Origin of the sequence: Rhizobium sp. WCS2018Hpa-16, assembly GCF_031843705.1 — a bacterium.
GTDB classification, from domain to species: domain Bacteria; phylum Pseudomonadota; class Alphaproteobacteria; order Rhizobiales; family Rhizobiaceae; genus Agrobacterium; species Agrobacterium tumefaciens_C.
Genome location: NZ_JAVTIX010000005.1, coordinates 228791 through 286461 on the forward strand (window position 1 = coordinate 228791; position 57671 = coordinate 286461).

The window sequence follows — 57671 nt, forward strand, 5'->3', positions numbered from 1 at the left end:
CGAGCGCTCTCAGAATGTTTTCATTGTGAAGTGCGGCGATTTTGGTGGCGGTAATGTCTGCAGCGATCTTGACCACGCCGACCACCTTGCCGTTCTCGACGATCGGATCATAGGATGCCTCAATCCAGACATCGTCACCGTTTTTTGAAATGCGGCGGAACTGGCCACGATTGTGCTTTCCGGCGGCAAGGTCACGCCAAAAAGAAACATATTCATCAGAATCTTTGATTGCTGCCTCAACAAACAACCGATGATGCTGACCGACGATTTCCTTTAGATCATATCCCAGCGCCTTGCAAAAATTGGCGTTAGCGCCGCGTATAACTCCCTCGGGGGTGAACCAAATCACTGCATGCGACTGTGATATTGCATTGTAATGCGAGACTGCTGAGCGGTCAGAAGAAGAAAACCCGAACATATTCATCCCTTAGGCGTTGTTTCTACATGCTAATATCCTAAAATTGTTAATAATAAATTTGCGGCGTTATCACCCTAAAGTACGCCTTTAGTATAAGACTGGAGGTTGCGGCTATCTAGCGATGATGTGTTGCGTCACTGGAGGTTTCCACTTGGATATAGTTCAGTCATTGTCCGCTTCTTGGTTTGATGTGTCGGGTGAAAGACCCGTCGCTCTCATCTCTGAAATAGCATTTATTGCTCACTTTATCAGCAAAAAGACAGTCATTTCCGAGGCAATTGCGCAGTCAAAAAGCGTCTTCTAAAAAGAGCCGAACGCTTGCGAAATTGGGCTTTACAAATGATATAAAGTGATAACAATAGAAATAATAAAGCGATGCCTTTGCTGAGGAAGCGACCTGTATTTCGGTCGTGTGAAGGGTCGTCATGCACTGGAGGTCGTCATGGAAATGTCATCGCTTACCGCGCGTCAGATTTACGAGAGCGCCAAGCAAAATCCAACACGCAAGCGATTTGGATTCGGTCGCAAGCCAATGCTGATCAACATTGATCTGCAGTGTGCCTACACGTCTTTGGGCGAGTTTGTCTCCGCTTACGAAACCGATCCTCGGCAGCTGGAATATGTCAATACGCTGTCGAATCTCGCTCGCGCCAAGGGTCTTCCTGTCACGTGGACCTATGTGGCTTATATGGAATCGGGTGAGGACTGCGGTGTGTGGGGTACGCGAACCAACACGCCGGACTCGCTACAAAACATTAAGGTGGGTTCCCGCAGAGCAGAGTTCGATCCTCGCTTGGAGATCGATCATGTCAAAGACATTGTCATGAACAAGCGTATGGCCTCGCCGTTTCATGAGACTAATCTTCAGTCACTGATGGTCTGGCACCAGTGCGATACGGTTGTTTTGACGGGCGGTTCGACATCCGGCTGTGTTCGCGCCTGCGTGGTGGATGCAATCTCGCGCGGCTACCGGGTCATCGTTCCCGAGGAATGTGTGGCGGACAAGCATGAGAGCCCGCATTTCGCCAATCTCTATGACATTTCGGTCAAGTATGGCGATGTGATCCCCGTTGCGGATGCCATTGCCTGGTACGAGGCCTACCAGCCGGAGGTTCGCTGAGATGGCCGCTGAGGGTACCGCAATGAAGTCGGATCTGGGGCTTTACGACTACCTGCCCTGGCCCAACCGTCCCAAGATCGTCTGGCCCGGCAATAAGAAGATCGCCGTCTGGATTGCTCCGAATATCGAGTTTTACGAATACAATCCGCCCAACAATCCAACCCGCACGCCGTGGGCGCGGCCAAACCCGGACGTCTTGCAATACTCCCATCGCGATTACGGCAATCGCGCCGGTTGGCAACGAATGATGGCGGCGATGGACAAGGCCGGTTTTCGCGGGTCTGTCTCTCTGAATGTTGCCCTGTGCGATCACCATCCTGAAATCATCAAGGCCTGTGCGGATCGCGGTTGGGAATTCTTTTCCCATGGCATCTACAACACGCGTTATGTCTACAATCTCGACATAGAGCAGGAGCGCGCCATCATCCGCGATGCGTTCGATACGGTGCGCAAACACACCGGCCAGGAACTGGCTGGTTGGCTTTCGCCGGCGCTGTCCAACAATTTCTGGACGATGGATATCCTTTCAGAAGCGGGCATTCAGTATACCTGCGACATGTTCCATGACGACCAGCCGATGCCGGTCAAGGTCAACACAGGCAAGCTCATCTCCATGCCGTACTCGCTCGAGATGAACGACGTCATCGTTTATAACAGCCAGAAGGTCACGCCGCGACATTACGGCGAAATTATCAAGCGGCAGTTCGACCAGCTTTACAAAGAAGGCGATGAAAGCGGCACCGTTATGTGCATTCCGCTGCATCCATACCTAGTTGGGCAGCCGCATCGCATCGATGCTTTTGCCGAAGCCATAGAATACATCGCGGGGCACGAGGGCGTGTGGCAGACGACTGGCCGCGAAATCGCCGCCGCCTATCACGCGACAGGCGCATATGACGCCATGAGTGCCGCGATGGCGACCCACAATTCCGGGAAGGGGGCGCGCTGATGTCTATGCCTGAAGACTATCTCAACTATCCCAACCGTCGGTATGGCATGGACCATGATCGCTATGAGTGGAGCGATCTGTTCTCTCGCAAGCCGATTGCCTGGCCAGATGGCGCGCGCATTGCGCTGTCGATCGTGACCCATGTCCAGCATTTCCCGCTTGATATGCCGTCCAAGCCATTCAAGGCGCCCGGGGCATTGTCCATGCCTTACCCGGATTTTCGCTATTACACGAACCGCGATTATGGCAATCGCATCGGCATTTTCCGCGTCCTCAAGCTTCTTGCCGAAAAAGAGCTTGAAACCAGCTTCGCGATCAATGGTGTGATTGCTGCGCGTTATCCGGCGCTGATCGACGCTGTGGTCAGAGGCGGCCATGAAATCATTGCGCATGGACTGGATATGGGCAAAGTCCATCACTCCGGGCTTGGTGAAGACGAGGAAAACGCCATCATTGCCGAGGCTCTGACGCTGCTTCGCGAAGCAAGCGGGCAGAAGGTCGAGGGCTGGCTCTCGCCTGGCCGTGCGCAGGGCTTCAATACGCCTGATCTGCTGGCGAAGAATGGCATTGCCTATAGCCTTGATTGGGCCAATGACGACCTTCCTTACGAGATGCAAACTCGCAACGGTTCGTTGCTGGCCATGCCGATGGCCTACGAGACGGACGACCGGGTGGTTGCCGACGAGTATTTCCACTCTGAAGCGGAATGGGTGCAGCAGGTCAAGGACCGCTTCGACGTGCTGTACCGTGAAAGTGCGCAATATGGCGGTCGCGTCATGAGCCTGCCGCTGCACAGCTGGGTCTCGGGCATGCCGTATCGCGTGGAGTATCTGCGCGAGGCGCTGGATTACATTCTGTCGCATGAAGGTGTGTGGAATGCACCCACAGGCGACATTTGCGCGGCATTCCGCGCCGCTGACTAAAGCCGAACGTCGAACTGATAACAGAAAGACAAGGTCATGGCGCAAGCTTTTGCACCGCGCACAATGTTGGGCAAGATTTGGGATGAGCATGAAATATTGCGCCATCCGGCAGGCCCATCGCTGCTCTATATTGATCGTGACATGATCCACGAAGGCAGCTTCCATGCCTTCGCCGATCTGAAGCGACGCAACCTGAAGCCACGGCGTCCGCAACAGATTTTCGGTGTCGCAGATCACTACGTGCCCACACTGGGGCGAACATCGAGCGATGCGGCAAGTCCTGCCATCGCCCACATGATCGATACTTTCGATGAAAACATGGAATGGGGCGGCATGCGCCATTTCGGCCTGTCCAGCCGTGAGCAGGGTATCGTCCACGTGGTTGCGCCGGAACAGGGTATCACGCTGCCAGGGCTGACCATCGTTTGTTCGGACAGTCATACGTCGACGCAGGGCGCGCTAGGCGCGATAGCGTTCGGTATTGGCCAATCCGAAAATGCCCATGTTCTGGCAACCCAGACGCTATGGCAGTCTCGCCCCAAGACTATGCGGGTCGTGATTGATGGTGTGCTGGGGCAGGGCGTGACTGCCAAGGATGTCATGCTGGCGTTGATTGCGAAAATCGGGGCAGCCGGTGCCGGTGGTCATGCCATCGAATTTGCCGGGCAAGTGGTGCGCGATCTTTCCATCGAGGCGCGGCTGACGCTGTGCAACATGTCCATTGAAGCCGCAGCCCGCTTCGGGATGGTGGCAGCCGATGAAACGACCTTCACCTATGTCAGAGGTCGCCATTTTGCACCATCGGAGCAGGAATGGGACGGTGCGGTTGCCCACTGGCGCACGCTCGCGAGCGATAATGACGCGTTCTTCGACGCGGAAGTGAGTATAGACGGTGCGGATATAGCGCCCATGGTAACATGGGGTACTAGCCCGGAAGATGCCGTTTCCATCAATGGGCGCGTTCCCGATCCCGCAAGCTTTGAAAGTTCCGACAGGCGCAAGGCTGCGACGAAATCACTTGAATATATGGAGTTGGCACCCGGCACGGCTCTGGATGGCTTAAAACTGGACAAGGTTTTCATCGGTTCCTGCACCAACAGCCGGATCGAGGATTTGCGGGCTGCCGCTTCCATACTCAAGGGCCGCAAGGCAATGATCCCGGCCATCGTCGTGCCAGGGTCGACACAGGTAAAGGAACAGGCGGAAGCCGAGGGCATTGCCCAGACGTTCCGCGAGGCGGGTTTCGAGTGGCGCGAGTCTGGCTGTTCCATGTGTGCGGCCATGAACGGTGATGTGGTTGGCCCCGGTGAGCGTTGCGCCTCCACCTCAAACCGCAATTTCGTCGGCCGTCAGGGCCCCGGCGCACGCACCCATCTAGTCAGCCCCGCCATGGCGGCCGCCGCTGCCATCAGCGGCTGTCTGACCGATGTCAGAAAAATGTGAGGGCGGTATGATGAGAGCATTCACACGCGAAACGTCCAAGGCAATTGCGATCCCCGGCGTCAACTGCGACACAGACCAGATTATTCCCGGACGCTTCCTCAAAGCTGATCGTGCGCAGGGCTACGGCCAGTTCCTGTTGCATGACATCCGTCGCGATGAGCATGGGGAAATCGATCCTGCATTTCCGCTCAATAAGCCCGGCGCCGATGCCGCGACCATTCTTCTTGTCGAGGACAATTTCGGCTGCGGTTCATCCCGCGAGGGTGCCGTATACGCGCTTGTGGATCATGGCATAAGGGCGCTTATTGGCCCAAGCTTCGGCGACATCTTCTTCAACAACGCTCTGAAAAACGGGTTGGTGCCAGTCCGTTTGGCTGCGGAACACTGTGAGGCGCTGGCGGATTATCTCGCTCGTTGTCCTGACGCTGAGGTCACAGTTGATCTGGAGGCTGCAGAGCTTGTCTTGCCGGGTAATCTCGGCATTCATCCCATTGCCATCGATCCCTTCGCTCGGGACTGTATCTTACGCGGTCTTGATGAGATCGAGATGACGTTCACTTTCATGGAGCAGATCACCGCCTTCGAAACAGATCGAATGGCGTCGCATTCCTGGCTGAGCCGTTGACGGGCGGACCAGCGAGTTTCTTTAGCCGTCTCATAAAAAAACTGGGAGCATAAAAAATGACATTCAAAATCGAAAGACGCGACCTTTTAAAAGTATCGGGAGCGCTGGCTGTCGGCCTGGCCGCACCCTCCATCCTGCGTGCGCAGACACCAACCGTGAAGGTGGGCGTGATTGAGCCGCTCACGGGTAACCTCGCCTATAACGGTACGCAAAGTGCCGCCGGAGCAAAGTTCGCCGCAGAAGCGATCAATGCAGCAGGCGGCATCAAGAGCATGGGCGGCGCCAAGATTGAACTCGTGGTGGTGGACGCACAAAGCCGCCCGGAAGCCGCCGCTTCAGCCGTCGATACCCTCATTCAGGCCGATGCCTGTGCCTTCACCGGCGCGACGGCTTCTGCGCTTGGCCTTGCATCCTCTCAGGCCGCGGCGAAATACAATCTCGCTCAGGTCTTCTCCATCGGCACAGCCGAAACTGTTGTCCAGCGCGGCCTGCCAAACGTGTTCCGCTTCACGCCGGGCGTCAACAAATGCACCAGCGTCGCGCTTGAAAACCTGAAGCTTCTCAATGAAGGAACAGGCAACACGGTCAAGACCGCAGCCATCGTGCATGAAGACGGGCCTTTTGGCTCCAATATGGCAAAAATCCTTGCCGAGCAGCTGCCAAAGCAGGGCATTGAGGTTGTTGAGACGATCTCCCATCCAACGCCCCAGCGCGATTTTTCCAACATCGCCCTGCGCGTCAAGGCATCCAAGGCCGATATCCTCATTCCGTCCAATTACATCAATGAATACACCCTGATGGCACGTGCGCTGAACCAGCAGCGTGTGGAATTGAAGGCGATCTATTCCATCCTTGGCGGTGCCGCGTCCAACATCAAATTCGTGCGTGAAAACAATGCAGTCGCGCAGTATGTGATGGATTGCAATCATTGGTACGATCCGTCCAAGGAGCTGTCCAAAGCGCTGGCCGCCAGCGTTGCCGCGGCAAAGCTCGACATGACCTACGACGTTATGGTGTCCTATGCGACAATACAGGTTATCGCAGACGCGCTGGAGCGCAGCGGGTCTGCCGATCGTCAGAAGATGATCGAAGCCCTGTCGGCCTCCACCTTCGACCAGTCGATCATGCCTTATGGTCCGACGAAGTTCGTCAATGGCGACAATGTCAATTCACGCCCTGTGAACACCCAGATCCGTGGCGAAAAGATCGAGCTGGTCTTCCCGAAAGAGTACGCCACCGCAGAGGCGGTCTTCCCGATCCCTGCCAAGAAGTGACACGGTCTCGCCCCCATGATCCCATGGTCGTGGGGGCGCTCTTCAAACGACAGAGAGGCGAGCCCTGATGTCAAGTCTGATCTTACCCGCCGTGTTGAGCGGCCTGATGATGGGAGCCATCTATGCGCTTGTGGCGCTAGGATTGACCCTCATTTATGGCGTGCTCCACATCATCAACTTTGCGCATGGCAGCCTGTTGATGCTGGCGCTCTATGCCGTCTATTTTCTGTATTTCTATTTGGGGGTTGATCCGTATCTGGCCATTCCCCTCGTTCTTCCGGCATTCTTCGCTCTCGGCTACGTCTTGCAGCGTTTTCTAATTGCGCCGATGAGCAGCGGCTCGGAACAGAACGTGCTTCTCATTACCCTTGCGGTATCGATGATTATCGACAATCTGGCACTCTATTTCTGGACATCGAATACGCGCACGGCAGATATTGCCTATGCCTATGACACTGTTGAAGTGCTGGGTGCCTATCTGCCGCTCGGTCGCGTCATCGCGTTTGGCGCAGCCCTTGCCGTCGCACCGCTGCTTTGGTGCTTCATGGCCTATACCCGCACGGGATCTGCCATTCGCGCCGTTGCCATTGAAAAGCGTGGAGCCGAACTAGTCGGTATCGATGTCAACCACACCTATGCCGTCTGCTTCGGCATCGGCACCGCCTGCGTGGCACTTGCTGCCTGCCTGCTGTTGCCAACCTTCTACATCACACCGCAGGTCGGCTACACCTTCGTGCTGGTCGCCTTCACGACGGTGGTGCTGGGCGGAATGGGCAGTCTTCTGGGTGCCTTGGTCGCCGGTCTTCTGCTCGGTGTCATTGAGTCGCTCTGCGGCCTCTTCCTTGGCGAAAGTCTCGGCCAGATCGGCATTTTCCTCGCCTTCATCCTCATCCTTCTCTTCAAACCGTCAGGGCTTCTTGGGAGGGCAAAGACATGAGACCTCAATCTGTCGGGCAGATCGCCCTTATTGCTGCCGCTCTCGCCTATCTCTTCGGGGTCTATTTCGCCTCGTCGCCAGTCTGGATGGGCTTTACCATCAACGCGCTGATCGTGGCGGTCGTCGCCCTTTCCTGGAACATCACCGGCGGTTTCGGCGGCCTGTCGTCCTTCGGTCATGCAGCACTTTACGGCACTGGGGCCTATGCGTCGGCCATCCTTCAGGTTCAATACGGCGTCAACGCCTGGGTTGGCTTCGGTGCTGGCATTCTTGCCGGTGCCCTCATGGGTGCCTTCATCGGAGCCTTGGCGTTTCGCTATGGCCTGAAGGGCTCTTACTTCGCGCTCGTCACGCTGGCTTTCGCCGAAGTGCTGCGCATCTGCGCATCGTCCTTTGATTTTACAGGCGGCGGCAGTGGGCTGCAGTTAAAGCTCGACCCCGGCGTTGCCAACCTGCAATTCAACGACCGCGCCATTGCCTACACCGCTCTTCTGGTGGTGGTGGCACTGGTCATGGCGCTGACGGCGCTCATCAAATACTCCCGCTTCGGTGCCTATCTCATCGCTGTCAGGGAAAATGAAGACGCGGCACGTGCACTTGGTATCGACACCTACAAGATCAAAGTGCAGGCCATGGCGATATCAGGTGCCTTCGGTGGTCTGGCCGGTGTTCTCTACCTCCAGCTTTGGCTCTTCATCGACAGCAACGTGGTCTATGGCAGCGCCGTTTCCATCGAAGCGCTGATCGGCCCCATCATCGGCGGTGCCGGAACCATCTGGGGTCCGCTTCTTGGCACACTCGGTCTGCATCTTCTTGGCGAAGGTGCGAAACACCTGCTGCCCAATGCGCCCGGCCTGAACTTCGTACTTTACGCGATTGTGCTGATCTGCGCCCTGCGCTTCCTGCCAAACGGTCTTGTCGGCCTTGCTGGCAAGCTCGGCACCTTCAAGAAGAAGGAGGACGACAATGCTTGAGGTTCGTAATCTTTCCAAAAGCTTCGGCGGGTTGAAAGCGGTCACAGACGCCTCGCTCGATGTGCCCGAGGGCTCGATCGTTGGTCTACTGGGACCGAACGGTGCGGGCAAGACCACCTGCTTCACCATGATTGCCGGTTTTACGAGGGCAGATGAAGGCACTGTGCGCTTTCAGGGCAAGGATATTGTCGGCCTTGCCCCACACAGCATCTGCGCGCTGGGCATGATCCGCACGTTCCAGATCGTCCAGCCCTTTGCTGGGCTGACGGTGCAGGAAAACATTGCGGTGGGTGCCTATCTTCACCACCACGATCGGCGCGAAGCCATGGGAATGGCGCGAGATGTCGGCAAGCGGTTGGGCATGGGCGCGATGCTGGATCGGCCCGCATCTTCGCTCACCATTGCCGGACGCAAGCGGCTGGAGCTTGCACGTGCGCTGGCAACCGGTGCTAAGCTGCTCCTGCTCGATGAGGTCATGGCGGGGCTGATCCCGTCCGAGATCACCGAGATCGTCGGCATCATCAGAAAGATCCGCGAGGAGGGGCATACGTTCCTGATGATCGAGCATGTCATGCAGGCGGTCATGCAGCTTGCCGAAACGGCCTATGTGCTGAACCAGGGCAAGATGATTGCCCACGGAACACCACGCGAACTCGTCAAGGACCCATCCGTGGTGGAAGCCTATCTCGGCCACGGCGCGGCGGCGCGCCTGCAGGAGGAAAACCATGCTTGAGATTTCCGGTATCCGTGCAGGCTACGGATCTATGAGCGTGCTGCAAGGCATCGACATGAGCGTCAACAATGGTGAGATTGTCGCTCTCCTTGGTTCGAACGGCGTGGGCAAGACCACGCTCAACAATGTCATTTCCGGCTTCATTAAGCCCAGCGCTGGTTCGATTTCCTTCAAGGGCGTGACAATTACAGGCAAGAATGCGCGTGACATTGTGGCGCTCGGGATCGCCCATGTGCCCGAGGGGCGAAAGGTTTTCCCGAACCTCTCGGTAGGAGAAAATCTCAAACTCGGCGCGTTTCGTCGTGCGAGCAAAAACACCAAGCAGAACTTCGAGAAGATCTGCGAGATTTTTCCAAGATTGCGCGAAAGAATGAACCAACTGGCGGGCACGCTGTCTGGCGGTGAACAGCAAATGCTGGCGATTGGGCGTGGCATGATGTCAGAGCCGGAACTGCTCATTCTGGATGAGCCGTCCCTCGGCCTTTCGCCCATCATGGTGGAGGAAATGTTCGGCCTGATCACGAAGATCAATGCAGACGGCGTTGCCGTGCTGCTGGTCGAGCAGAACGTCATGCAATCATTGACCGTCGCCAAGCGCGCCTATGTCATCGAGCAGGGTCGCTTCGTCATGCAGGGAGAAGCCGCAACCCTGCTGGCCGATCCGCAGTTGCGTCAGGCCTATCTCGGAATGTGAAAAGTCGCCCCGGACAGCATGAGCCGGGGCGCAGCCAATTTACGGAGAATGGAGAATACAATGTCCCTAACACGTACCCAACGTCTGCGGCAGTTGCTCGCAGGCGAACGAGCCCTCATGGCTCCCGGTGTCGTTGATGCCATGTACGCCCGCCTTGTCACAGAAGCCGGTTTCGACGCCATGTATATGACAGGCGCTGGCACCTCAGCCACGCGCCTTGGTTACCCGGATGTCGGCCTTTTGACCATGACCGAGATGGTTGATAACGCCACCCGCATTGCCGACGCTTCCGATATCCCCCTGATTGCAGATGCTGATAATGGGTTCGGCGGCCCGCTCAATGTGCGGCGTGCCATCCAGCTTTATGAGCGCGGCGGCGTGGCAGCTGTTCATCTTGAAGATCAGGTCTTGCCGAAGCGCTGCGGCCATCTCGCGGGTAAACAGATTGTGCCTGTCGAAGATATGGTAGCGAAGGTCAAGGCGGCTGTCGATGCCCGTATCGACGAGAACTTCGTCGTCATTGCCCGCACGGATGCGCTGGCATTGCATGGCCGAAACGCCGCATTCGACCGTGCCGAAATGTATCGTGAGGCGGGCGCCGACGTGATCTTCATCGAAAGCCCCGGCCCGGATGACTTGGCCCATATCGCACCGCGGTTTCCCGGCATTCCGCTGCTCTACAACATGGCCACCTCGGGCAAGACGCCTTTCCTGACCCGCACGGAAATCGAAGCGTTGGGCTTCAAGCTTATCATCTACCCCAACTGGCTGCTTCTTTCCGCCTGCGAAGCGGCGCGCAAGACGCTTCAGGTTCTGAAGACCGAAGAGACCATCGCGTCTGTCGCGCCCAACGTGATGAATTTCAAGGAATTCTTCGACATGGCGCGCATGCCTGAAATTCAGGAACTGGAAGCGCGCTACGGCACCCCGGACGAAAACCGTACCACCTATTGAGCAGGAGATTTGAGCCATGGCAGTGCTACAAGCCGAAGGCGTGACGTTCGATTTTGAAGTGCCTGTCGTGGTCGTCGGGGCAGGTGCCTGCGGTCTGGTCGCAGCCCTTGCCGCCCATGATGCGGGACAAGAGGTCATGGTGCTGGAGCGGGATCAGAACCCCACGGGCTCCACCTCGCTCTCTGCCGGTCTCATTCCGGCACCCTGCACAAGATTGCAGAGGGAAGCTGGCATCGAAGACAGCCCGGAGCTCTTCGCGCAGGATTTGGTCGCCAAGACCCATGACCACACGCCCGATGACATGGCACTGGTTGCGGCAAAAACAGCGGGTCCGATGATCGACTGGTTGATGGACAGCCATAAGGTCGAGTTCGAACTGGTCACGGGCTTCATGTACCCCGGCCATTCCCGTCTTCGTATGCATGGGCCGAAAAGCCGAACCGGTGCCGATCTGGAACAATCGCTTCTCGCTGCGGTATCCAGCGCCAATATCGATCTTGTAACCGAAGCGTCGGTTGAAGACCTTTATGTTGACACCAGCGGTCGCGTCACCGGCGTTCGCTTCCGCAGGCCTGATGGTGCACTGGAGATGTTGGGCTGCAAGGCGCTCGTTCTAGCTTCCTGTGGCTTTGCAGGAGACGTCGCGCTGGTGCAGAAATACATCCCGGAGATTGCCGATGCCGAGTGCTGCGGGCATCTGTCGAATACGGGTGATGCTGTGAAATGGGGTTTGCAGCTCGGTGCAGCTCTTGCCGATATGGGTGCCTATCAGGGGCATGGATCGGTTGCTCACCCGCACGCGTTGCCGTTGACATGGGCTGTCATCACCAAAGGCGGCATTCTTCTCAACACGCAAGGTCAGCGCTTTTCCAACGAGATGCGCGGCTATTCCGAACACGCCGCTGAAGTCGCCGCCCAGCCCGACAACATTGCCTGGGACATCTATGATGCCAAGGGTGAAGAGGCGGCAATCGGCTTTTACGACTACCGCGAGATCCGCAAACTGGGTGCCGTAAAAACGGCCAAGAATCTGGAAGAACTGGCAGCTGTCACGGGTCTTCCGCTTGCCGCCATTCGTGAGGAGTTCGAGGCCATCGAAAGCTGCGCACGCACCGGCGAGCCAGACCGTTTCGGTCGTAGCTTTACCCAGGATCAGCTGCTGGTCGCGCCCTACTATGCGGTGAAGGTCAACGGCGCGCTGTTCCACACTCAAGGTGGTCTGGTCATTGATGCCGAGGCCCGTGTGCTGCGCGAAGATGGAACGGCCTTGCCAAACCTGCTGGCGGGAGGCGGTGCTGCGCGTGGCGTCTCAGGCGATTCCAACTACGGCTATCTTTCCGGAAACGGTCTTTTAACGGCGACCAGCTTTGGCCGCTTGGCTGGCATCACGGCTGCCCGGCTTGCTGCTGAAAGCTGAAAAACAAGAGGAGGACGTCATGAAGAAGGTTATGGTCATCGTACCGTTTCCAATGGGCCAGGACGATATCGCCCGCAGACAAGCGCAGATGAAGGCGGTGGATCTCGGTCCTGGGATCGAGTTTCACTATCGCTCCGTGCGGGTTGGGCCCAAGAATTATTCCAGCCAGCACGACATGGCGCTTGCCGACTTCTCTATCCTCGATGCCGGGCTTGATGCTGAGAAGGAAGGCTTTGATGCCGTCTGCATCGACACAATGTCTGATAGCGGCATGTCGATGCTGCGCTCCGTCCTCACCATACCCGTCATCGCGCCGGGGCGTCATTCCATGCTGCTGGCACAGATGCTGGGCGATAAGTTCTCGATCCTGATGATGTGGGATCGCTGGAAAATGCTCTACACTAAAACGCTGGGCGAGCTTGGAATGGAGCATAAATGCGCTTCGATGCGTTCGATTGGCGTTACGCCTGATAATAAGAGCCTGCTTGCCGGCAAGGAAGACGAGGTATTTCCACTTCTGCTGGCCGCTGCGAGAAAATGCGTTGAGGAAGACGGTGCACAGGCTCTGATCCTCGGCTCCACCACCATGCATGAAGCGCATTCCTGGCTCGCCGCCCGCATCGGCGTACCCGTCATCAACCCCGGCCCACTGACTTACAAAATGGCGTCTATTGCGCTCGATCTGAACCTCACCCACAGCAAGGCGACATGGCCGACGCCGCTTACGCCCAAGCATGACATGATCCGCGCCATTGGCGCTGCCGGTGCAGCCTATCTTGAGGGCAGCCAATGACCCGCATTCTCGTCATCGTTCCCTTCGCGCTGGATGCCGAGGGCGTGCGTAACCGCGAAGCGCAATCGCAATATGTGCCGCTGCCTGCGGATTGGGAACTGACTTATCGTCCCGTCACCTGCGGCCCGACCTCCTTCATGTCCCCTCATGATTGGGGCCTGATGGACCTCGCCATTTTCGAGGCAGGATGCAACGCGCAAGACGAGGGGTTTGATGCGGTCTGCATTGATACGATGTCGGATAGCGGCATGGTCATGCTCCGTTCGGTGCTCTCCATTCCCGTCATCGGCGCAGGCAAGGCATCTATGCTCTATGCGCTTACACTCGGTGGCAAGTTCTCGGTACTCGCGCAATGGGCACCCGCGTTACCGAGATACCGCAAGGCCATCCGTGAATATGGTTTCGACCGGCAATGCGCCTCGGTGCGCAGCTTCGATCAGCCGCCGGATTTCTCCAACCTGCTGGGCGGCAAGGAAGACAGCGTCTTTCCCCGAATGCGCGATGTCGCCATGCGCTGCATCGAGGAGGATGGCGCGGAGGTCATCTGCCTGGGTTCAACCACCATGCACCAGGCTGGTGAATATCTCGCCGCGAACCTGCCGGTACCCGTCGTCAATCCCGGTCCGCTGACCTACAAGCTGGTCGAGACGTTTCTCGCCCTTGGTCTCACCCACGGCAGAGATGTCTATCCGCCGCCGGTTGAGCCAAGAATGGATATGCTACATGCGATGATGAAGGCGGGAGCGGAGGCAGAGCGGAAGGGGAAAGAGTGAGAAGGTCGCGCAGCGCTGCGATTGGGACGCATCAGCGATGACCTGATAACTTAAACGAAATGGCCTCCTGCAAACCCGGTTCGGTTCACGAGACTCCCGTTATCGAGTGCTCGCTGTGTTGAAATTATCGATGCCCTGGTATCCACTTCCATACAATGCTGCGACGCCATAGATTATCGTGGCCCACATGATGGTGGATATCGACAACACCGTGACAAAAGCCTTTGCTCGTGTGGACATGATACCTCCAATTGCTCATGCTTGTTGATAAGGGGAAACAACCTAAAAATGGGTAAAGTTGTTTCCGAGCCGATATGAAGCATTAGATGAGCCTACTGAAGAAGACGGATGGGCTTCCTATTTTTATGAAAAACTAATATTTTGGCTTATGGATACTGCCGCTTTTTCGGACGCCGAGTTAAGATGTCACGCTCCGCCTTCAGCGTTCCCACTTCTCTCTGAAGCCTATCCATCTCAATCTGCTTGGCCTTCATCTGTCCGTGACGAGAAAAAGCCTGCGCAAGGCTGACCCCTTAGTCTCGTCCCGTCACCGCCGCAACATTTGGCGGACATACATGCAAGGTTGAATAACTCCATGAAATCCGTCGCATATCTTGCCAAAGCCTTAAGACGAATCTGTCAACTATTGTGTATGCGTATCGCGGCAGTTCAAACACTGCTTTCGACAAGGTGCACGGTGAGGCAATAAGCGGTCATCCATGATTAAGAAGTTCTGGAGTTTTTTCCGAAGATCGAATCCTAATTCGTTCGCCGCACCCGCGCGTCGGCGCCTTGATCTCGGAGATAGCGATCCTGCTTACCCCATCTACGCCATAGGTGATATTCATGGCTGCATGGATTTGCTTGAGGCGGGTGAAGAAAAGATCATCAACGATATCAGAAATACTGGCCGTAAGGGGTTGGTTGTTACGCTTGGTGACTACGTTGACCGAGGAAGAAAGTCTTCGGCAGTAATTTCCCATCTCTCATCGCCAGACGTTAAGCCGTTTCGGCGTATTGCACTTTGCGGCAACCATGATCAGGCGTTCCTTTATGCGATAGAGCATCCGGAAACCATTGAGGAATGGCTTCGCTTTGGCGGCAAGGAAACCCTGCTGTCCTACGGCATAGATATCGATCATATGCGCCAGCGTCGGCAGCACATGCCCCTGATCATTGGTAGGCTTTTGCGGGACGCTGTGCCCGATGAGCACATTAACTTTTTGCGGAATCTGCCTGTGAGCCTGAAAATCGGGCGGTACCTTTTTGTACATGCAGGCATTCGTCCCGGCATCGCACTTGGAGATCAGAGTGACGAAGACCTGATGTGGATTCGGGAGCCATTCCTATCTGCGGGTTCTGGGCTGCCATTGACAGTCATTCATGGCCACACTCCCAGCCCAGCGCCATTCATGTCACAAAGTCGAATTGGGATCGATACCCAAGCTTACTCAACCGGCAATCTGACCATCCTTAAAATCGACGGCCAGAACGTGTGTCTCTTATGATAAATACAGATCGATAATTGGAATTACTCGACTTGGGCGTCAGGTTTTTCTGTGATCCGAGTAGCGTTAATGATAAATCAATTATATCATTGAATGCGTAGAGCATAAGCTTCATACGTCCGAGGTCTTATAACGGTAAAGATACCTGGATATGAATAAGAAACCTGTGAAAATGGATCTGCTTGGTCCAGCCTCTGCTCTAGCCGTTTTCACTGTTCTGACCAATGTGCTTCTGCTCGTCATGCCGCTTTACATGACCCAGGTCTACGACCGGATTCTACCGACACACAGTGTGGAAACGCTGATTTATCTGAGTATTATGGCCGGTGCAGCGCTTGGTCTTTTCGGTCTTATCGAAACTGTTCGGCAGACCCTGGCCCGGAAGCTTGCTGCACGCTACGAGTTGACTGTCCTGCCATATCTAATCAGCGGTTCAGATAGTTGGGTCTCCGCTATTGATCCGCAACTGGCAAGCAAAGTTGGAGCGGTCAAGCGCTTCGTGTCTTCAAGCGCCTACATCAATCTCTATGACTTGCCATTTGCTCCATTGTTTCTGCTCTTGATGTTTCTCGTCCACCCGCTCCTGGGCGCTCTCACGGCTGGAGGCATGGTTCTGCTTGCATTGGTCACTCTGATGAACGAGTGGCTTTCCCGTCGGGCGTCGGCTGCAGCATCGGCGCAGCAATCCATTGCGGCACGATACGCTGAGGAAGCGCTTGGTGCGCATGAAGATTTGAGGGCCATGGGAATGGGGCCAGCAATGGTAACCCGCTGGATGGGCAGCGCGCTTTACGCCGCAGATGCTACAGACCGTGCAGGCGCGGTGCAGGCTCGATTTTATGGCTTGTCTCGCTTTATTCGCCAAACACTACAGATGGCCACACTTGGTTTTGGCGCTTGGCTAGTTATCCGCGGTAATATGTCACCAGGTCTTATTTTTGCATCTTCCATCGTCTCAGCACGCGCCCTTATGCCAATCGAGCAACTTGTAGGGGCGTCGAAGGTTATTTCGGAAGCTCGCAAGGCCAAGCGCGACATTGATACGGTCATTAATCAGGTTGGCGCGACGACAGATGCTCGAGTCGATTTGCCTTCACCGGCCGGGCATGTCTCGGCGCGCAATGTCAAACTCGAGCTCGGAGCAGGGTCCGACGCCCCGCTCATTGTGAACGATGTTTCCATTGATTTCGCTCCAGGTCAGATCAGCGTGATCGTCGGCCCTTCCGGCTCAGGAAAATCGACACTTTTGCGGTTGCTGTGCGGCGCAGGCCTTCCAACTGGTGGTGAAATAAGGTTGGACGGATTCCGGCTTTCTGAATGGCCTACCAAAGCTCGAGGGCAAGCATTTGGATACATGGCCCAGCAGACCACGTTATTCGAAGGAAGCGTAGCGCAAAACATAGCTCGCTTTGATTTGGCAGCCAGCGATAGTTCTATTGTAGAGGCTGCGCGCCGCGCTCACGCCCATGAATTCATTTCCACTCTTCCCCAGGGTTACAACACCCGCATTGGGCTGCGCGGCGTCAGGCTTTCTGGTGGCCAGGCTCAGCGCATTGCACTGGCTCGCGCTTTACATACCCAACCCGCAGTACTGGTGCTGGATGAGCCGAATTCAAATCTGGACAGCGCGGGTGAAGACGCCCTGATTCAGGTTCTGGTAAGCGAAAGGGCAGCTGGTCGTACGATCATCGCGGTCACACATCGCTCAAGCCTGCTTGCCATAGCCAACACGGTTTACCTGATGGAAAAGGGCAAGGTCCGCCTCGCAAACTCACCAGTCATTGCGCGTGGTCAGATGCTAACGGTTTCCGCCACCCCAAGTGGCGGAGCGCAAGCAGGAACGTAACATGGACCAAAGAGATCTCATTAAAATCCGGCACCGTGTAACGTCCATCAATGGTACAATGTTGATTGGCGCGTTGATGACGGCAGTTTTTCTTGGCGGCTTTGCTGCATGGGCGTTCACCGTTCCACTCTCTGGTGCAATCATAGCCCGGGGCTCTATTATTACGGATGGTAATGTCCGGGTTGTAAGGCACGAGCGCGGCGGTGTTCTGGCCAGTCTGTCCGTTCGAGAGGGAGAGCAAGTCAAGCAGGGCGACGTTATAGCAGTCCTCTCGCGTGCAGAAGATGAGGCTGCGGTAAAGGAGCTTGAAACGCGAAAGGTTGGTTTGCGTCTGAAACAGGCTCGACTGGATGCCGAAATGCGTCAGGAGCAGAGTCTTGATCTGGATATCAAGTCCTTGATGGAGGCTGAGCCTGCAATCAATCCGGTAGAAGTTGAGCAGTTGCTGGAGGACCAGACACGGGAATTCACGACGAGACGGACGCAGTTAAACGATATGCTGGAGATTTTCCAGTCGCAGCGGCGGGCGTTGACGGGTCAGCTAACTGGCTTGTCAGGTGAGCTTGACTCCCTTCGTAAGCAGCGGGAAAGCATGGCAACGGACATTGCTCTCAGGCAACAAGCCATTCGTAACGGCCTTGGCCGTGAAAGCCTGCTGCGTGAAATTGAGCGCCAGTCCGATGCATTGTCCGGTAATGTCTCTAAGACAGAAGCGGCAATTGAGGCGATCAATCACCAGATCAGTGAAACTGATAACCGCATTGCAGCAGAGCGCTCGGTTTTCTACCAGAAGATCAGCGATGAAATGTCAAAAACCCGCTCCGACTATCTGGAAATCAGCGAAGGCCTCAAGGGCAAACTGGATGCGACTGCTCGTATCGAAATTCGTTCGCCAGTTACGGGCGTGGTCAACAAATTGCATGTCAATACAATCGGAAGTGCGGTTGAGCCATTCAGTCCGCTCTTCGAAATCGTGCCAGTGGACCAGCCCTTGCTCATTGAGGCCAAGCTTGATCCTTCAGATGTTGACGATGTTTATCTTCGCCAGAACGCACGTGTCGTGATTTCTGCATTCAACCGGCATCTTTACGATCAGATCTCTGCGCATATTACCTTTGTCGGTGCCGATGTACGTCAGGATCGTGCCGATTTGCCGCCTTACTATACAATACGGTTGGCAGTGGATGATGGGGAACGGGCCAAGATTCCTGAAATCGTGCCAGGCATGCCAAGTGAAGTGTTTTTGGCCACTCATCAAAGGACATTTTTTGAGTATTTGGCCGAGCCCTTCGTGCAAAGCTTTCGAAGGGCTTTCCGGTAGTAAAAAAATCAGCGCAGAGGCATCTTCGATAAATCATAATTGAGACACGTGACAGGAATCTTGTTATCAGGACTCGATGCTGATCGTAATGGAGAAGCGAGAATACTGTAGCTCTGGTCTGGTTACTTATTCTGAATGATTAAAAAGATACTCTTGAGAAAGCCATTTGGATTTCGAGAGCCTAACCATTGAGGGCGACCGTGGTGAATGAAATGCCGACGTTTCAGCAAAGGCCTGCTTTCAACGACAATACAGATGTCGAGGGTGACGGGGTGATCGATCTCGAACGGTTGTTCAAGGCCGTAATGAGACAGCGGGTCATTGTCGCGGCGGTCGCCGCTTTGATGATGGTTGTTTCAGGCATCTATGCGATTACGGCCGTCCCCATGTTCACGGCCACTTCCAGTGTCATGATCGACAAGGGACGGAGTCTGGTTCTCCAGCAACTCACCGACCTTGGGGGCAGTTCTGATGATGAAACGACCGTTCTTAGCCAGATCGAAGTCTTTCGCTCACAAGCGGTTGGCTACGAGGTGGTTGATCGGCTGAAACTCGTCGATAATGCCGAATTCATGGCTGAAGACCGTTCGATCATCGACGTGCTGAAAAGCGGGTTAGCGGGCATTTTTGGCTCGGATGAGACCGAAGGCTCGCCGGATGCGGACCAGCTTCGGGATTCCGCGCTTTCTCGGCTGCAGGCAGGCATGGATGTAGAGCGCGTTGGGCAGACATACATCATCAATATTTCCTACACGTCGCCCTCGCCCGAACTTTCCGCGAAAATTGCGACGGGTATAGCAGAAGCCTATCTCAGGGATTCGCTCAACTCAAAATATGAGGCGACCCGCCGTGCAAGCAAGTGGCTGCAGGAACGCATAGCCGAATTGGAGCAAAAGGCCCTACAATCTGATCTCGCGGTTGAGCGCTTCCGGGCATCGAATGGCTTGCTCAGCACGGGCAATGGTCTCGTCACTGACCAGAACCTAGCACAGATAAACAGTGCTTTGGGCACTGCGCAGTCCCAAGCTGCCACAGCGCGGGCACGTTACGAGGAGATCACGAAAAACATCGAAGCAAACGACGTCGATGCCGTGGTCAAGGAGGTTCTGGACAGCCCGATCGCTAATAATCTCCGCGAACAATATTTGCTGTCTGCAAAAAGCGAGGCGGAAATTTCGGCTCGACTTGGGCCAAACCATGAGCAGGCAGTTCGACACCGCCGAAACATGGCGGAGTACAAGGCCCTTCTTTTTGGTGAACTCGGTCGTATCGCGCAAAGTTATAACAACGAAGCGCAGGTGGCGGACGGACGCGTACGAAGCCTACTGGCCAGTCTAGCAACATCAAGCTCGCAAAGCGCTGTTGCAGATCAAAGTCAGGTCAAGCTGCGTGAACTGCAGCGCGAAGCGGAGACATATCGCAACCTCTACCAATCATTCCTGCAGCGTTACCAGCAAGCTATCCAGCAGCAGTCCTTTTCAGCGACCGGCGCTCGCATTATTTCGCGCGCTGCCCCTCCGTTGATTCCTTCTTCTCCGAAATTGATGCTGAGCATTGTCGGAGGCCTCCTTCTCGGCGGCATCCTTGGCGGCGCAATCGGCGCATTACGTGAATTTCAAGAACGCTTTTACCGGACAGGCGATGGCATCAGAGAGGACTTGGGCAAAGAGTTTCTCGGCATGCTGCCGTTGGTTGATGATCGCGATAATACAGCTCTGCCTGTGGTTTCCGAACAAGCAACGGAACGAAGCGTTCGTGCAGGAAGCCTGACCTCTCGATATTCGCTCAGCAACCCATTGTCCTCGTTTGCGGAGACACTGAGAAGCGCAAAAATTGCCGTCGACTTCAGCACGAGCCCAAATGCAAACCGCATAGTAGGCATTGCTTCCACATTGCCAGATGAAGGTAAGTCCACTGTTGCCGTCAACTTCGCACGTCTTCTGGCGAGCCAGGGTCATCAGTGTGTGTTGATAGATGCAGACCTTCGGAGCCCGGGAGCAACGCGGATGATCGCTCCACACGCCAAGGCCGGTTTGGTTGAAGTGCTTCTGGGCGAGGTATCTATGGAAGATGCGTTGATGACAGATCCCCTGAGCGGCATGAAGTTTATGCCAACGGTCCTGCGCGAGCGACTTCCATTTTCTGCCGAACTTCTGGTTTCGCCAGCAATGCGCGGTGTCTTTGCCAATCTTCTTAGTAAATATGAATATATCGTGCTCGATCTTCCGCCTGTTGGGGCGGTGGTGGATGCCAGAGCGCTCTCATCCACAATCGACAGCTTTGTCTATGTCGTGGAATGGGGCAGAACAGCGCGACGTGCTGTAAGGAATGCATTTCAAACCGAAGAACAGATCTCTCGTAAATGTGCAGGCGTTATTTTGAGCAAGGTCGACCAGAAAAAAATGCGTCTTTACAGCTTACACGGGGATACGGAATACTACGCTTCCCGTTATTCAAGTTACTATGAGGAGGCCAGTTGATGACTATGCCTATCTTCTTTCTTAAGAATTCATTAAGCAATATTGTTTAATATTCGGTAACCATCCGGAGGTTATCGATGCGACACTTGGGGTTGACCCTGGCGCCTGTTCTGCTGCTGGCACTGATGCTGATGACCGGCTGCTCTCAGACGGCCTCACAGGCGTCGTGCCCGGCTCCAGACAGGACGTGCGCTAGCGCCGTTCCAGCTCAAAATCGAGATCGGGCGAACCTTGGCCCTCTTTCTCAATCGGCCGGGCAGACCGCCGAAGTCCGAGCATCGCTTGCGCGTCAGGGAGCGGCAAGCAGTGAAATTGATTCAGCGCGAGCGATGTCACGTCCGACCGTTTCTCTGGAAGCAAATTACAAACTGACGCCATTACAAAACGGGACACGCAATCTGAGCGGAAACGAGCAGAGTACGGCGCTTGTTATGGATATCCCGATTTATCAAGGTGGCAGGGACACCGCCGCATTAGCGCTGGCTTACTCCAACTATCGCGCGTCCAGCGCAACGACCGCGACTACATTTCTCTCAGTTTCGGTAGCCATATTATCGTCTGACCTCGAACTGCGTCGCCAGGATCGCACCAAGGCTATTCTGACGCAGCACGGCAAGGCTTTAGCCCAATTGCGCCGTGCGGTTGCTTCGGAGCAGACTGAAGGATCCGCAACGCGCGTGGATATTACGGATGTTGACAGGCAATTACTTCAGATCGAACTGAACCAACGCCAATCCAGCTTGCAGCGGCTTGAGGCGGAACGGACTCTGGCAAGGCTACGCGCCCCGGCTTCGATTGAAGCCAGCATGATGTTGGCGAAACTGGAGTCCCGTTTCCCAAAAGCGGTAGCGGAGTTGCAATCGCTTGCGGCCGCGAATAATCCTCGTATTGCTGCAAGGCAAGCCGAGATAGAGGCGGCATATGCTCGACTCAGTCAGGCCGATGCAGCTTATAAGCCGCGCCTCGGCCTTCGAATTTCTGCGGGTTTGGATCGTGAGAACTACGGCCAATCGGACAATTCCACGGATGCCAGTGCAACCTTGAACTTTTCGATGCCTCTCTACACCGGAGGTGCACGAGAGGCGTCCCTTCGCAGCCGCGAAAAGGAAATTGAGGCGGCTACGTTCGATAAGCACGCTATATTACAAGATGTCGGAACCACACTTGCCGCTTCCATGCAGCGTCTCGAGACCGCTCGTGCGATACTTGCGCTTGCGCAAAAGCAAGAGAATGGTGCGCGAATGAGATCGGTCGGCGTGAAAACAGAGAGAGAACTGGGTGAGCGGAGCGTTTTCGACGAAATTCGTGCTATTTCCGATATTGCGGATGCGCAACTAGCGGTGAATAACGCACGCTATGAGGCAGACATGGCACGTCTCACCATCGCAGCGGAATGCGGCCTACTGAGTGACGGTTCCATCAGCCCAGCCGTTCAAATCTCGGGGCTCTAATTAGAATCTTGTGGATCTATTAGATATTGCGGTCCTTTCCATCTGGATCAACCCTTGTGTTTGTGAATACAACTGGGCACGTCAAGCTAGCTGAAAGCCTTTAAAAACCGTACCGCGCATGACAGCCCACCCGGGCTGCACCATCCACCGGATTCATGCGGGCTCTAGAGGGCCGCTATTGAGCCGCCCCTTGGCCTTTTTAGTCCTCCGTTGATACAGAGCCGCGGTCGCTTTATCGGTGCCGCATCTTATTCGGGGGCAGGGAGGACAAAGCTGCCAGGATGCCGGATGTTGATGCAAACCAGACCGCAAATCCAGGTATCTGTAATGAGAAGTCTAGGGCGCTGTGCAGCATCACCAGAAGCAGAACTGAAAGCCCCAGAATGCCAGCGAAGCGGAATCTGCGACGTTTGCGAATACCATGTATGAATACTGATGCAAGAGCGGTAATCGTAGTGACGATCATTGCCAACCCCATCGCGCCGAAACCCACTATGGCCTCCAGATAAACGTTGTGCGCGCGGTCAAAAACGCCACCCAAGCCGCAGGCCGGATCGCGATAGGCGGGAAACACATCTCGAAAGCTCGTTAATCCGGCTCCCATTGGCCAGCTTTCAGACAACATCTTCATAATTCCAGGCAATATACAAAAGCGTGAGTCGGTGAGACCACTCTCCTTGGCGCGCAATACTGCTTGCCCTGAAAACGTGCCGAAGACAGCGCCGACGATCAGAAGCATCAAAGCGGCTACCAACGAGCGTTTCATCCAGGTGTTCAATGGAGCTTTGGTTTCCGGAGTTTTTCTTTTACGGGTATCAACCAGCGCTGAAATCACAAGAAAGAACGATACTGCAATTGCGGTAGCGCCAACCCCGGCTCGTGATCGTGTCAGAAGCAAGGCTGTGAACACCACGAATGTCAGAAATGCGATTAGCCATGTTCGCCGCACGATAAAGCTGTGCTGAAGGTCGAAAATTGTCGCCAGCAACCGACCGCGGCTGAGGTCAAGTGAGCGCCAGCATTTTAGTAGCAAAGCTGTGAGAATGAGCAGTAGGACTCCGTAGAATGTTGCTGCGGTATTTCGGTTCACGAACGGTGCCGTTAAACTGTCGAGATAAAAGGTCTTCTGTCCGAACAGTAGCGACCTCGGCGCTATGGTGAATTGTAGGACTGCAAATATAGCCAGCGCTCCGCCACCGAACGCCAGCATTCTCAATCCATGGCTCGCGCGGTCATCATTGTTGAAGAGCAACAAAGTCAGAATGAATACAGCAAAAGGAAGCGCAAGTTTCACTATGCCCGTTGGTGCGTCACCGGGAGTGAGGCTTACTGTGTGCTGAATATCGTCGGCTAAAAGCCCACCGGTTTGATCCCATACCAGGTCTGCGAAGGCTGAGCTGTAGCTGGGCAAAGCTTGGAAATGAGCCCATGCGACGCCAGCAGCGAGGGTAAGGCACGCGAGAAAGAACAGACCACGGATATGCTCCGGGATGCCTCGATTGCCGATGACAACAACTGGAAGGTACAGAAAGGCAAAAATGGTGACTGCAGCGACCGCAGTGGTATCCACTGCGCCATAAGTCACGAGTGAAAAACAGATGATTAGCCAGTAACCGACCTCCATAACCCGGAATAGAAGGTCTTTCGATTGCTGCGTCCCCGCGGATTCGACGTCTTTAGTTCGCTGCAAAGATAGCGGCTCTAGCGGCGCGTACGAACCTGTCGACGGACGATCTTTCAACATACCTACTCCTCACCGCCTCTGCTCTGTCAATTCAACTGCAGCGATTTAAGCAAGGGCGAGGTTGTTAAAAACTATTTGCACGGATTCCGGAAGATAAATCTCTTCACTGGACCCACATCAATCGACATGGCGGCCGCGAAACTAGTTAAAGTAAGATTTGTACCAATCCACAAATCTACCAACACCGGTTTTTACATCGATTTGCGGTACGAAGCCGGTAAGTGACTGTAGCAACTCTGTTGCAGCAAAAGTTCGAGGAACGTCGCCCTGCTGCATTGGCAACATGTTTCGAATGGCTTTCTTGCCCAACGCCTCCTCGATCGTGTCGACAAAATCAAGCAAGGCGACCGGCTGTCCGCCGCCGATATTCACGATCCGGAACGGTCCTTGAGCCGAAAGCGTGTCTCCTGCGACGCGGTTTTCAGGGGAGGGCGGGATATTGGCCAGCCTGACGATTGCTTCTACGAGGTCATCGATATACGTAAAGTCCCGGCTCATCTGGCCTTCACCATAGATATCGATTGGCCTGCCGTTCTCGATGGCATCGACAAACTTGAACAGGGCCATATCCGGCCGCCCCCACGGTCCATAAACAGTGAAGAACCGGAAACACGTCGTAGGAATTTTATAAAGGTGCGCATAGCTATGCCCCATGACTTCCATCGACTTTTTGGTGGCAGCATAAAGCGTCATGGGCTCATCTGCGCGATCGGTTTCCGCAAACGGAATCTGCTCGTTGGCGCCATAAATAGAGGACGTTGATGCCATCAAAAGATGCTTGGCGCCAACCGTCTTCGCCAGCTCAAGTATGTTCCAGGAACCTATTAAATTACTGTCGACGTATGCCTTTGGGTTTTCCAGGCTATATCGAACGCCAGCCTGAGCAGCCAGATGAATGATGACATCTGGCTCCCCAGCGTCCGCGGCTTCAGCAAGTGTCTCCTTGCTTTCCAGCATCCCGATAACGGGTCGGAAACCGTTAGAGCGCGCAAGTATCGAATGGCGGGCCTCTTTGAGCCTGACGTCGTAATACGGCGTCATCCCATCGAGTCCGGTCACAAAATGACCTTCATCCAGCAACCGCTTTGCAACATTAAAACCGATAAATCCGGCCGTTCCAGTTATCAGATATCTCATGTTACTGCCTTTCGCATTCGCCATTCACGCCGCTAATCCCTATTCAGGGCGACCGATACTGCTGTAGGTGAAGCCATGTTTGGTGACCTCATCGCTACGATAGATATTGCGCAGATCCACAAGCACGGGTTGGTTCATTATTGTCTTGAGGCGATCAAAATCCAGCGCACGGAACTGGTTCCACTCTGTCACGATGACCAGCGCATCCGCGCCTTCCGCAGCGGCATAGGGGCTCGATGCATAGGAGATGTCGTTCATCATGCTACGCGCGTTTTCCATACCTTCGGGATCATAACCAACAACCTTGGCACCGGCATCTGTCAGCGTCTGTATGATGGTAATGGCGGGACTATCGCGCATATCGTCCGTATTCGGCTTAAATGTTAGCCCGAGGATAGCAATGGTCTTGTCACGTACATCACCGCCGGCTGCGGCGATGATTTTACGACCCATGGCTCGTTTACGGTTGTCATTGATTGCGACCGTGGTCTCGATCAGACGTACCGGGCTGTCGTTGTCCTGAGCCGTCTTGACCAGCGCCAGAGTGTCCTTCGGAAAGCAGGAACCGCCATAGCCAGGTCCAGCATTGAGGAACTTGGAGCCGATGCGGCCGTCTATACCAATACCACGCGCAACTTCCTGAACGTTCGCGCCGACCTTTTCGCACAGATCGGCCATCTCGTTGATGAACGTGATCTTCATAGCCAGGAAGGCGTTGCCAGCATACTTGATCAACTCGGATGTGCGGCGAGTTGTAAACAGCAGCGGAGACTGGTTGAGATAAAGCGGACGATAGACTTCCGTCATGACCGGACGCGCTCGTTCGTCATTCATGCCGACCACAATTCGGTCTGGGCGTTTGAAATCTTCGATCGCGGCGCCCTCGCGCAGAAACTCTGGGTTTGAAACCACCGCAACATCCGCATTGGGATTAGCTTCCCTTACGATACGTTCTACTTCGTCGCCGGTCCCGACCGGAACTGTCGACTTGGTTACAATGACGGTAAAGCCGTTTACGTTCTGCGCGATATCACGTGCTGCAGCATAAACGTAGGAAAGGTCTGCATGACCGTCACCGCGGCGTGAAGGAGTGCCCACTGCGATGAAAACCACGTCTGCTCCGCTGACACTTGCTGCCAGATCCGTAGAGAAACTCAGTCGTCCTGCTGCCACGTTTTCCGCAACCAGTTGCTCCAGGCCCGGTTCAAAAATCGGAATCTTGCCGTTCCGTAAGGCTTCAACCTTACTTTCGTCTCGATCCAAACAAATGACGTCATGTCCAAAATCTGCAAAGCAAACACCGGACACCAGGCCAACGTAGCCTGCACCAATCATCGTAATCTTCATAGCGGGTCTCTGCCTCTTAAAACCATACGGGTCATTGTTTCTGCAATGCAGCAATTGTCGCCTATCATTGCAAGTTTTAATTTAGTGCCAACAAGATATGAGCTTGTCGATTTCAGATTAGGGACGGGCATTTGTTCTGTTGACAATCCGCGACATCACTTCGCGCGTGGCCCCTATAGTTGCAAATGTCAGCATTTTGACGAAGGGTTTCAATCCACCGTCGTACCGATAAGCCTTGAAAAATCGCGGGTTGACGTGCGACTTGGCACCCGCCGAGTAACGCGCATACTGCATAAGCTCAAGATTTATAAGCCGCTTTAGCAGCTTCAGCGAAGGATCCTGGGTATCCTTGATCAGTTCCAGCGCACTCGTAACTACGATAGGCACAGCCCCATGCCGTGTCGTACGCGTTACGCGGTTTACCGTATCCTGACGGAACTCTGCAGTTTCCTTGCCGCTGAATGCAGTTTTTGCGCGTGCAGTCGCACGCAACCACATATCCTTGTCACCGCCGCGTCGTGCCTTGCCAGCAGGAAACAAGCCAGCCTCGATCAATACAGAGCGGCGGAATGCCGATGCGCCCGTCCATATGGGGCAGAGACCCGTCTGGAGCCAAGGCTGCAATATGTCATGGAGTGCGAGTGCCTTCCCAACAGGGATCGGCGCAAGAGTACCGGCATAGCTGCGCTGCTTGCCGCCCTCTACTATCTTGACCCCTGAAAAGCCACAGCCAACATCTGGCCCCGCCGCCACAATGGCAGCCGAGAGAGTTTGCAAATGATCGTTATGCCATACGTCGTCCGCATCAAGAAAAGCGATCCAGTCGGCGGTTGATGCCTCGATGCCGAAGTTGCGCGCTGCATATCCGCCTGGCCCGGGAGGTGAACGGTGCAGCAACCGGATACGATTATCCCGCGCTACAAAGCTTTCGACAATCGAAGGCCCTTCATCTGAAGACCCATCATCGATCACGATGATTTCCCTAGGGGCTAGTGTCTGTTGCAGCACGCTCTCCAAGGTTTCCGCGATATGAGGTCCCTTGTTGAATAGCGGAATGACGACTGCGATATCCTTCAAGCTGAAAATCCTTTGCCGCAGTTAATAAAACCGCAAACGCACACGCTCTGCAATAAAGCAACACCGGAAACGTTGGAAGATTCACGTCTCACTTTCGTATCAACCGTCAAGAGCATGGCGTGTAATCTCCTTCTTCAACATCGTCACCGTCGTCAACAAGATTGTACCGTAATGGACAACAAGGAGAAGACTATAAAACGCAATGACGTATTTTGGGTCCATAGCATAGTAGAGGGCAAAGACAAATGGGATGACTGAGAGACAGCAGCGCTCAAAGCTTATACGCAGGTTATATTTGTTTTTGTTGAGCACTGAAATGACGGAGGCGGTAGGAGATACGAGCAACTGCGCGAAAAGGAGTGGTGCCAGATATTGAGCGAAGGTGCCGGCCTGAGACCACTGTCCTCCGAAAGCAAACTCGAAAAGCGGCCTGCCGCCAATGAGAAGCACAAGAACGGGACCGGCAGATATGATTGCGGATTTCTTGCACGTGCTGATCAACAGCGAGAGAATTTCCTTTGGACGGTGCCTGCCGATTTTGGAAAGGATACCGATAAAGGCCTTGCTCGTTGTCTGTCCTATGAGATTTACGGTCGCAAAAAGAATCGAGAATGCAAGGCTTAGCTGTCCAACTGTTTCCGAGCCATACGCATAGGCGATCATCAAAATTGGGATTTGCGTAGCGAGCCCCGCCAGAATCTGGGCAGGCAAGCGAAATGTTGGCATTTCCCGGTAATAGCGGAAAAAGAAGAACAAACGTCCGAGGCTCGCACGGGTAAACAAAGATGGGATATCCATCTTGCTCATTCCGCGCAGTAAGGACAGAATTCCCATGGTGCGTTCTGCCACGCCACCGATAAGCAAGTTCAATGCAGCAGGGTGCCACCAACCCAATGCTATCTTGATGACTGCGCCCGAGATGCTTTGATTGAACTGAGAGCCTGCGATATTCTTGAACCTGCGACCGCGGATGGCCCACTGAAGGGCGACTTCATAAAGACCGGCTCCAGTGGTTCCGAGTACCAGAATCCACCAGTATGTGCCGATCTGCGGCGCCCCGAGCGCATTCCCCAGATGTTCACCAAAGATCAATAGTCCCACAGAAATGATTGGCGCAGATAGCAGCGTCATTGCGAGACAAAGCGCCAGAAGCAGAAATGCTGATCTTTCGCGCCTGGGCAGCGGGATGGCCAAGACGTATCTCAGGGTCACGAAGGGATAAAGAAAGTTCACGACGGTGTTGAAGATTGCGTAGAGACCGAAATCTTCTGGCGTGTACATGCGTGTCAGAATGGGCATCACAAGGATAGTGATGAGTTTGGCAGATGTCGCACCCAATAAAAGTACAATAAACCCTTTTTGCATCCCGTGGGCGTCATTGCCCAGCAAGCCGCTCAACCGCCTTTTGACGGCACTAAACAATGTTCGTGACATGAGATTTCCGGAAAATCGGTTATGTTTGGGTAAGGTATGGCGGCAATTTTTTGCAGATTTCGGCTGAAATCATCGTGAGGAGTAGAAGTTGAGCTTCCAACTTATACACCTCACGTTGTTAAGGCATGAAGAACTTTGGTAACCCCACGATTTACGAGAACAGGAAGTCATCGTGGCCGGGTGCGTTAAGCGATGTCACATTGATTATCAGATCCGCAGTTCTGTCGCCGTTTACATCGGCACTAACTTCGAAATAGCCTGATTTGGCTTGGACCGACACTTCGCCCTGATGGCCGGAAAATGCAGCGTTGTTTATAAATGTCAGGCTCTCCCCCGCCTGATGCAACGATGTGTTGATATCCCGGAGATCTATCTTGTCCACACCTTTCTCAAAGTCGGTAATCAGATCGATGCCCGTTGCAGCGCTGCTGTCACTAACAGAGTTGTATACAAAGACGTCGGCTCCCTTGCCGCCGGTGAGTGTATCAAGCCCGCCCTTGCCGGAAATGACGTCATTTCCATCGCCACCGATGATGCCGTTGTCCTGACCATTTCCAATCACTGTATCGTTTCCAGCACCAGCATCGATCGCGCGTGTGATCCTGTCGAAAGAGACCGATGAGAAGTCGAGGTAATCTGCATCGGCCGACCCCTTGATCTGTATGCCAGCTTTGCCGCCGCTCGAAATCCGCTCGATGTTGGAAATAGAGGTCAGGCCGATCGTGGCATTGTTCATATTGCTCATAATCGTGTCGAAACCCTCGCCCCCGTCCACGCGGTCGAAACCGTTGTTCTGGAACGTGTAGTAGATAAAGTCGTCGCCACCGCCCGTGTTGATGATGTCCTGACCTCTGCCACCACTGATCTTGTCATTTCCCCCAAGCGTGGTGATCGTATCGTCCCCGTCGCCGCCATCAATCATCCAGTGATCGGAGGAGGGCACCTGGACAACGTCATTGAAAGCACTGCCGACAAGGTTCTGGTTTTCGACAACGTTGCTTAGGTTGACGACCAGCTCTAACGGTGCGGAGCGCCCCTGATCGTTCGATGCCACAACTGAGAGCGTGTAGCTTTGCTGGGCCTCGAAATCCAGCACTGCCCCTGCTGCCACGCTGATGACGCCGGTTGCGCTATTAAGAGTGAACCACCCGCTAGGGTCGATCATTTCATAGCCGGTCGCTCCATAGCCGGAGAGGGTGGCTACCACGGTACCCGCAGCTGAGTTTTCTGCGATACTACCGCCAATGAAACCAACTGCACTTGGAGCCTCGACAACGTCATCGACGCCTATCGAGAAGACCTTGTCGATGAAACTGCCGGCGGTATCGGTTATCCTGACAACAATGTCGTGCGACGCGGATGTTTCATAATCAAGTTGATGAACGCCCGCCACAGTGATGAGGCCCGTTGCCGCGTCTATCGCGAAGCGTCCGCCAGCATCGTCAACCATGGTGTACGACAAGGTATCACCGGCATCCGGGTCCGCGGCAACGATGACACCGGCCACGGTTCCAATTTCGGAATTTTCCGCCACATGGCCGCTAACGAGGGAAGCCGAGCTTGGGGCCTCGTTGATGTTGCTGACCTCAACGGTAATGGTGCGTTCCACAAATTGGCCCGCCGGGTCTGTAGCTCTGATGATGATCGCGTGGCTCGGCGAGGTCTCGTAATCGAGAAGCGTGCTGTCCTTGACCGTCAAGGCACCAGTTGTCGGATCGATTGAAAAGCGTCCACCAGCATCGTCGCTCAGACTATAGGAGAGGATATCGTTTGGATTTGGATCTTGTCCAAGCGCAGTTCCAACGAGTGTGCCGTTGACGCTGTTCTCCGCGATGACTGTGGGAAACAGCTGAACATCGGTCGGTGGCAGTTCCAATCCGCCCACAACATTTGCCACGGTAAGATCACCATCAGCGAAGCGGACCGTTTCGAACCCTACAATAATGTCGGCTCCGTCAGGCGAATCCTGACGGACATCATTTATGTGCAATTGCCCATCGACAATGGCAAAGCCGTAATCTGAAAAGGCTCCACCCAGAACGAAGGTATCGTTGCCGCTTCCACCGTCAGCAAAGTCATTGCCGCCGCCGCCAGTGATAACGTCGTCTCCACCGCCACCGTACACAGCATTATCGGAAGCGTTTCCGATGATTCTGTCCGCATATCTGGTGCCAACGATATTCTCGATGGCAATCAATTCATCGCCTTGCGCATCGCCGCCGACGCCCTTGCCGCCAGCCAGATTGACGGAAATCCCGTAGAGACTGTCAGAATAATCGACGGTGTCGATTCCCTGTCCGCCGTCAAGAATGTCGGCCCCACCACCACCGATCAGGCGATCATTTCCATCCATACCCATCAGGTGATCAGCGGCAGCGCCGCCGGTTATGATATTATCGAGACTATTACCGGTGCCGGTAAAGGTTCTGGTGCTGGTATGGGTAAGGTTTTCGACATTGCTTGTCAGGCTGTAGTTATCAAGGTTTGTCTTGACAGAGTCGGTGCCTTCATCCGCCAACTCATTTACAACATCGCCTGCATCATCGATGATATATGTATCATCGCCAGTGCCGCCGACCAGCGTATCTGCGCCGGCACCGCCGTCCAGCACATCGTTGCCATCCATGCCGTAAATGGTATCCGCTCCACCCCGTCCATAAATGGTATTCGCAAACTCGTTGCCGGTCAGCATGTCGGCGTAGTTGCTGGCACCCATGTTTTCAATGCTGTAGAGCAGATCTCCTGCGGCCGTATCGCCGAGATTGATGTTCGTGGTCAGGTTAACGGTAATTGCTGTCGCGGCCTTAGAGTAATCGACGTAGTCGTTACCTTCGCCACCGTAATAGGTGTCAGCTCCCAAAGAACCGTTGAACTTGTCAGCCCCGTCGTAACCGTAGAAAGTTTCCGAGCCGCTGCCGCCGGAAAACGTATTCTTGTCGCTATTCCCGTACCCGACAAAGGCTTGTGTGCCGGTATAGGAAATACCTTCCACATTGGCACCAAGCGTATAGCTTTCGAGCGAGGTTGAGATGAGGTCGGTTCCACCGCCGATTTGCTCTGCAACGACATCATCATAGGAATCGATGATATAGGTATCATTGCCCAGACCACCGATCAGCAGGTCCGCGCCTGCACCGCCATCTAGCGTGTCGTTGCCATCGCCGCCCTCCAGGCGGTTATCCGCACCGTTGCCGGTAATGACATCGTTGAAGGCGGTGCCAATCACATTTTCTATCGAACTGAACACATCGCCCGTCGCATCGCCGCCTGTCGCGACGCCGCTTGCCAGATTGACGGTAATGGCCAGACTGCTGCTGCGATAGTCTGCGGTGTCATTTCCGGCCCCGCCATCCAGCCTGTCAGCGCCGGCGCCTCCTGCGAAGATGTTGTCGCCATCATCGCCAGTCAGGCTATCGTCATAACGCGTACCGATAATTTTCTCGATGCTGATGAGTTGATCGCCCTCTGCATCCCCTCCGAGACCTGTGCCGAGAGCGAGGTCCACCGTTATAGCGGCCGCACTGGCGCCGTAATCCACGGTATCGATCTGATTGCCGCCATCAAGAATATCTGCCCCTGCGCTGCCGACAAATATGTTGGCTTCGTCATCACCGGTCAAGTTATCTGAAAACGCCGAACCAATAACCCGCTCAATGCCGCTTAACGTATCGCCTTCGGCATCGCCACCGGAACCTACACCCAGAAGCAGGTTGACCGTGACGCCCGAAGCGCTGTCTGCGTAGGAGGCGGTGTCGAGACCTTCTGCTCCTTCAAGAACGTCAGCCCCCGCGCCACCGCTGAAAGTTTCATCGCTGCTACTACCAATCAACGTATCGTTGCCTGCGCCGCCACGAGCTTCGATAATGCTGCCGCCAAGCCGGACCGTGTCATCATAATTTGAACCGGAAACAATTTCGATGCCCTGCAATATGTCGCCAGCAGCCTCTCCCGCTGTGCCTGCGCCAAGTATGCCATCGATTGTAATGCCAGCCTCTGCCGTCGAATAATCTACCGTATCAATGCCTTCACCGCCTATGAGATTATCTGCGCCAATACCTCCCGACAGCAGATCGTTGCCGCGTCCGCCTTCCAGGGCATTGTCGGCAGCATCACCGATCAGGACATCATCCAGTGCAGTGCCGATGACGCGCTCTATCTGCGAAAGCACGTCACCCTGTGCGTCGCCACCCTGACCGGTTCCCAGCGCGAGATTGATGACGACCGCCGCGTTGCTTGACGAATAGTCGGAGGTATCAAGGCCTTCGCCGCCATTCAGGCTGTCTGCGCCTTCTCCGCCGACAAGGATGTCGTCACCGTTGCCGCCGTCTAAAATATCCCCGCCCAAGCCACCTTCCAGACGGTTGGCACTGTCGTCACCTGTCAAATTGTCAGCAAAGTTCGAACCGCGCAGATTTCCGATGCCTGTGAGAATGTCCCCCTCGGCGTCTCCACAAAGATTGACATTGGTTTCCAGATTTACAGTTACGGCGGACTGGCTGGAGGTGTAGTCGGCATAATCCAAGCCACCTCCGCCTTCGATGGAATCTGCGCCTGCGCCGCCAATAAAGGTTTCGTTAGCGTTGCCGCCAATGAGCGTATCATTGCCACCAGAGCCGACGACGATTTCTATGCCGCTCAGCAAATCGCCTTCCGCATCGCCACCGCTGCCGGTCCCTTGTTCAAGGTTTACAGTGACCGGAGCCGCGCTCCCCGTATAATCTGCGGTGTCGATTCCTTCGCCGCCGTTCAGAACATCGGCACCCTCGCCACCGCTCAAGGTGTCATCACTACCACGGCCTTCGAGGACGTCATTGCCCGCGCCGCCGATCAAGTAATTCGTGTCGTCCGATCCAAAGAGTTGGTCATCGTAACTGGAGCCGACAAGTCCTTCTATATCGACGAGAAAGTCGCCCGCCGCGGCACCGCCGGGGGCTCCACCGGCCAGATCGACCGTAACGCCGGAATTGGCCGAAGCGTAGCTTGCCAAATCGAAACCCTTGCCTCCGATCAGCACATCTGCGCCGGCGCCACCGTCCAGAACATCGTTTCCGGCCCCACCGATCAGAAGGTCGTCGCCTTGCCCTCCCTCAAGAAGGTCATTGCCATCGGAGCCGCGCAGGACGTCTTCCCCATGGCCGCCGACCAGGATCGCATTACCGGCGTTGCTGTAGAGGTAAACGTCTTTCGTAGAACCTGAATAGATATAGGGGTCAGACAGTGCCGCAGCATTGATGCCACTGTCCTGGCCGTTCACGGTCAGGACCGAACCGGACCCTTTTCGCAGCCATGAACTGGTTGAACTGACCGAGGAAGTCAGGTCCGTTACCGTCAAGGCGGCGTTTTTCTCAGTCAGGTTGAATACTATGGTCGCCGGATCGGTATCTGAAATATGGGCGCTGTTAATCGTCGCCTTTGCGCCCTTGGCCAGCCAGAAATGGTTCTGGTTGCTTGCTCCGCCCTGAAGGTTAGGGTCGAGACTGACCACATCCTCGAGCACGGTATCAGTTGCCCAGAGGCGGTAATTGCGGCCATTGCCTTCCGATATCGTTCTGGTCAGCGTGGTGGATTGCGACTTGATATCATATCCGCCATCCGAATTGTTTGCCGAAACGGTGTCAATGAAATGAACGTTGTAGACGCCCCGTTCCGTCGCGAACCCGTCTCCATTCCAATAGGTGTTGATGGTATCAAGCGTGTTTGAAACTTCGACGCGACGGACAATGATATCGTGCGCGGTTCCATCAATGTGAACGCCGACCGCAAAATTGTCGCCGTCCTGGAATTGGCTGTCGGCCTTTACATCCTCAATCACCACGTCATGCGTATCGTATTGAAGCTTGATAGCCGCTTTAGAGAACCCATTAATATCTACATCGCGGATGGTCAGTCCGGAAATCGTCGCAGATGTTGCGTCGCCGGAAACATTGTTTTCAAAGAACCGCTGCACATTGGTCGCGGTGATATGTTCGATTGTCAGGTTCTTAATATCGTCGCCAACGCGGATCGCGCCATAGCCGATATTGGTAAAGCCCAGGTCGGAAAATGTTAGGTTATCGGCGCCAGCAATCAGGCGAAAGCCTTGTTCGCCTGCAAAGCCAGCGGGATCGTAAGGGTCGGACCGTGTGCCGACTATATTGGCTTCCATCGCGTTGCCGTTGCTGTCAACGCCGTGAATCCATACGGGTTGACCGTCCTCGCCGCCGTTTGTGATCACAATCGGGGTCGAGTCGAGCTTGTAGTCGCCCTGGTCAGCAATCATGCGCACTTCGCCGCCTGGGCCTGCCGCTGCTACAAATGCAGGGATATCATAAAGGCTGCCCGCGTTTTCGATGCTAGACCCATCCATAAGTCCCGCTCCAGTCGGGGAAACATAAAATGAAGCCATGGTCAGAAATCCTCGACGGTCCGGTTTATCTTGCACTGCGGTGAATGAGCATTCCATTAATAATTCGTTAAGCAAATAACGCAAGTAAACCTTGACTGTCATTGCACCGTACCCCGTGTTTTTTAGAGACATGGTAAAATTCGAAATATATTGGGAGGAATTCATTTGGATGTTCATGGGATATTTGGCCCAGATCCAGAAGGAAGCCCCAATGACCGATTTCTATATTTCTCCGACAGGTTGCGGTGACAAAAGCGGAAGCAGCATTGAGAACGCGGCATCGATCAACAGCATTAATACTGTGGTTACGCAGGCATCCGGCGGCGACCGGGTTGTGCTGATCGCTGACCAGGGTGACTATAACATTGCGAAATCGATCAATATTTACAGCGGTGGTGACGAGGGTAAGCCCATAACCATCGTCGGGATGTCATCGACCGGTCAGGAAATGGACGCGACTTTCGTCAGCAATCGGGCTGAAGTCTATTCTCCGACTGCCCAACAGGGCATCGAGATATTTCGGCTCAACGAAGGTTCCAACAACCTCGTCTTCGACAATGTCAATTTCAAAAATGTAGCAACCGCATTCCGCCTGGGCGGAAATCTGGAAAACATTACGATCCAGGACTCTTCTGCAGAGAATGTGAGCCGATATGTTGAAAACCTGGCCACAGGCAAGAATGTCGCTGCGTCCGTGGACGGGCTTACCATTCGCAATGTCGAGGTTGATGGCTTCGCCAAGGGTGTTGTCCGTCTGCAGTATGACAGCCAGAATGTCGTGATCGACAATGTCAAAGGTGACAGCCAGCATATCGACGGAGCAAGTTTCGCAATCGGCGTCCACATCGATGGAACTGCACATGACATCGTTGTGCGCAATACCGAGATTGGCAACATCACCGACACAACGAGCAGCTACTATAATGGCGATGGATTTGCCACAGAGCGCGGAGTCTATAACGTCGTCTTTGAAAATACACGGGCGTACAACAATACCGACGCAGGCTACGATATCAAATCGACGTCAACGCAATTGATCGGTGCCGTTGCCGACGGTAACAGCAGAAACTTCCGCATCTGGGCAACAGATACAGTGGCCGACGGCATTGTCGGGTTGAACCCCACTTATCACGGCGGTAGCAGCACCAAACCCGCCAATGTCTGGCTTGCTGCCGGTGCGCATGCAGATATCACAAACTCTCAATTCCTGGATGATGACGGTCTCGGTTTTCTGTTCGATCTTGCTGAAAACGGTGCGTCACTCGCCATCGGCGGCGTCGAAAGCAACCAGTCGGCAACCGGCAACTCGAAGCTCACAAATCCAGTCATCATGGGCAAGACCGCATCGCTGATCGGAAGCGTGGAGCAAATGCTGGCCAAGCCAGCGGAACTTCATGCAGCAAAGAATGCTATCCTCGAAAACACTGCGGCTGGCACATCAGTTGCCAAGGTCACTTCCGACGGGGCAAGCTCTTTCAAGCTTTCTGATGACGCTGGCGGCATGTTCAGAATCAATTCCCTTACCGGCGAAATATTCGTGGCGAATTCGGCTGGTCTCGATTACGAAAAGGCACACTCTTTCTCGGTGTCTGTCGTTGCATCCAATGCTCATGGTGCGTCGACGACCGCCACCTTTGTGCTGGAGTTGACGAACGTCGTCGAGAACCAGAGCGTGATCGGTACCGGTGCCAACGACCGTATGATTTTCACTTCGGCCGACAATTGGACGATCGATGGCGGTGATGGCAATGATTTGATCGTGACATCGGATGGCGCTGACCGTGTTCAAGGCGGGCGCGGTGACGACATCATCAACACGGGCGGCGGTGACGACACAATCACGTTTAGCCTTCAGAGCAACGGTTTCGATACTATCGACGGCGGTGCAGGGCGCGACACCATTCTCGCGGACAAGAACAACGCCACTATCGGCCTGCATTCCTTCACAGGTATTGAGGTTATCTCCGGCGGCGGTAAGGCTGGTATTCGTATCATGGGCTCTGCCGATGCGGACTATCTTGATTTCTCCAATACGGTCATAGACCGGATTACTCGCCCGATTGATCTTGGTGCCGGAGATGACGTTGCAATCGGAAATGCCCAGAACAACAGTTTTGCTGGCGGCGCAGGCCACGATATTATCATCGGGGCAGGTGGGAGTGATGTGATCGATGGCGGAGCTGGCAATGACTGGCTCTACGGCGACATGAAAGATGGATCGCCGCTTGCTGGCGGGGGCAATGATACGATTACCGGTGGTGCCGGTGACGATCACCTGTTCGGGGGACGTGGCGATGATACTTTTGTCTATTCAGGCAAGGGCTTTGGCCATGACACCATCTACGACTTCGGCCAGGCAAACGGCAATCACGACCATATCGATATCTCGGGAACCGGCCTCCACTACAGCGATCTTTCCATCAGCTATGGAGCCGCTGGAGCGCTTGTTCAGTTCAATTCTGGGGACAGCATTCTCCTGAAGAACGTCGCTTCTCTATCCGCCAGCGATTTTATCGCCTGATTTATACTGTCTCGGCGCGATCAAGCATCGCGCCGCAGAACATTCTCCTGCGATACGAAGTCGTCCCGAAAACCGGGGAGGCGTGGGCCGATGGGAACATAGGGTCTTTTCTGTGCAGGGACACGAACGGCTTCACTGAAGGAAAGCCCGACGAGTAATGAGTAGAAAATAAGCCCTTCGATGCTCCATATGGGCATGGTGGACATGTTGAGAACGAAAAACCCTACATATGCCAGCAGTATGAGAATGCTGTGTCTACCCTGAAGACTTCTTATGGACATCACAAGAAACAGCGACAAGAAGGACAACGATGCAAGGAAACCGAAAATCCCTGTGTCGTAAAGCGCTGATACCAGGGTATTATGTGCATATACCTTGAAGCTCCCCTCCCAGGATGAAGGCCCGAAGCCAAACAGCAATTGCATATTGCTTCCCTGCAAATACGCGCTGAGATATTGACTCCAGATATAGGGGCGACCGCTCATCAGGCGCCTTGCGTCAGTTGTATAATGATCGGGAATGACGAAAAGGCGGTCAAACTCTCCTGCTGATGCAAACAAATCGACGAAGCGGTCCTGGAAATGGATGCCTGCGAGTATCACAAGACCGATCATCGGCAGCATGATGATTGACAGTAGGATCTTCTGCTCGTTTCTGACTCCGCGCGAGGTGGTGACAAGGACAATTGCCGCAACGATTGGTAAAGCTGCGATCAAGGCTGTGCGATAGTTCGCCAGCACGATTGATGCAACGCCGATAGCGAGAAGACCCAGTCCACGCGCTTTCCAGTTGGCTGCGAAGATTCCCGCCACGAGAATGAATGTCAGTGAAACCATTGAGAAGCCGGATTCGTGATTGAAGCCGCCAATGACGCTGGCCGAACCATCAGTTTCATTGGCCTTGGCAACACCGAACACGAATCCAATAAACTGGAAAGCGACCGGCACTGCAAGTGCCAGCATCAGAACGCGTGCGACGCGATAGGTTCCGACCTCCAGATATGCTCTCATTGCTGCCGTGGCGATGACCAGGAAGTAAACGGCTTTGATCGAGCCATCTATTGCTCCTCCCATGAACCCGTTGAGAATGCCGCTGCTTAGATTTGCGAAAATCAACGCGTAACAGGGGATTGCCATCGGCGACCGAAAGGCCCGGAACCCGACCAGCAAAATTCCAATGCCGATGGTGGCTAGCGAAACCAGGGATATTATGGAAGCGCCGCCAACCGAGCGAAAGGTGTAGATCGGGAATTCTGCGGAAATGAATCGAGCCCACAGGGCGAGTGCGAGAAAACGAAGCATCACGCTTCGCTCCGTCCGAATGATTAAAAAGAAGCAGACCAATGCCACGCAGAGCCCAAGCAATGCAACGTGGGGGGGCAGCACACGCATAACGCCGACTTCCATAGCTCTACTTTCTCGCCATCAATAATCGGCACTAGCAATGAGTAAGGTTTGCCTGTCTGGCAATCAGAATATTGTCACCGGAAACGGGGAGGGTAATCAGCTACTGGTCCGGCCTTGTTATTGATATAGCCTTCGCTACCTTGCGAAGAAAGAAGTTTGGCGGGTATGCCGCCGACTACCGAGTCATCCGGAAAATCCTTGGTGACAACAGCATTGGCACCGACCGCGCTACGTTTGCCCAGACGGATGTGTCCAATAACCTTAGCCCCAGATCCGAGGAAGCTCTCATCTCCCACGATCGGCGCGCCCTGGCGCTCGCCTCTGTTCATATATCCCAAGACAACGCCATGCGTAAAATTCACGTTCGAACCGATTACTGAATCGCCGTGAACGTAGATCCCGCCAAATCGGTTAATAAATAAGCCCGGTCCAATGACTGTATATTCCGGAATTGCAATCCCGAATTTATAACGGCAACGCAAAAGCATATACTTCACAAAATAGTAAAGCCAATGGCGTGTCACTGGGTTTATCTTCAAGTATCCGCAAAGGCGCATCCATACTGTATATTTGAAACCCGGCGTCGCAATAAAATGCTTCAGGAATGACTTTGTATCGGCGCGACCAGAATAACGTGTGAGGTCGGCAGCCAGCAGATCTTTCAGCTGCCTGAAGGATCTCGCGCACCCTTCAGTATGTGCTTTACCCCAGACCTTTTCCGGTTCATCCATAGGTATGGAGGTGCTATTTTCGGAACCGGTAGCTGTGGTGGTCTGCATATCGGACATTCTTGTTCTCCGGTCTCTCTATAGCATTAGCAAACAAATCAAATTCCATAGGGCTTTGCCCACAGAAATCAAAGCGCCAGCGTAGTGATTTCATATCCGTCTGGTTTATAGTTCTATTAATCTTCCTGAATGCTTGACGAAATCGCAGGCACAACTTATCAGCCTTAACGATATAAAAAGATTCCAATCGACGCAATTCTTAAATCCGAATATAACCACTTCCATCTCAATCCTGGCCTGCGGGTTCGGCAGGAGCGTAATTCGGCCAGTGCGTAGACAATGACACGCGATCGATGGTCGGATTTGCCGTTCGTTCTGCATCGCAGCCACCTTACCGCAGGAATGGCTCTGAATGAACCGACCCGAAAATTCCAGTACATCAGTTCATGAGCCGATGTGCGTATGTGTGGTAGGCTTGCGTGGAATTCCAAATGTAATGGGCGGTGTGGAAACTCATTGCGAAGAGCTTTATCCCCGTCTCAAGCAAATTCTAGGGGACAAAATTCGAGTTAAGATCCTGGCAAGGCGGGGTTACGTCAGTGCACCGAGCATTTATAAAGGCGTAGAGGTCGTCCCGATCTATTCCCCGGCCAACAAATATCTGGAAACGATCGTGCATACTGCTTTGGCGATCATCCATGCGAAATTCCGCCACAAGGCAAATGCTGTCCACATCCATGCCATAGGGCCCGCGTTGATGGCTCCGCTTGCCCGACTTCTAGGTATGAAGGTGGTGGTCACACACCATGGTGAGGATTACCGCAGGGCAAAGTGGAACTGGTTTGCCAAGACAATGTTGATGCAGGGCGAGGCGATGGCCGTACGATTCGCTTCAAGGCTAATCGTCATCACGCACAACATAAAGGATCGGCTGAAATCCGAGTACGGAATAAAGGATCAGCTGATATCTTACGTTCCCAACGGCGTTTCCATCGGTGGTGATGTGAGCGTTGATGAAAGCATTCTCGAGGAATTTGGCCTGGGTCGTGGCGAATACGTGCTGGGCGTTGCGAGACTCGTACCGGAAAAAGGCTTTCAGGATCTGGTCAAAGCCTGGGCCAACGGGCGAGGCCGGAACCGCGCGAGGAAACTGGTCATAGCTGGTGACGCTGATCATCAGGACAAGTTTGCTCTGGAGTTGCTGTCTCACGCCAGCGAGGACATCATTTTTACTGGACGGCAGCCGCGCTCAAAGGTGCTGGCGCTCTTCAAATCTGCATCGCTGTTCGTTCTTCCTTCTTATCATGAAGGTCTTCCGTTTGTGGCACTGGAAGCAATTGCCTGCGGTGCGCCAATCGCGCTCAGCGATATACCTGGAAATCGCGAATTGGGGTTGGCAGAGCATGCCTATTTTCTCCCAGGGGATATGGACGCGATGACAGCCCGCTTGAGTGACGACCCAAAAATATACGAGGCTGACAAACGCATACTTGACAACTACAGCTGGGAATTTATCGCCAGCCGGACAGCTGCCCTTTATGCTGATCTGTTGAGTATGGAGCCGCCACCTCCAATCTATGCGACGACAGCTGCCAATCCGTGACCGTTCAATGCCGCTGCCTCGTGTCTCCAGCCATTCCAGTACGATCGAGAAGAAGATGACGACTATCGCCAGATCGCCAAAGCTGATGTTTGTTATTAATTCTTTGGAGGGTGGCGGCGCCGAGCGCGTTCTGTGCACGATTTCGCGCGAATTTGCAGCCTCTAACCCCGGTGTCGATGTCCATATTGCAACGCTGGATGACGTAGAAGACAAATACAGTGTACCTGACAGCATAAAACGGCACCGTCTGGATTCCAAAGGCGCGATGCTGGCGAGCCTGAGAAATTTGCGCCGCGTGCTGAAGTCGGAAAGACCTGATGCGGTCGTTGCGTTCCTGACTCGATCCAACCTTGTTGCGGCACTTCTTGGCAAGAAATTGGGTATCCCCACATTGATCAGTGAGCGCGTCAATACGACGAGCCATTTCTCGACGAGGCGCGCTGCGGGTATCTATAAGTTTCTCATTCGCCTTATCTATCCGCTCTCCCGGCGCATTATCTGTGTCTCGGGTGGAGTGAGCGAGGATCTAGCCACCAATTTTGGCATATCCCGGAGTAAGCTGGTAACCGCTTTCAATCCCTTGGATATTGAAAGGATCAAGTTGCTGGGTTCGCAAGAGCCCGCCATTGCTCTTCCATCAAATTACTTAGTGTCCGTCGGTCGGCTTATGCCCAACAAGAACCACGCGCTGACCATCAGCGCACTTGCCAGGTCCAAGACGGATTTCAACCTTGTGATCCTGGGCGAAGGGCCGGAGCGTTCCTCCCTCGAGGCACATGCTCGCAACCTTGGTCTGGCCAGTCGCGTACAATTCGCCGGTCATCTTGCGAATCCTTATGCTGTTGTTGCAAATGCGCAGGCTTATGTTTCCTCCTCGCTTGCAGAAGGCTTTCCCAATGCCCTTGTAGAAGCAATGTGTCTTGGGCGACCCATTCTTTCGACCGACTGCGACTCTGGACCGTCGGAAATTCTCGACGGCCGCGCCACTTTAAAGGTCACCAGCTGTACTGAAGCTCCCCACGGACTTCTCGTGCCGGTTCTGAACGAGGAGGCGCTGTCCGATGGTATACGGAAACTGTCCGATCACGCATTGAGAGCAGATTATGGCCACCGTGCAACAAACCGCGCGCAGGATTTTTCCATGGAGAAAGCTGTAGAGGCTTACTCCAACATTATCCGGTCGGTCGCTGCTTTGGAACCGTAAGGCGTCGCCTAGAGCCTAAGTCCAGTCAAACGTTAGATTGAAATATTTCTGTCAGATTCATTCTCTAAGAAATAATTTTTTATCAATAATAATAAAGTGTTGAATATGCAGGACGCCGCCAGAATTTCTTCGCCCAACAAGCGGATAGCTTATCTTGATATCTTCCGCTACTCGGCAGTAACATTCGCGATTATTTCCCACATCGTGATACATCACCAGATCTATGACGAAACGGCGTCGGACGAAGCCGCGATGATGAAAGCCGTCACACGAGCGGCAACGCCTGCCTTACTTGTTTTGTTCGGGATGATGATCGAGCTGGTGTATTACCGTAAATACAAGACGTCCTTCAAAGGAGCCATGACCAGCTTAATCCAGAGAGCGATTATGTGCTATCTCGCTCTCGTCGCCCTCGCGACTGCCTTCTTTGTGAGTGGAGCCATGACCGCGAAGGGTCTAGTAGGGGGCATCACTCTTCTCGGCCAGGTGCATAACAACGATATCTTCAAGCTATACATGATTCTACTTGTTCTGACCCTGCCGCTGCTCTTCATCCGCCACCGATGGGGCGCTATTGGTGTTGGCGCGTTTGTGGTCACTTTGTGGGTCGGTCACCATCTTCTTCTTAGCAGCTTGTCCCCGCTGCCCTATCCGCTGGGTCATATAGGCTCTTTGACGATGGGCATTGGATCAGGGTTTGGCCCCAGTATTCTTCACAGCAGCGTACTGCTTGTGTTCGGTATGGCGCTAGCGGCGGCGCTCTTGACTGAACGTAACAGCAGCGCAAGGCGATCCTGGCTGGTGCTTTCAACTGTCATCATTGCCGGGGCTTTGATAGTCATTCTCCACCAAATGATCACATACGGACCAATGGGCGTTGTCCGAAAGATCGCTGTGATCAGGGAGTGGCGAAACTCTCATCACCTTGGCTATTATGCGTATGGAATATTAGCCGCTTCGCTGCTTCTCCTCTTTGCTGTAGTGGGTGATCGTCTCCTTCCTGCGCGAGCTAAGGCCGCTATCTCGAAAGCAGGAGGCGTCACTCTCATGTACTTTTTCCTAGCCAATCTTCTGTTGGCCCTTATTCCTACATTCGCAATGCCAGCGTCTGCTATTTCTGCAGCACTTGTGCTTGTCTATGTCGCGGTTTTCACAGCCCTTGCACTTTGGTGGGCGAGAACCGGCAAGAATATGCCGATGGCCAATATCTACATGAATGCCATCGGCGCTTTGTCCAGATCGGTCGCCGAGAAGCTTTCGCCTTCAGTCACATTCATGAGTGCGACCGGCAATTCCGATATAGAACGTGCTTCCGACGGCGCAAGCAATGCGCGATAAATGAGTAAAAGCTTGAGGTGGACTTGCGTCGCAAAGGTAAGGCGGCATTTTCAGATCAAGCGGCTATTTTCTCGAACTGTGCTGGGCTTAGAGTGTCAAACGCAGGGCCTTCGCGTCGGCATTCCGGTTTCCTTTTAACTCAAGAAAACCTCTCCACTTTTCCGATGCAAGCCCACCATGGTCCTGCCTCGGTTTACTGACGAAACGCGCGTCTGAAGCTTTGCACGAAGGGTTCAGCGATATATTCAGCAAATGTCCGGTCACCGGTGACCAGATAAGCCTCCGCTGGCATGCCGGGTACAATCGGTGGCAACGGTTTGTCGCCCGTTGCATCTACCGCCAGACGGACGACGAAATAGCTCTGCCCCGTCGCCTCGTCTTTTGTCGCGTCGCCTGCCACAAACTCGACATGCGCGTCGGCAGGGTCGAACAAATGGCGATTGAAAGCAGACAGGACAACCTTCGCTTTTTGTTGCGGAAATACATTGTCCACATCGGTCGGCTGTATATGCGCCTCGATGAGGAGGGGGCGACCTTCCGGCACAATCTCAAGCAGAGGACGATAAGGCTCTACCGCGCTGCCTATGGTGTTCACATGCAGTGTCTTTACGACACCGGTAACGGGCGCTCTGATATCGACACGGGCAGCGGTCTCCGCTTTGCCGGCGAGTGTTTCAATCGCTTCGATCAATTCCGAACGCGTCTTGGATAGTTCATTGCTGACCTTCTCTTTGAATTGCGAACGGGTCGAGCCGATGCGCTGATCTATCTCCTCAATCTGGTGGCGTAATGCCGCGAGCGTTGAGTTCATTTTTGCGATTTCGCCGCGAGCCGAACCCTCCTGCCGCTCCATCTCGCGCAAGGCGCTTTCACGCCCGAAGCCATCCTTTATCGCAGTACGTCGCAATTCAACATCGGTGGCAAGACTTGAGAGCTGGCCGTTAAGGGCATCGAGTTGACCCTGAGATCCGAGCATTTGCTCCTCGAAAGCCCGACGCTGCGCCAAAAGAACCCCAAGCGTATCCGAAAGCTGTGTGCGACGGTCGCGGAATTCGGTCATCTGGTCATTGATGAGATAATCGATCAGGGTTGCTTCGAGACCCTCTACAGATTTTGGAAGGGTATCTATCGATATGGCAAGATCATTGCGATCAAGCTGCTCAGCGGTAAGTCGCTGCTGTCGTGCAGCCAAGCCGGCAATCCTCGCCCGTAGCTCCTGAAGCGCGGATTGTTCCTGAGCGCGCTGCAACGTCGCGACAATGTCGCCTTCCTGGACATGGCTACCCTCACGGACCAGCAGCGCCGCCAGTACACCGCCTCGCTCATGTCGAACAATCTGGGCATTGCTGTCTGTAACAATCTTGCCCGTGGCAATAATTGCCCCCGACAACGGCGCGCTGAAAGCCCAGGCGGAAAAGCCGCCTAGAAGGAGCGCGATAACCCCAAGACCTGCCATTGCAGGTCCCCGGATAGAGGTGATTGCGTCAATGGAGCCCGGCAAGCGGTTCGCCCCGCGAGATTTAGTGCCACCCTTCTTCATCAAAGCGCACCACTGGCAGGCAAAGCCTTCGCCCGCACCATATGCACATCCGCCACTCTGCCCGGTGTCGGGCGTGGTGCAATGGCCGTCAATTTGCCCTTTTCCATCATGTAAACCTGGTCCGCCACGGAGAGAATCCGATTCCGGTGGGTCACCATCAAAATTGCACAACCTCTAGCGCGCTGCTTTACCAGCGCCTCAGTCAAAACAGTTTCACCCATGCTATCCAGGTGGCTGTTCGGTTCATCCAGCACCAGAACCTTGGGACTACCAAAAAATGCGCGTGCCAAAGCAATGCGTTGGATCTGCCCGCCAGACAACCGCAAACCTCCGGCCCCTACGCGTGTACTATAACCGTCAGGCAATGTTGCGATAAAACTATGGGCCCCTGCCGCCATGGCCGCCTCAAGAACGGCTTCATCGGTCACAGACGGCCCAAAGCGACCAATGTTTTCGGCCACCGTTCCCTCATGTAATATGCTTTCTTGTCCCATATAGCCAAAACTTGCGCCGCGCTGGGCACTTGGCCAATGGCGTAGCGGAAATCCGTCAAGCAGTATTTCGCCCGCGGTTGGCAGCATCGTCGCTGCGGCAATCCTTGCCAGCGTGGATTTCCCCGAGCCACTTGGGCCGACAAGCGCGGCAATCTGGCCCGGTTGAAGAACAAGACTTACATCTTGAAAGAGAGCGGGGCTCGACGCGTCGCGGCTGAACGAAAATGCGGCCTGGCGAATTTCAAGACGGCCAACTGGCTCAGGCAGTGTCATGAGGGGCCGCGAATTTTCCGTCGTTTCGAGTTTTGTAAACGAACGGTCGACTTCCCGAAACGCCATCAGCGCCTCATTGATCTGGCGCCATGACCCGACAACTTGTTCGACGGGCATGAGCGCACGAGAAGATACCAGCGACGCTGCGAAGATTAGGCTAGCAGACATTTTGCCTGTGATCACCAACCATGCACCGGCGCCCAGCACCAGTACCTGAATACCTTGCCTTACAAATCGGGACATACCGTAAAAGCTGGCGTTTGTTTTGGCCAAGGAGTCGATCGGCTTTGATGCGGCCAAGGCAGCGTTGCTCCAACGCTGAACCATGTTGAACCCCATTCCCATAGCTCGGATTTCTTCGCTCTGGCGCAGGGCATCCCCTGCATGGCGCATCGCCTTGCCTTGCAGGAATGAGAGATTGCGCGAGCCTCTGTCTTCAATGCGCTGATTGGCGAACGTCACAAGAACCAGCAGAACGATACCGCCGACTGTAGCCCAGCCAATGACAGGATGAGCAAGAAACATGAGGCCCAAAAATAACGGTGCGAAAGGGAGATCGAACAAGCCGGTGAAACTGCCGCTCGCAATGAAACGCTTGACGATTCCCACCTTGCCTATCGACCCGGAGGTCTCCGACAGGATTTGAGCGCCATGCCCATCCGACGCGGCCATAATCAGCTTTGGCATGACCGAGAATTCGTAAAGGGAACTCAATCTCTGGGCAATGATTTGTCTGACTGATTCAATACAGCCAAAAACAAAAAGCCCTCCGCAAGCGATGATAGTCAGGAAAACGAGTGTCTCCACGCTACTGCTTGGTAACACACGATCGTATACCTGCGTCATGTAAAGCGGAATGACGAGAAGCAGTAGATTTGTGAAGGTCGTAAACAGCAGCATCCAGAAAACGCCACCCCTCATACCCTTCGAATGGGAGATTGAGGTGAGTAAGGACCGATCTCCGACTGACATTTCGTACGCTCCAGACAGGCATAATACACCAACGCAAGAGCAGAATATCGCTGTTCAAGGTTTAGAAAGTATTCACAGTCTCAAAAAAAATTGAAGGGCTGGATTAATCAGATGTCCAACTTGGTTTGGCGGCTAGAAGTTTGATACGTGTCCTGAAAGGTTACATCGTGTACCACAGATGCGGGTTCGAGCCCGACTGTATCTTGACCCAGCGTAGATCCGCATTTCTCCAGGACTTTATAACGTTCGTCCGGTTGTCCAAAACCACGTCGCCGGTCGCGGTCTTTGCAATAAGAACCGCATGACCTTCGCCAGAAGAGGTGTAGGCAACGGCAATACGCAGTGCTGCTGCTGGATAGCCTTTGGACATCAGAATGCGGCGTTTGGTCAAAGCGTAATCTTCGCAATCGCCCGATTTGGCGCCGACCTGCCAGATGTCAACCGACTTTCCGTTCTTCTTGTCGTTTCGACCTATGATCGATGAATTCACCTGAACGTTCACCTGCTGCAACATCTGTCGCGCTTTTTTATCTTCAGGCGCGGCTGGCTCGACGTCGCTTTTCTCGCAATCAACGGGATTACTAAGACAAAAGCGAACCTGGGCAAATGGAGCTAATGTCGGGCGCCCTTCGGAAACGAAAGCACCTTCAATTGCGGTGCCGACACTACGCATGGCATTAGGTGACGCGGCATTCGCAGCACTCAAACTTGCTATCACGGCGCCAGCTGTCAATGCAGTTTTAATAGAAAGCTTGCCCATTTCTACTTGCCCTTCCCGTAACGATCTATAAGCGTTGGCTCGGTGTCTTACTGTGGGACAAGTTAGCAGGGCTGAATTGCTCCGAGGCTAAGGATTTAGATCGAATTTTATGAATTTCCGCTTTTCCAATTCATCCGAGAGATGATCGCATACATCAGCGTTGTTGCTTCAAAACAACAACTAAAGAACAGGATGTGTACAATGCCACATAGCCCGCTTGCCATGTGGCGCAATTGCGGCTAGAGACTGTACCAAGTAACGTGCTGATGAGGGGTCTCAGCCTGAAACAAGCTAAACAATCAGTTAACGTTATTGCAATGAGAATTTCTTAATCAAGTTCTGCCATACTTGGCGAACATTTAATATATGGACTCGTGAATAATGCGCTCAGCTTTGACGGGAACTCTTGTACTTGCCCTGCTGTCGGGGTGTACATCTACACCAAGTTCCGGTCCCACCTTTCGTGATATTGAGAGCGGTGCTTCACTGAAGGTTTCCAGCAAAGATTCAGTCAATAAGGTTGTTGGATTAGACTATGCTCTAATAGACTTGGATCAGCGTGTGCTGAATTATTTCGAGGAAAAAGGCGTTACTTCTCTCGCTGGCGGCTTTGGTGGTGGGCGCGGCAGTGCGCCGGGCATCCCGCTTGGTGCGGGGGATGTGGTTCAGGTTGCTATCTTTGAATCACAGGCTGGTGGCTTGTTCATTCCGTCGGATGCGGGTAGCCGTCCCGGTAATTTCATCACGCTACCAGAGCAGACAATTGACCGGAACGGGCAGATCAATGTGCCCTATGCAGGTCGGATCAAGGTCGCGGGCCGATCTGTCGATCAAGTTCAATCCGAAATCCAAGATGCTCTTGCCAACCGTGCAATCGAGCCTCAGGTCGTTGTGACAAAAGTTCGCAATCGTTCGGCTCAGGTGGCCGTTGTCGGTGACGTTAACACGCCAGCAAAATTCGAGCTTACCGAGGCGGGCGATCGGGTTCTGGATGCTATTTCCCAAGCGGGCGGACTGAATGCTCCAGGCGTGGAAACTTACATTACACTACAGCGTGGCGGTCGTTCAGCGACAATCCTTTACGATCACCTTATCAACACGCCTGCAGAAAACATTTATCTCGCGCCAAATGACACCTTGATCGTGAACCGTGAACGCCGGACCTTTATCGCCCTTGGGGCGTCGGGGATCAATGGTCGTCTGGACTTCGAGGATGCCAACCTCACGCTTGGCGAAGCAATGGGTAAGGCTGGAGGCCTTCTTGATGGTCGCGCCAACCCGTCTCAGGTTCTTGTCTATCGTGAGGTTGACCGTAAGTCATTGTCGGGTCTGGGCATAGATACGGCCAAGTTCAGAGGCGACTCAGTTCCTGTAATTTTCCGTGCCAATGTTCGTGATCCGTCTGGCTTCTTTGCAATGCAGAAGTTCCCGATGCAGGACAAGGATATCCTTTACACGACGAACTCCGATTCTGTTGAACTTCTCAAGTTCCTGAACGTCGTGAACTCTGTATCAACGACTGTATCAGGTGTGCCGATCGATGCCGCCAATGCGAAGGATGCAGTGCGCTCATTCTAATTGCTGTGTACTAGGTGCGCGGACAAATTAACGAAATTTCAACATTGAGATTTAAGTATTTGTCCGGCACGTTAGGCGATGGTATGTAGTGTCCAATTCAACGAACTGGAAGATAAGACATGCGCCCGAACGTTTTATATTTAAGTGTGAGCATTGGTCTTTGCCTTGTAGCGGGAAGCGCATTTTCTGCTCCGGCGGTCACTGATTCCACTCAGCCAGCCTCATCAGGTCCTGCAGGTGCTGTGAGCTGCCTGGTGTCCCCGGCCCGGGTGTCAGATGAGAGTATTGTTGCGTTTCTAGCTGCTCCAGAAGATATATACCGTGACGTTGCCGGTGATCGGGACGTGAATGCACTCGTGTTATCTTCGCGCATCAGATCGCTAGCGGCATCTTCTTCAGATACCCTGATCCCGCTGCTTGAGCTGGCAAAAACCGCGACCCCCAGTCAGCAAGCAGCAATTGGCGCAGGGCTCGCACGCGCAGCAACGTCGTGTGTTTCGGCAAATGCCGAATATGCTTCGAAAATTCAGGTTGCTGTTGCCGAACTCAACAGTCCGGTTCTTGCTGAGGCATTCGCCGGAGGTCTGGATGACGTCCAGACGTCTGCTCTTGCCGGTGCTTCTGGTGCGGGCCCCTCTGCATCATCAATCGGCGGCGGCGGAGATGCCGGTGGTGGAACCCGAGGAATTGTTCCAGATGATGTCTATACGAACGGTGATGATCCGCTTTCGTTCACATCTCGGAAATATTCCGGCAGTGTTGTAACCACTTCTTCTGTCAGCCCGAGCGATGTGACGCCATAACTGATTTTTTGCTTCTTCGAACATATTGAAGGCCGCGTTTACGCGCGACCTTCTTTTTCATTAAGCACAGAGGGCTGGCGGCCTCCAGAGAGGTTCAAAATTGAATATCCAGAGCCACAGCGATACGACGCGTCACCAGTTGGATCAGAAGTCGATTTTACCGCAAATGCCGGTAGTCGATTTCGAGAAACTGGTTCAGATTGCGACTCGACGATGGAAAATCTTCGGTGCCGCATGTTGCGCTGGCCTGGCATTAGGGCTGGTTTATCTTTTCGCCGCTCAGCAACTTTACACATCTGAAGTCACAATCTTGATGGATGATGGCAACGCCAGCGTGATAAACGAGCTGCGCACGGTGCAGGATGCGGTAGACAACGAAAATTCCATATTAAGTCAGGTGGAGTTGCTGCAATCGGATGCAGTTATCGGCGGCGCAGTTGATCGCCTGAAATTGGCAGATAACGACAAGTTTTTGAAATCGGATGGATTTCTATCTGACGCAATCAAGACGGTGCGGAAGCTCGTTGATGTAAAAAATTGGTTTGTGCCTGATGAATTGACCGGTGACACCGCTACTGCACGGCGGAGGGCAGCAATTAATCAGATTGTTGCGAATCTAGATGTTGTACGCGTGCCTCGCACCTATGTCTTGAACGTAAGCTTTACTTGGGTAGATCCTGTTCTCGCCGCACAGATTACGAACGAAATTGGGCAAGGCTACTTGCTCGATAAGCTCAATTCGAACTTCGAGACGACAGAACGCGCCAGCAGCTGGCTCAATAGCCGTATTGCAGAACTGCGAGAGCAGTCACGTGCCTCCGATACTGCCGTCCAGAAATTCCGGAGTGATAACAATCTCCTTTCTGCAGGGAGTGTTTTGGTCTCGGATCAGCAACTCGATGAGTTGACCCGTGCTCTAGTCGTTGCCCAGGATGCTGCGGCAAAAGCAGAGGCGCGTTACAGCCGTATCATGGAAGTGCTGGATAAAGGCAATGTCAACGCTGTTGTTGCCGATTCCTTAGACAGCAACATATCCAACGATCTGCAGAAGAAATATCTGGAAGCTTCCAAGCGCGAGAGTGAAATATCCAATCGCCTCGGACCCGACCATATTCAGGCAATACGGCTTCGGGCGGAGATGGAGCAATACAAACTCCAAATGTTTGGTGAACTTCGCCGCATTTCGAACTCATATCGAAATGAACTCGAAGTCGCGAAGGCTCAGGAGCGGATAACAACAGAAAACCTCAATAAAGCCAAGGTTGTGACAGCGGTCGCTGGCGAAAAGCAGGTCGAACTTCGCCAACTCGAACGGACTGCAGAAACTGACAGCAACCTACTGAAGCTTTTCCTCGAACGCTATCAGCAAGCTCTTCAGCAGCAGTCGTTTCCCGTCACGGATGCACGCATCATTGCCAAGGCGAAAGTGTCTGACGTTCCAAGCCATCCGCGCAAGCCACTCCTGCTGGCGCTTTTCCTGATGGCCGGAGCCGCGATTGGTTTGTGTCTTGCTGCATTAAAGGAATTCCGCGACCGTTATTTCCGCACTGGCGAGCAGGTTACGGCTGAACTGGGACTGCAGTTTCTAGGCGCTGCGCCTTTGCTGACGCCGGCCAAGGGCGAGAAAGCACCCGTTAATACGTCCGCAAACGAGATTGAAAAAGTCAGTTCAGTCACAAACTATGTCGTTGAGCATCCCCTGTCAGGTTTCGCGGAAACCCTTCGCCGCGCGAAGATTGCTGCTGACCTCGCTATTCCGGGGGACGGCTGTAAAACGATTGGGATAATCTCCACTCTTCCAGGAGAAGGCAAATCGACCATTGCAGCAAACTTTGCTGAATTGCTGGCAAAGCAGGGGAGCAGGACGGTACTGGTTGACTGCGATCTCCGCAATCCAGGCTCAACCCGGTCCTTGGCTCGCAACGCTCGCTATGGCCTATTGGAAGTAATCCTGGGCAAGATGCCCATTCGGCAGGTTTTGGTTCGCAATAGCAAAACCAACCTAGGATTTATCCCTGCAGTTATCTCGCAGCGGGTGCTCCATTCGTCGGATCTTCTTACATCTGCAGGAATGTCTGAAGCATTGTCCGTTCTCGCTGCCGATCACGACTATATCATACTCGATCTACCACCCCTTGGCCCAGTCGTGGATGCGCGAGCGATGGCGCGCAAAATCGATGCATTTGTATATGTTGCCGAGTGGGGCAAAACATCGCGGCGAGTCGTCCGCCATACATTGGAAACTGAGAATCTGATAGCTTCGAAATGCCTGGGTGTAATACTCAATAAGGTCGACGAGCAGAAACTGCGCCTTTACAGGTCGTTTGGCTCACTGGAATTTTATAATTCACGCTATCAAAAGTATTACATTGAACAAGCTTAGGCTGAACATATTCACCTTATTCGGGTCTGCCTTATTCGGTGTAACGGCGTTTTATATCGTCGTTCTAGCGTCAAATTCCTTGATGTTAGATAGTGACTATAGCGGGGTAAAGTTTTACTCACGCACAGTGCAGTCCGGCGAGCCGCGCACGCGCAAAGACGTGGTAAAGCTAAGCACTATCTCTAATGAGATCGCGTCTGAAAATGTCTGTCGATCTGATATTCTGAAGGCTGGTCTTGTCCTTGTGCTGAGCCGGATTGAGGTCAACCTTGCTCCGCAGGATTATGATTCCTGGCTTGAAGCGGTTTCCAATGCGAACGGCTATATCGCTCACGCGATCCGCTGCATACCAACAGATGGAAATTTATGGCTAAGGATGGCAATGGTCACCCGTGCGGGTGCGGAAGACCCAGAACGGATTGCCGAGTTAATGACACGGTCCCAGAGCTTGGCACCAGCAGAAATCTCGGTGGTGATGGACAGGATCAGGTTTTATAACTCACTTGGTGCCAGCACATTGGAAAAGACGTCACTGGTTGTGCAAAAGGATATTGCCATCTCACTCCAGCAGGAGCCAAAGCTGCTGCGTGAGGTCCTCGATAAGCCGAGCAAAGCACTGACGCCGTATCTACGTGCAGCAATCCGTGAAGCTGATTTCGTTTGCAGAACGGACTGGCCTTCCTGTCAAAACGCAGAGAGCAAGCTTTAAATAGCATCGGGAGGAACCGTTGTATCGACGCAATTGGCATTTGTTGTCATTAATGCAGGATGCGCACAGGATTAGGGTCGCTAAATTTCATCCAACTTGAGGTTGGGTTGCTTCTACATAGGTTTGATACTTCCTCGCATTACAAAACAAACGAAGGTGGCGGTGGATATGGATAAACTGCTTCGACGTGATTTTCTGGGAGTTCTCGCGGCTGCGGTCTTACCCTATGGATCAGCGCTGGCTACAGACGACAAAGTGGCGCAGGCGCCGCCTTCCGCACCCAATCTGCCAAAATCTGCGCAGCCGCAAATCAGCAAAGGCTTTGCAGCGCAACCTGCGCAGAGGATTGCGTCTAAAAAGTTTGCTGATAGCCCTGTTATCCTGAAGGTCCGTCCTGGGAGCTTAGTCGAAGGTGTTAGGATAACCGATGTCGAAATGCTTCGCTCCGGCCGATTGGTAAGCTGTGATGGCGATAAGGGGCATGACATAATGAGCAGTGCCCCGGGCCTTCGCGTCGATCGGGTCCGCTCTATGGACGCAAGATCCGCTGGACTCATTCGTTTGCGCGGACGCTCGGACAACGTTATCATCCGAGATGTGCGCTATCAGTCCAGCGCGGTTAATACGGACCGCAAGAAGATTAGCGCCGTTATACAATTAGGTGGAAAGTCGGATCAAGATATAGGGAAGAACATCCTTATAGAACGCGTCTATGCCGAAGGCATGATTTCCGATTATGACGGATTTCTTAACGGCGATATATTCGCAGACGAAGCGGGCTGGAGTGGCGTCGTCTATCGGAATTGTTACGGAAAGAGAGCATCCGACGCTATCTTCGACCTGAAAAGCCAAAATACCGTGCTCGATCGCTGCACAGCGGAAGGTGCGCGGCGTAATTTCAAAATGTGGTACGACAAGCGTTCAACTCACCTCATCAGCATCAATCCGGGGCAAACCGGAAACGGTCGCGCCGCACACTATTTCGCCAAAGGCAGCGATAAAGAACTGTCCGTTCAAGTGATCGAACATATCGACTTCATTGCCGATATGCCTGTCCCACTTATTGTGGTTGAAGAAGTTCCTGTAGAAATTCGAATTCGGAGCTACACGTGCCAGGTTCCGGCCGGGACTCCGATCATCGGAGGAAACACGGATCTTGCCAAGGTGATATGGGAAACAGGGGCTCCCCGCCTCTAATTTCGTCGTCGGCGTTGTATGGGGACAGACTGCAGAGAAAGCGGGAAGGCTGAATGTCATCCTTTAGACGCTGTGCCGGGGCCCACCTGTTTACAGGAACCGGTCTCTTCGTAGATCCGTAGGAGCTGGTCTGCATACCTAAAATGTGTCCGATGGCTATGAGCCGAGGGGGACATTGAGGTAACAGCGAAAACACACAAGGCTGAAGATGTCGTCAAAAAGCGCCTTCAGGGTGACGTCCTGAATGCACAGTGCAATTTGATGGCGGAGGCGATCCGTTGGATAGGGGTGACGGAAGGTAAAGACTACCGTTGGTCAGCCGAATAATGTGGCCTCAGAGGCGATCAGGCAAACGGCTGGAACGAATTGGAAACCGAGAACGCTCGCCTCCGCCGCGCTTTTTCCGATCTAACCCTGGCCAAGATGATCCTAGCAGAGGCCGCCGGCGGAAACTTCCTCGCACCGTCTGCATTCGTTTTCACCGATATCGGATTAAACATTGCGGCATCAGGGCTAAGGGCGGATATCTTCCAAAGAAACGCCCGTCGCATGCTTTCCTATAAGCAGAAACGGCGCGTTACTAACAATTTGGACGAAGCCGTCGTATGTGGTCGCCGACCGTTGCAAAGACAGTCGTGCAACTTGTTACGCGGCAAAGCCACTCAGCGACAATCGAGAGGTGCTACAAGTCAGCGGATAGCCGCTGACTCAAATTTTAAGCGCGGCGTCAAAACCCTTTGCCACCTTTAAGTTCCGAAATCACAGTGCCGAACATGATCCAAAGATCCAGACGAATGGAAAAGTTCTCGATGTAATACAAATCGCTGGCGATACGAGCACGAGCCTTACCTGGCCTATCAGTTGGTCCACGCAGGCCTCGCATCTGAGCTAAACCCGTCAGCCCTGGTTTCACGGCATGTCGATCGTGATAGTGAGGAACAAGATCCTCGTACCGAACCCCGGCAGCTAGCATTCCAACAGCATGACACCGCGGGCCGACAAGTGACATGTCTCCCCGTAATACGTTCAGAAGCTGCGGCAATTCATCGATATTGGTCTTGCGAATAAATGCGCCAATACGGGTCAGGCGCGGATCATTCTCAACGGTTTGGGCTACACCGCTCGCATCTCCCGCATCAGCCCGCATTGATCGGAATTTATAAATTCGGATCCTGCGACAATTCTGCCCCCAGCGTACTTGCGTGAAGAGAGCAGGTCCGGGGCTATCAAGCCTAATGAGTAATGCTATGAGCAGCAGGACTGGAGCAAGTGCGAGAAGAATAGATGCGGCGATAAAAACATCTAATGAACGTTTCGTCGCGAGCTGAACAGGGGAATAAGAAATCGACGATGGACCTGCTCCAACAACTTTAGCAGACTGGTACAAGTGGCGCTCTAATCCGCTAGATTTCGCGTACTCCACGTTTTGTCCTAGTTCCGATATCCTCATCTAGATCAACCTTTGAATATACTTTTACGAAATGCCCTGTCTCCTTAGTACAATTTAAAGACAGAGTCATTAAGAATATTAATGAAAGGTTAATCATGGAGGCGTCTCTGAGGAGATTATAACATAATCTGTAATATGTACATTCGATGATTGTATAATCTATCTTTTGCTTGTGAATGGTTGCGACCAAGCGAATAATCATGGCTGGCTCCGCGAGCATACTGTCGCCGACGCTGATTTCAGCGCGGTTTACACTTTCTAGGCCCTCTTTGGCTCGGTGGATATTTGCCATGGTTCCAGCAAATCGTGCGTGCTCCTCGAATCGTCTATAGATTCACGCTCGGCCACTATGATGGTTCCTATTTGGTGGCTTATTCGAACCGGCAGGCAAGCCTCTCAGCTGTTTGGTCCCAGCATGTGCAGGCACGGAGTTTTAGTGAAGATTTCAGGTTTTCACGCTCAGTTGCTGTACCGGTTCGAAATGCGTTTTGAAGCGCCAGCAGTCCCTAAGGCGTAAGTCCGCGATTGAGGCGTGATGGAATGATTCGACGGTCGCCTCTTTGATCGTTCGTTAAGCCTGACCATTGGTCCAGAGGTGCGTGGTCTTAACCTCCTTCGCCATTTCCCACAACGTAAGAACTCTTACTGCTTGGATGCCTAAGGGTGATAGGCTGATCACCTCACTTATGCACAGGTCATTGTTTCATCCTGGCGCACTTTCTCGTATTGATGCAATATTAGCATGGGGAATTTAGCAAAGTGTAAGCTATGCTTTTTATTGGCTGTTTAACCAGTGCCAATGCTGAGGCATAGTCGCGTTCATGACGAAGCGATTTAAAAATTATGTGGTTGTTTTATGCGTGTCGCTCATAATGTGGGTGGTTATCGTCGGGGCGATTGTTTGGCTGGTTTAGTCACACAGTGGTGGCTCGGGAAACGTGCAAGGGTAGGACAA

General features: G+C 53.8%; 41 protein-coding genes (1 of these 41 cut by a window edge). 28 read left to right on the plus strand and 13 right to left on the minus strand.

The window, feature by feature from the left end:
* Positions 1-418 carry the 5' end (the start) of a PAS domain-containing methyl-accepting chemotaxis protein gene (locus RQI55_RS16675; protein WP_042619965.1) on the minus strand. Its footprint begins 1361 nt before the window's first position, so only the first 418 of its 1779 coding nucleotides appear in the window; the start codon lies at positions 416-418; its stop codon lies beyond the left edge, outside the window.
* A 442-nt stretch (positions 419-860) separates the two neighbouring features.
* Between RQI55_RS16675 and RQI55_RS16680 the strand changes: the two genes are divergently transcribed.
* The 19 genes from RQI55_RS16680 to RQI55_RS16770 all read left to right on the plus strand — a co-directional run bounded on the left by RQI55_RS16680 (position 861) and on the right by RQI55_RS16770 (position 22633).
* On the plus strand, positions 861-1538 hold the full coding sequence (locus RQI55_RS16680; protein ID WP_042619964.1) for an isochorismatase family protein: 678 nt from the start codon (positions 861-863) through the stop codon (positions 1536-1538).
* A 22-nt stretch (positions 1539-1560) separates the two neighbouring features.
* On the plus strand, positions 1561-2487 hold the full coding sequence (locus RQI55_RS16685) for a polysaccharide deacetylase family protein (RefSeq protein WP_042619963.1): 927 nt from the start codon (positions 1561-1563) through the stop codon (positions 2485-2487).
* Positions 2487-3410: a polysaccharide deacetylase family protein gene (locus RQI55_RS16690; protein ID WP_042619914.1), complete on the plus strand. Its 924-nt coding sequence runs from the start codon at positions 2487-2489 to the stop codon at positions 3408-3410. The genes RQI55_RS16685 and RQI55_RS16690 overlap by 1 nt, the downstream gene beginning before the upstream one ends.
* Positions 3411-3446: 36 nt before the next feature.
* Positions 3447-4853 (plus strand): 3-isopropylmalate dehydratase large subunit, encoded by a 1407-nt coding sequence (gene leuC, locus RQI55_RS16695; RefSeq protein WP_042619913.1) that lies wholly within the window; start codon positions 3447-3449, stop codon positions 4851-4853.
* Positions 4854-4860: 7 nt separating this feature from the next.
* The gene (gene leuD / locus RQI55_RS16700) at positions 4861-5478 is read left to right on the plus strand and encodes a 3-isopropylmalate dehydratase small subunit (protein WP_243258239.1); all 618 of its coding nucleotides are present in this window, start codon (positions 4861-4863) and stop codon (positions 5476-5478) included.
* A gap of 56 nt (positions 5479-5534) precedes the next feature.
* Positions 5535-6752 (plus strand): ABC transporter substrate-binding protein, encoded by a 1218-nt coding sequence (locus RQI55_RS16705; protein ID WP_042619912.1) that lies wholly within the window; start codon positions 5535-5537, stop codon positions 6750-6752.
* A 67-nt stretch (positions 6753-6819) separates the two neighbouring features.
* Positions 6820-7689 (plus strand): branched-chain amino acid ABC transporter permease, encoded by an 870-nt coding sequence (locus RQI55_RS16710; protein WP_243258238.1) that lies wholly within the window; start codon positions 6820-6822, stop codon positions 7687-7689.
* Entirely contained in the window at positions 7686-8663 is a 978-nt protein-coding gene (locus tag RQI55_RS16715) for a branched-chain amino acid ABC transporter permease (protein ID WP_243258237.1), read from the plus strand. The genes RQI55_RS16710 and RQI55_RS16715 overlap by 4 nt, the downstream gene beginning before the upstream one ends.
* Positions 8656-9396 carry an ABC transporter ATP-binding protein gene (locus RQI55_RS16720; RefSeq protein WP_042619909.1) on the plus strand — a complete coding sequence of 247 codons (741 nt, stop codon included), beginning with the start codon at positions 8656-8658 and terminating at the stop codon, positions 9394-9396. Before RQI55_RS16715 ends, RQI55_RS16720 begins: the two co-directional genes overlap by 8 nt.
* Positions 9389-10090 (plus strand): ABC transporter ATP-binding protein, encoded by a 702-nt coding sequence (locus tag RQI55_RS16725; RefSeq protein WP_042619908.1) that lies wholly within the window; start codon positions 9389-9391, stop codon positions 10088-10090. Before RQI55_RS16720 ends, RQI55_RS16725 begins: the two co-directional genes overlap by 8 nt.
* A 60-nt stretch (positions 10091-10150) precedes the next feature.
* Positions 10151-11044, plus strand: a complete 894-nt coding sequence (locus RQI55_RS16730; RefSeq protein ID WP_202905940.1) for an oxaloacetate decarboxylase — start codon at positions 10151-10153, stop codon at positions 11042-11044.
* Between the two features lie 16 nt (positions 11045-11060).
* A complete protein-coding gene (locus tag RQI55_RS16735; RefSeq protein WP_311273164.1) occupies positions 11061-12461 on the plus strand; it encodes an FAD-dependent oxidoreductase in 1401 nt (466 codons plus the stop codon).
* A gap of 19 nt (positions 12462-12480) precedes the next feature.
* On the plus strand, positions 12481-13254 hold the full coding sequence (locus RQI55_RS16740; protein ID WP_042619961.1) for an aspartate/glutamate racemase family protein: 774 nt from the start codon (positions 12481-12483) through the stop codon (positions 13252-13254).
* The gene (locus RQI55_RS16745) at positions 13251-14027 is read left to right on the plus strand and encodes an aspartate/glutamate racemase family protein (RefSeq protein WP_042619905.1); all 777 of its coding nucleotides are present in this window, start codon (positions 13251-13253) and stop codon (positions 14025-14027) included. Before RQI55_RS16740 ends, RQI55_RS16745 begins: the two co-directional genes overlap by 4 nt.
* Before the next feature lie 719 nt (positions 14028-14746).
* A complete protein-coding gene (locus RQI55_RS16750; RefSeq protein ID WP_311273163.1) occupies positions 14747-15535 on the plus strand; it encodes a metallophosphoesterase in 789 nt (262 codons plus the stop codon).
* A gap of 151 nt (positions 15536-15686) precedes the next feature.
* Positions 15687-17381: a type I secretion system permease/ATPase gene (locus tag RQI55_RS16755; protein ID WP_243258234.1), complete on the plus strand. Its 1695-nt coding sequence runs from the start codon at positions 15687-15689 to the stop codon at positions 17379-17381.
* 1 nt (position 17382) lies between these two features.
* Positions 17383-18702 (plus strand): HlyD family type I secretion periplasmic adaptor subunit, encoded by a 1320-nt coding sequence (locus RQI55_RS16760; RefSeq protein ID WP_311273162.1) that lies wholly within the window; start codon positions 17383-17385, stop codon positions 18700-18702.
* Positions 18703-18914: 212 nt separating this feature from the next.
* Positions 18915-21182, plus strand: coding sequence for a polysaccharide biosynthesis tyrosine autokinase (locus tag RQI55_RS16765; protein WP_311273161.1), 2268 nt, complete (start codon positions 18915-18917; stop codon positions 21180-21182).
* 77 nt (positions 21183-21259) lie between these two features.
* Positions 21260-22633 (plus strand): TolC family protein, encoded by a 1374-nt coding sequence (locus RQI55_RS16770; RefSeq protein ID WP_243258232.1) that lies wholly within the window; start codon positions 21260-21262, stop codon positions 22631-22633.
* A 232-nt stretch (positions 22634-22865) separates the two neighbouring features.
* Here the strand turns inward: RQI55_RS16770 and RQI55_RS16775 are convergent, their stop codons facing one another.
* The 6 genes from RQI55_RS16775 to RQI55_RS16800 form a co-directional block, all read right to left on the minus strand.
* Positions 22866-24377, minus strand: coding sequence for an O-antigen ligase (locus RQI55_RS16775; protein ID WP_243258231.1), 1512 nt, complete (start codon positions 24375-24377; stop codon positions 22866-22868).
* Between the two features lie 141 nt (positions 24378-24518).
* The gene (locus RQI55_RS16780) at positions 24519-25514 is read right to left on the minus strand and encodes an NAD-dependent epimerase (RefSeq protein ID WP_042619902.1); all 996 of its coding nucleotides are present in this window, start codon (positions 25512-25514) and stop codon (positions 24519-24521) included.
* A 39-nt stretch (positions 25515-25553) separates the two neighbouring features.
* The gene (locus tag RQI55_RS16785) at positions 25554-26861 is read right to left on the minus strand and encodes a UDP-glucose/GDP-mannose dehydrogenase family protein (RefSeq protein ID WP_042619901.1); all 1308 of its coding nucleotides are present in this window, start codon (positions 26859-26861) and stop codon (positions 25554-25556) included.
* Between the two features lie 117 nt (positions 26862-26978).
* Positions 26979-27938, minus strand: a complete 960-nt coding sequence (locus RQI55_RS16790; RefSeq protein WP_052496951.1) for a glycosyltransferase family A protein — start codon at positions 27936-27938, stop codon at positions 26979-26981.
* A 99-nt stretch (positions 27939-28037) separates the two neighbouring features.
* Positions 28038-29372, minus strand: a complete 1335-nt coding sequence (locus RQI55_RS16795; protein WP_311273160.1) for an oligosaccharide flippase family protein — start codon at positions 29370-29372, stop codon at positions 28038-28040.
* Positions 29373-29523: 151 nt separating this feature from the next.
* Positions 29524-35757 (minus strand): cadherin domain-containing protein, encoded by a 6234-nt coding sequence (locus tag RQI55_RS16800; protein WP_311273159.1) that lies wholly within the window; start codon positions 35755-35757, stop codon positions 29524-29526.
* Positions 35758-35968: 211 nt separating this feature from the next.
* Here RQI55_RS16800 and RQI55_RS16805 point away from each other — a divergent pair, with 211 nt between their 5' ends.
* Entirely contained in the window at positions 35969-38278 is a 2310-nt protein-coding gene (locus RQI55_RS16805) for a cadherin domain-containing protein (RefSeq protein WP_162196053.1), read from the plus strand.
* 20 nt (positions 38279-38298) lie between these two features.
* On the opposite strand, the gene RQI55_RS16810 is transcribed toward RQI55_RS16805, so the two are convergent.
* Together RQI55_RS16810 and RQI55_RS16815 are read right to left on the minus strand one after the other, a co-directional pair.
* Positions 38299-39684 (minus strand): O-antigen ligase, encoded by a 1386-nt coding sequence (locus RQI55_RS16810; protein ID WP_042619897.1) that lies wholly within the window; start codon positions 39682-39684, stop codon positions 38299-38301.
* A 74-nt stretch (positions 39685-39758) separates the two neighbouring features.
* On the minus strand, positions 39759-40472 hold the full coding sequence (locus tag RQI55_RS16815) for a hypothetical protein (RefSeq protein ID WP_311273158.1): 714 nt from the start codon (positions 40470-40472) through the stop codon (positions 39759-39761).
* 352 nt (positions 40473-40824) lie between these two features.
* Here RQI55_RS16815 and RQI55_RS16820 point away from each other — a divergent pair, with 352 nt between their 5' ends.
* The 3 genes from RQI55_RS16820 (at position 40825) to RQI55_RS16830 (ending at position 44557) form a co-directional block, all read left to right on the plus strand.
* Positions 40825-42015, plus strand: a complete 1191-nt coding sequence (locus tag RQI55_RS16820; protein ID WP_243258229.1) for a glycosyltransferase family 4 protein — start codon at positions 40825-40827, stop codon at positions 42013-42015.
* Between the two features lie 55 nt (positions 42016-42070).
* The gene (locus tag RQI55_RS16825) at positions 42071-43219 is read left to right on the plus strand and encodes a glycosyltransferase (RefSeq protein ID WP_311273157.1); all 1149 of its coding nucleotides are present in this window, start codon (positions 42071-42073) and stop codon (positions 43217-43219) included.
* Between the two features lie 105 nt (positions 43220-43324).
* Positions 43325-44557 (plus strand): hypothetical protein, encoded by a 1233-nt coding sequence (locus RQI55_RS16830; RefSeq protein WP_311273156.1) that lies wholly within the window; start codon positions 43325-43327, stop codon positions 44555-44557.
* A 193-nt stretch (positions 44558-44750) separates the two neighbouring features.
* Here RQI55_RS16830 and RQI55_RS16835 read toward each other — a convergent pair whose 3' ends face one another.
* The 3 genes from RQI55_RS16835 to RQI55_RS16845 all read right to left on the minus strand — a co-directional run bounded on the left by RQI55_RS16835 (position 44751) and on the right by RQI55_RS16845 (position 48596).
* Complete coding sequence (locus tag RQI55_RS16835) at positions 44751-46013, minus strand: HlyD family type I secretion periplasmic adaptor subunit (protein WP_243258226.1); 1263 nt, start codon at positions 46011-46013, stop codon at positions 44751-44753.
* Positions 46014-46096: 83 nt separating this feature from the next.
* Positions 46097-47764 carry an ATP-binding cassette domain-containing protein gene (locus tag RQI55_RS16840; RefSeq protein ID WP_311273155.1) on the minus strand — a complete coding sequence of 556 codons (1668 nt, stop codon included), beginning with the start codon at positions 47762-47764 and terminating at the stop codon, positions 46097-46099.
* A 232-nt stretch (positions 47765-47996) separates the two neighbouring features.
* On the minus strand, positions 47997-48596 hold the full coding sequence (locus RQI55_RS16845) for a transglutaminase-like cysteine peptidase (protein ID WP_311273154.1): 600 nt from the start codon (positions 48594-48596) through the stop codon (positions 47997-47999).
* Between the two features lie 381 nt (positions 48597-48977).
* On the opposite strand from RQI55_RS16845, the gene RQI55_RS16850 reads away from it, so the two are divergent.
* The 5 genes from RQI55_RS16850 (at position 48978) to RQI55_RS16870 (ending at position 55266) form a co-directional block, all read left to right on the plus strand.
* Positions 48978-50174, plus strand: a complete 1197-nt coding sequence (locus RQI55_RS16850; RefSeq protein ID WP_311273153.1) for a polysaccharide biosynthesis/export family protein — start codon at positions 48978-48980, stop codon at positions 50172-50174.
* 119 nt (positions 50175-50293) lie between these two features.
* On the plus strand, positions 50294-50977 hold the full coding sequence (locus RQI55_RS16855; protein WP_155399012.1) for a hypothetical protein: 684 nt from the start codon (positions 50294-50296) through the stop codon (positions 50975-50977).
* A 100-nt stretch (positions 50978-51077) separates the two neighbouring features.
* On the plus strand, positions 51078-53360 hold the full coding sequence (locus RQI55_RS16860) for a polysaccharide biosynthesis tyrosine autokinase (RefSeq protein WP_243258225.1): 2283 nt from the start codon (positions 51078-51080) through the stop codon (positions 53358-53360).
* Positions 53347-54069 (plus strand): hypothetical protein, encoded by a 723-nt coding sequence (locus RQI55_RS16865; RefSeq protein ID WP_311273152.1) that lies wholly within the window; start codon positions 53347-53349, stop codon positions 54067-54069. Before RQI55_RS16860 ends, RQI55_RS16865 begins: the two co-directional genes overlap by 14 nt.
* A gap of 168 nt (positions 54070-54237) precedes the next feature.
* Complete coding sequence (locus RQI55_RS16870) at positions 54238-55266, plus strand: hypothetical protein (protein ID WP_042619891.1); 1029 nt, start codon at positions 54238-54240, stop codon at positions 55264-55266.
* 727 nt (positions 55267-55993) lie between these two features.
* On the opposite strand, the gene RQI55_RS16875 is transcribed toward RQI55_RS16870, so the two are convergent.
* A complete protein-coding gene (locus RQI55_RS16875; RefSeq protein WP_244656329.1) occupies positions 55994-56653 on the minus strand; it encodes a sugar transferase in 660 nt (219 codons plus the stop codon).
* Between the last annotated feature and the right edge of the window lie 1018 nt (positions 56654-57671).

Excerpts from the sequence above, each read along its gene's own strand:
- RQI55_RS16705 (WP_042619912.1), top strand. The coding sequence starts at position 5,535 with ATGACATTCAAAATCGAAAGACGCGACCTTTTAAAAGTATCGGGAGCG.
- RQI55_RS16785 (WP_042619901.1), bottom strand. The coding sequence starts at position 26,861 with ATGAAGATTACGATGATTGGTGCAGGCTACGTTGGCCTGGTGTCCGGT.
- RQI55_RS16750 (WP_311273163.1), top strand. The coding sequence starts at position 14,747 with ATGATTAAGAAGTTCTGGAGTTTTTTCCGAAGATCGAATCCTAATTCG.
- RQI55_RS16740 (WP_042619961.1), top strand. The coding sequence starts at position 12,481 with ATGAAGAAGGTTATGGTCATCGTACCGTTTCCAATGGGCCAGGACGAT.
- RQI55_RS16850 (WP_311273153.1), top strand. The coding sequence starts at position 48,978 with ATGCGCTCAGCTTTGACGGGAACTCTTGTACTTGCCCTGCTGTCGGGG.
- RQI55_RS16840 (WP_311273155.1), bottom strand. The coding sequence starts at position 47,764 with ATGCTGCTGTTTACGACCTTCACAAATCTACTGCTTCTCGTCATTCCG.
- RQI55_RS16800 (WP_311273159.1), bottom strand. The coding sequence starts at position 35,757 with ATGGCTTCATTTTATGTTTCCCCGACTGGAGCGGGACTTATGGATGGG.
- RQI55_RS16765 (WP_311273161.1), top strand. The coding sequence starts at position 18,915 with ATGCCGACGTTTCAGCAAAGGCCTGCTTTCAACGACAATACAGATGTC.
- RQI55_RS16770 (WP_243258232.1), top strand. The coding sequence starts at position 21,260 with ATGCGACACTTGGGGTTGACCCTGGCGCCTGTTCTGCTGCTGGCACTG.
- RQI55_RS16830 (WP_311273156.1), top strand. The coding sequence starts at position 43,325 with ATGCAGGACGCCGCCAGAATTTCTTCGCCCAACAAGCGGATAGCTTAT.
- RQI55_RS16820 (WP_243258229.1), top strand. The coding sequence starts at position 40,825 with ATGAACCGACCCGAAAATTCCAGTACATCAGTTCATGAGCCGATGTGC.
- RQI55_RS16795 (WP_311273160.1), bottom strand. The coding sequence starts at position 29,372 with ATGTCACGAACATTGTTTAGTGCCGTCAAAAGGCGGTTGAGCGGCTTG.
- leuD (WP_243258239.1), top strand. The coding sequence starts at position 4,861 with ATGATGAGAGCATTCACACGCGAAACGTCCAAGGCAATTGCGATCCCC.
- RQI55_RS16805 (WP_162196053.1), top strand. The coding sequence starts at position 35,969 with ATGACCGATTTCTATATTTCTCCGACAGGTTGCGGTGACAAAAGCGGA.
- RQI55_RS16760 (WP_311273162.1), top strand. The coding sequence starts at position 17,383 with ATGGACCAAAGAGATCTCATTAAAATCCGGCACCGTGTAACGTCCATC.
- RQI55_RS16730 (WP_202905940.1), top strand. The coding sequence starts at position 10,151 with ATGTCCCTAACACGTACCCAACGTCTGCGGCAGTTGCTCGCAGGCGAA.
- RQI55_RS16870 (WP_042619891.1), top strand. The coding sequence starts at position 54,238 with ATGGATAAACTGCTTCGACGTGATTTTCTGGGAGTTCTCGCGGCTGCG.
- RQI55_RS16690 (WP_042619914.1), top strand. The coding sequence starts at position 2,487 with ATGTCTATGCCTGAAGACTATCTCAACTATCCCAACCGTCGGTATGGC.
- RQI55_RS16685 (WP_042619963.1), top strand. The coding sequence starts at position 1,561 with ATGAAGTCGGATCTGGGGCTTTACGACTACCTGCCCTGGCCCAACCGT.
- RQI55_RS16775 (WP_243258231.1), bottom strand. The coding sequence starts at position 24,377 with ATGTTGAAAGATCGTCCGTCGACAGGTTCGTACGCGCCGCTAGAGCCG.
- RQI55_RS16810 (WP_042619897.1), bottom strand. The coding sequence starts at position 39,684 with ATGGAAGTCGGCGTTATGCGTGTGCTGCCCCCCCACGTTGCATTGCTT.
- leuC (WP_042619913.1), top strand. The coding sequence starts at position 3,447 with ATGGCGCAAGCTTTTGCACCGCGCACAATGTTGGGCAAGATTTGGGAT.
- RQI55_RS16680 (WP_042619964.1), top strand. The coding sequence starts at position 861 with ATGGAAATGTCATCGCTTACCGCGCGTCAGATTTACGAGAGCGCCAAG.
- RQI55_RS16855 (WP_155399012.1), top strand. The coding sequence starts at position 50,294 with ATGCGCCCGAACGTTTTATATTTAAGTGTGAGCATTGGTCTTTGCCTT.
- RQI55_RS16720 (WP_042619909.1), top strand. The coding sequence starts at position 8,656 with ATGCTTGAGGTTCGTAATCTTTCCAAAAGCTTCGGCGGGTTGAAAGCG.
- RQI55_RS16815 (WP_311273158.1), bottom strand. The coding sequence starts at position 40,472 with ATGTCCGATATGCAGACCACCACAGCTACCGGTTCCGAAAATAGCACC.
- RQI55_RS16755 (WP_243258234.1), top strand. The coding sequence starts at position 15,687 with ATGAATAAGAAACCTGTGAAAATGGATCTGCTTGGTCCAGCCTCTGCT.
- RQI55_RS16735 (WP_311273164.1), top strand. The coding sequence starts at position 11,061 with ATGGCAGTGCTACAAGCCGAAGGCGTGACGTTCGATTTTGAAGTGCCT.
- RQI55_RS16745 (WP_042619905.1), top strand. The coding sequence starts at position 13,251 with ATGACCCGCATTCTCGTCATCGTTCCCTTCGCGCTGGATGCCGAGGGC.
- RQI55_RS16845 (WP_311273154.1), bottom strand. The coding sequence starts at position 48,596 with ATGGGCAAGCTTTCTATTAAAACTGCATTGACAGCTGGCGCCGTGATA.
- RQI55_RS16780 (WP_042619902.1), bottom strand. The coding sequence starts at position 25,514 with ATGAGATATCTGATAACTGGAACGGCCGGATTTATCGGTTTTAATGTT.
- RQI55_RS16835 (WP_243258226.1), bottom strand. The coding sequence starts at position 46,013 with ATGGCAGGTCTTGGGGTTATCGCGCTCCTTCTAGGCGGCTTTTCCGCC.
- RQI55_RS16715 (WP_243258237.1), top strand. The coding sequence starts at position 7,686 with ATGAGACCTCAATCTGTCGGGCAGATCGCCCTTATTGCTGCCGCTCTC.
- RQI55_RS16725 (WP_042619908.1), top strand. The coding sequence starts at position 9,389 with ATGCTTGAGATTTCCGGTATCCGTGCAGGCTACGGATCTATGAGCGTG.
- RQI55_RS16825 (WP_311273157.1), top strand. The coding sequence starts at position 42,071 with ATGACGACTATCGCCAGATCGCCAAAGCTGATGTTTGTTATTAATTCT.
- RQI55_RS16710 (WP_243258238.1), top strand. The coding sequence starts at position 6,820 with ATGTCAAGTCTGATCTTACCCGCCGTGTTGAGCGGCCTGATGATGGGA.